Origin of the sequence: Pseudonocardia sp. (assembly GCF_025465255.1) — a bacterium.
Taxonomy (GTDB): Bacteria; Actinomycetota; Actinomycetes; order Mycobacteriales; family Pseudonocardiaceae; genus Pseudonocardia.
On the sequence record NZ_JAODNI010000004.1, the window covers coordinates 1 to 56,794 of the forward strand.

53 protein-coding genes and 1 riboswitch (1 of these 54 cut by a window edge) are annotated in these 56,794 nt (G+C 73.8%); of the genes, 27 read left to right on the forward strand and 26 right to left on the reverse strand.

Annotated features, from left to right (window positions below):
- The 3 genes from dhaM to dhaK form a co-directional block, all read right to left on the reverse strand.
- On the reverse strand, positions 1-880 hold an 880-nt coding region (gene dhaM, locus JWP64_RS00260; RefSeq protein WP_297490739.1), incomplete at its 3' end, for a dihydroxyacetone kinase phosphoryl donor subunit DhaM.
- Entirely contained in the window at positions 877-1,518 is a 642-nt protein-coding gene (gene dhaL, locus JWP64_RS00265; protein WP_297490744.1) for a dihydroxyacetone kinase subunit DhaL, read from the reverse strand. The genes dhaL and dhaM, both read right to left, overlap by 4 nt.
- Positions 1,519-2,517, reverse strand: coding sequence for a dihydroxyacetone kinase subunit DhaK (dhaK, locus tag JWP64_RS00270; RefSeq protein WP_297490746.1), 999 nt, complete (start codon positions 2,515-2,517; stop codon positions 1,519-1,521).
- A gap of 107 nt (positions 2,518-2,624) precedes the next feature.
- Here dhaK and JWP64_RS00275 point away from each other — a divergent pair, with 107 nt between their 5' ends.
- Positions 2,625-3,386, forward strand: coding sequence for an IclR family transcriptional regulator (locus tag JWP64_RS00275; protein WP_297490748.1), 762 nt, complete (start codon positions 2,625-2,627; stop codon positions 3,384-3,386).
- Between the two features lie 291 nt (positions 3,387-3,677).
- Here JWP64_RS00275 and JWP64_RS00280 read toward each other — a convergent pair whose 3' ends face one another.
- Positions 3,678-4,259, reverse strand: coding sequence for a Fic family protein (locus JWP64_RS00280; RefSeq protein WP_297490750.1), 582 nt, complete (start codon positions 4,257-4,259; stop codon positions 3,678-3,680).
- Positions 4,256-4,447, reverse strand: coding sequence for an antitoxin VbhA family protein (locus tag JWP64_RS00285; protein ID WP_297490752.1), 192 nt, complete (start codon positions 4,445-4,447; stop codon positions 4,256-4,258). The genes JWP64_RS00280 and JWP64_RS00285 overlap by 4 nt, the downstream gene beginning before the upstream one ends.
- 134 nt (positions 4,448-4,581) lie before the next feature.
- Here JWP64_RS00285 and JWP64_RS00290 point away from each other — a divergent pair, with 134 nt between their 5' ends.
- The 5 genes from JWP64_RS00290 (at position 4,582) to JWP64_RS00310 (ending at position 8,621) form a co-directional block, all read left to right on the forward strand.
- Positions 4,582-5,208 (forward strand): malonic semialdehyde reductase, encoded by a 627-nt coding sequence (locus tag JWP64_RS00290; protein ID WP_297490755.1) that lies wholly within the window; start codon positions 4,582-4,584, stop codon positions 5,206-5,208.
- A gap of 203 nt (positions 5,209-5,411) precedes the next feature.
- A complete protein-coding gene (locus JWP64_RS00295; RefSeq protein WP_297490757.1) occupies positions 5,412-6,011 on the forward strand; it encodes an SRPBCC domain-containing protein in 600 nt (199 codons plus the stop codon).
- Between the two features lie 651 nt (positions 6,012-6,662).
- Complete coding sequence (locus tag JWP64_RS00300) at positions 6,663-7,241, forward strand: PadR family transcriptional regulator (protein ID WP_297490759.1); 579 nt, start codon at positions 6,663-6,665, stop codon at positions 7,239-7,241.
- A 74-nt stretch (positions 7,242-7,315) separates the two neighbouring features.
- Positions 7,316-7,759 (forward strand): nitroreductase/quinone reductase family protein, encoded by a 444-nt coding sequence (locus JWP64_RS00305; protein WP_297490761.1) that lies wholly within the window; start codon positions 7,316-7,318, stop codon positions 7,757-7,759.
- A gap of 112 nt (positions 7,760-7,871) precedes the next feature.
- Positions 7,872-8,621 (forward strand): sulfite exporter TauE/SafE family protein, encoded by a 750-nt coding sequence (locus JWP64_RS00310; RefSeq protein ID WP_297490764.1) that lies wholly within the window; start codon positions 7,872-7,874, stop codon positions 8,619-8,621.
- A 24-nt stretch (positions 8,622-8,645) separates the two neighbouring features.
- On the opposite strand, the gene JWP64_RS00315 is transcribed toward JWP64_RS00310, so the two are convergent.
- From JWP64_RS00315 to JWP64_RS00325, 3 genes are read right to left on the reverse strand one after another with little or no spacing between them, the layout of a single operon-like run.
- On the reverse strand, positions 8,646-10,562 hold the full coding sequence (locus JWP64_RS00315; protein WP_297490766.1) for a serine/threonine-protein kinase: 1,917 nt from the start codon (positions 10,560-10,562) through the stop codon (positions 8,646-8,648).
- Positions 10,563-10,618: 56 nt separating this feature from the next.
- Positions 10,619-11,788 (reverse strand): alpha-hydroxy-acid oxidizing protein, encoded by a 1,170-nt coding sequence (locus JWP64_RS00320; protein WP_297490768.1) that lies wholly within the window; start codon positions 11,786-11,788, stop codon positions 10,619-10,621.
- A 9-nt stretch (positions 11,789-11,797) separates the two neighbouring features.
- A complete protein-coding gene (locus JWP64_RS00325) occupies positions 11,798-12,316 on the reverse strand; it encodes a MarR family winged helix-turn-helix transcriptional regulator (protein WP_297490771.1) in 519 nt (172 codons plus the stop codon).
- A 99-nt stretch (positions 12,317-12,415) separates the two neighbouring features.
- Between JWP64_RS00325 and asnB the strand changes: the two genes are divergently transcribed.
- From asnB to JWP64_RS00345, 4 genes are all read left to right on the forward strand, one after another.
- A complete protein-coding gene (asnB, locus tag JWP64_RS00330) occupies positions 12,416-14,287 on the forward strand; it encodes an asparagine synthase (glutamine-hydrolyzing) (protein WP_297490773.1) in 1,872 nt (623 codons plus the stop codon).
- A gap of 104 nt (positions 14,288-14,391) precedes the next feature.
- A complete protein-coding gene (locus JWP64_RS00335; protein WP_297490776.1) occupies positions 14,392-15,189 on the forward strand; it encodes a DUF427 domain-containing protein in 798 nt (265 codons plus the stop codon).
- Positions 15,190-15,245: 56 nt separating this feature from the next.
- Positions 15,246-15,938 (forward strand): FCD domain-containing protein, encoded by a 693-nt coding sequence (locus JWP64_RS00340; protein WP_297490778.1) that lies wholly within the window; start codon positions 15,246-15,248, stop codon positions 15,936-15,938.
- Complete coding sequence (locus JWP64_RS00345; protein WP_297490780.1) at positions 15,935-17,155, forward strand: MFS transporter; 1,221 nt, start codon at positions 15,935-15,937, stop codon at positions 17,153-17,155. Before JWP64_RS00340 ends, JWP64_RS00345 begins: the two co-directional genes overlap by 4 nt.
- Here JWP64_RS00345 and JWP64_RS00350 read toward each other — a convergent pair.
- Positions 17,152-17,667: a MarR family transcriptional regulator gene (locus tag JWP64_RS00350; RefSeq protein ID WP_297490782.1), complete on the reverse strand. Its 516-nt coding sequence runs from the start codon at positions 17,665-17,667 to the stop codon at positions 17,152-17,154. The two genes, JWP64_RS00345 and JWP64_RS00350, sit on opposite strands and share 4 nt — an antisense overlap.
- A 50-nt stretch (positions 17,668-17,717) precedes the next feature.
- Positions 17,718-18,704: a type I pantothenate kinase gene (coaA, locus tag JWP64_RS00355; protein WP_297490784.1), complete on the reverse strand. Its 987-nt coding sequence runs from the start codon at positions 18,702-18,704 to the stop codon at positions 17,718-17,720.
- Positions 18,705-19,187: 483 nt separating this feature from the next.
- Between coaA and JWP64_RS00360 the strand changes: the two genes are divergently transcribed.
- From JWP64_RS00360 to JWP64_RS00375, 4 genes are all read left to right on the forward strand, one after another.
- Complete coding sequence (locus tag JWP64_RS00360; protein ID WP_366889129.1) at positions 19,188-19,796, forward strand: crosslink repair DNA glycosylase YcaQ family protein; 609 nt, start codon at positions 19,188-19,190, stop codon at positions 19,794-19,796.
- 209 nt (positions 19,797-20,005) lie between these two features.
- Positions 20,006-21,340, forward strand: a complete 1,335-nt coding sequence (locus JWP64_RS00365) for a hemolysin family protein (protein WP_297490789.1) — start codon at positions 20,006-20,008, stop codon at positions 21,338-21,340.
- Positions 21,333-22,379, forward strand: coding sequence for a hemolysin family protein (locus JWP64_RS00370; protein WP_297490790.1), 1,047 nt, complete (start codon positions 21,333-21,335; stop codon positions 22,377-22,379). The genes JWP64_RS00365 and JWP64_RS00370 overlap by 8 nt, the downstream gene beginning before the upstream one ends.
- A gap of 609 nt (positions 22,380-22,988) precedes the next feature.
- On the forward strand, positions 22,989-23,828 hold the full coding sequence (locus JWP64_RS00375) for a 3-methyladenine DNA glycosylase (protein WP_297490896.1): 840 nt from the start codon (positions 22,989-22,991) through the stop codon (positions 23,826-23,828).
- Between the two features lie 37 nt (positions 23,829-23,865).
- Here the strand turns inward: JWP64_RS00375 and gcvP are convergent, their stop codons facing one another.
- Entirely contained in the window at positions 23,866-26,742 is a 2,877-nt protein-coding gene (gene gcvP / locus JWP64_RS00380; RefSeq protein ID WP_297490792.1) for an aminomethyl-transferring glycine dehydrogenase, read from the reverse strand.
- Between the two features lie 172 nt (positions 26,743-26,914).
- A riboswitch (glycine riboswitch) is annotated at positions 26,915-27,017 on the reverse strand.
- A gap of 80 nt (positions 27,018-27,097) precedes the next feature.
- On the opposite strand from gcvP, the gene JWP64_RS00385 reads away from it, so the two are divergent.
- Entirely contained in the window at positions 27,098-27,397 is a 300-nt protein-coding gene (locus JWP64_RS00385) for a YiaA/YiaB family inner membrane protein (RefSeq protein ID WP_297490795.1), read from the forward strand.
- Between the two features lie 86 nt (positions 27,398-27,483).
- On the opposite strand, the gene JWP64_RS00390 is transcribed toward JWP64_RS00385, so the two are convergent.
- The 5 genes from JWP64_RS00390 to JWP64_RS00410 form a co-directional block, all read right to left on the reverse strand.
- Positions 27,484-28,008 carry a MerR family transcriptional regulator gene (locus JWP64_RS00390; protein WP_297490898.1) on the reverse strand — a complete coding sequence of 175 codons (525 nt, stop codon included), beginning with the start codon at positions 28,006-28,008 and terminating at the stop codon, positions 27,484-27,486.
- Between the two features lie 264 nt (positions 28,009-28,272).
- Positions 28,273-28,749 carry a bifunctional nuclease family protein gene (locus JWP64_RS00395; RefSeq protein ID WP_297490797.1) on the reverse strand — a complete coding sequence of 159 codons (477 nt, stop codon included), beginning with the start codon at positions 28,747-28,749 and terminating at the stop codon, positions 28,273-28,275.
- A gap of 144 nt (positions 28,750-28,893) precedes the next feature.
- The gene (garA, locus tag JWP64_RS00400) at positions 28,894-29,346 is read right to left on the reverse strand and encodes a glycogen accumulation regulator GarA (RefSeq protein WP_297490799.1); all 453 of its coding nucleotides are present in this window, start codon (positions 29,344-29,346) and stop codon (positions 28,894-28,896) included.
- 124 nt (positions 29,347-29,470) lie between these two features.
- A complete protein-coding gene (gene gcvH / locus JWP64_RS00405; RefSeq protein ID WP_297490801.1) occupies positions 29,471-29,872 on the reverse strand; it encodes a glycine cleavage system protein GcvH in 402 nt (133 codons plus the stop codon).
- A 9-nt stretch (positions 29,873-29,881) separates the two neighbouring features.
- Entirely contained in the window at positions 29,882-30,511 is a 630-nt protein-coding gene (locus JWP64_RS00410) for a CDP-alcohol phosphatidyltransferase family protein (RefSeq protein ID WP_297490805.1), read from the reverse strand.
- 94 nt (positions 30,512-30,605) lie between these two features.
- Between JWP64_RS00410 and JWP64_RS00415 the strand changes: the two genes are divergently transcribed.
- The 6 genes from JWP64_RS00415 (at position 30,606) to JWP64_RS00440 (ending at position 36,860) form a co-directional block, all read left to right on the forward strand.
- Positions 30,606-31,115 carry an OsmC family protein gene (locus tag JWP64_RS00415; protein ID WP_297490807.1) on the forward strand — a complete coding sequence of 170 codons (510 nt, stop codon included), beginning with the start codon at positions 30,606-30,608 and terminating at the stop codon, positions 31,113-31,115.
- Between the two features lie 3 nt (positions 31,116-31,118).
- On the forward strand, positions 31,119-32,183 hold the full coding sequence (locus tag JWP64_RS00420; RefSeq protein ID WP_297490810.1) for an FAD-binding oxidoreductase: 1,065 nt from the start codon (positions 31,119-31,121) through the stop codon (positions 32,181-32,183).
- Positions 32,180-33,775, forward strand: coding sequence for an acetolactate synthase large subunit (locus JWP64_RS00425; RefSeq protein WP_297490812.1), 1,596 nt, complete (start codon positions 32,180-32,182; stop codon positions 33,773-33,775). Before JWP64_RS00420 ends, JWP64_RS00425 begins: the two co-directional genes overlap by 4 nt.
- A 156-nt stretch (positions 33,776-33,931) precedes the next feature.
- Positions 33,932-34,834 carry an MEDS domain-containing protein gene (locus JWP64_RS00430; protein WP_297490814.1) on the forward strand — a complete coding sequence of 301 codons (903 nt, stop codon included), beginning with the start codon at positions 33,932-33,934 and terminating at the stop codon, positions 34,832-34,834.
- Positions 34,831-35,799 (forward strand): ATP-binding protein, encoded by a 969-nt coding sequence (locus tag JWP64_RS00435; RefSeq protein ID WP_297490816.1) that lies wholly within the window; start codon positions 34,831-34,833, stop codon positions 35,797-35,799. The genes JWP64_RS00430 and JWP64_RS00435 overlap by 4 nt, the downstream gene beginning before the upstream one ends.
- A gap of 254 nt (positions 35,800-36,053) precedes the next feature.
- Positions 36,054-36,860 (forward strand): BTAD domain-containing putative transcriptional regulator, encoded by an 807-nt coding sequence (locus JWP64_RS00440; protein WP_297490819.1) that lies wholly within the window; start codon positions 36,054-36,056, stop codon positions 36,858-36,860.
- Positions 36,861-36,968: 108 nt separating this feature from the next.
- Here the strand turns inward: JWP64_RS00440 and JWP64_RS00445 are convergent, their stop codons facing one another.
- Positions 36,969-37,178: a hypothetical protein gene (locus JWP64_RS00445; protein WP_297490822.1), complete on the reverse strand. Its 210-nt coding sequence runs from the start codon at positions 37,176-37,178 to the stop codon at positions 36,969-36,971.
- 58 nt (positions 37,179-37,236) lie between these two features.
- Positions 37,237-37,722: an ATP-binding protein gene (locus JWP64_RS00450; RefSeq protein WP_297490824.1), complete on the reverse strand. Its 486-nt coding sequence runs from the start codon at positions 37,720-37,722 to the stop codon at positions 37,237-37,239.
- Between the two features lie 127 nt (positions 37,723-37,849).
- Here JWP64_RS00450 and JWP64_RS00455 point away from each other — a divergent pair, with 127 nt between their 5' ends.
- Complete coding sequence (locus JWP64_RS00455; RefSeq protein WP_297490825.1) at positions 37,850-38,269, forward strand: DUF4235 domain-containing protein; 420 nt, start codon at positions 37,850-37,852, stop codon at positions 38,267-38,269.
- A 57-nt stretch (positions 38,270-38,326) separates the two neighbouring features.
- On the opposite strand, the gene JWP64_RS00460 is transcribed toward JWP64_RS00455, so the two are convergent.
- The 3 genes from JWP64_RS00460 to fgd form a co-directional block, all read right to left on the reverse strand.
- On the reverse strand, positions 38,327-39,115 hold the full coding sequence (locus JWP64_RS00460) for an enoyl-CoA hydratase-related protein (RefSeq protein ID WP_297490828.1): 789 nt from the start codon (positions 39,113-39,115) through the stop codon (positions 38,327-38,329).
- On the reverse strand, positions 39,112-39,939 hold the full coding sequence (locus JWP64_RS00465) for an NAD(P)-dependent oxidoreductase (RefSeq protein ID WP_297490830.1): 828 nt from the start codon (positions 39,937-39,939) through the stop codon (positions 39,112-39,114). The genes JWP64_RS00460 and JWP64_RS00465 overlap by 4 nt, the downstream gene beginning before the upstream one ends.
- Before the next feature lie 119 nt (positions 39,940-40,058).
- Positions 40,059-41,066 (reverse strand): glucose-6-phosphate dehydrogenase (coenzyme-F420), encoded by a 1,008-nt coding sequence (gene fgd / locus JWP64_RS00470; protein WP_297490832.1) that lies wholly within the window; start codon positions 41,064-41,066, stop codon positions 40,059-40,061.
- Between the two features lie 176 nt (positions 41,067-41,242).
- Here fgd and JWP64_RS00475 point away from each other — a divergent pair, with 176 nt between their 5' ends.
- The gene (locus JWP64_RS00475) at positions 41,243-43,054 is read left to right on the forward strand and encodes an ABC transporter ATP-binding protein (protein WP_297490835.1); all 1,812 of its coding nucleotides are present in this window, start codon (positions 41,243-41,245) and stop codon (positions 43,052-43,054) included.
- A complete protein-coding gene (locus JWP64_RS00480) occupies positions 43,051-44,874 on the forward strand; it encodes an ABC transporter ATP-binding protein (RefSeq protein ID WP_297490837.1) in 1,824 nt (607 codons plus the stop codon). The genes JWP64_RS00475 and JWP64_RS00480 overlap by 4 nt, the downstream gene beginning before the upstream one ends.
- A gap of 6 nt (positions 44,875-44,880) precedes the next feature.
- Here JWP64_RS00480 and JWP64_RS00485 read toward each other — a convergent pair whose 3' ends face one another.
- Positions 44,881-46,071, reverse strand: coding sequence for an acyl-CoA dehydrogenase family protein (locus JWP64_RS00485; RefSeq protein ID WP_297490839.1), 1,191 nt, complete (start codon positions 46,069-46,071; stop codon positions 44,881-44,883).
- Between the two features lie 136 nt (positions 46,072-46,207).
- Here JWP64_RS00485 and recQ point away from each other — a divergent pair, with 136 nt between their 5' ends.
- The gene (gene recQ / locus JWP64_RS00490; RefSeq protein ID WP_297490842.1) at positions 46,208-48,046 is read left to right on the forward strand and encodes a DNA helicase RecQ; all 1,839 of its coding nucleotides are present in this window, start codon (positions 46,208-46,210) and stop codon (positions 48,044-48,046) included.
- A complete protein-coding gene (locus JWP64_RS00495; RefSeq protein WP_297490844.1) occupies positions 48,043-48,783 on the forward strand; it encodes a gamma-glutamyl-gamma-aminobutyrate hydrolase family protein in 741 nt (246 codons plus the stop codon). The genes recQ and JWP64_RS00495 overlap by 4 nt, the downstream gene beginning before the upstream one ends.
- A 79-nt stretch (positions 48,784-48,862) precedes the next feature.
- Here the strand turns inward: JWP64_RS00495 and JWP64_RS00500 are convergent, their stop codons facing one another.
- Positions 48,863-51,148 carry an ATP-binding domain-containing protein gene (locus tag JWP64_RS00500; RefSeq protein ID WP_297490900.1) on the reverse strand — a complete coding sequence of 762 codons (2,286 nt, stop codon included), beginning with the start codon at positions 51,146-51,148 and terminating at the stop codon, positions 48,863-48,865.
- Positions 51,149-51,446: 298 nt separating this feature from the next.
- Between JWP64_RS00500 and JWP64_RS00505 the strand changes: the two genes are divergently transcribed.
- A complete protein-coding gene (locus tag JWP64_RS00505; protein ID WP_297490902.1) occupies positions 51,447-52,178 on the forward strand; it encodes an RNA polymerase sigma factor SigF in 732 nt (243 codons plus the stop codon).
- A 13-nt stretch (positions 52,179-52,191) separates the two neighbouring features.
- On the opposite strand, the gene JWP64_RS00510 is transcribed toward JWP64_RS00505, so the two are convergent.
- From JWP64_RS00510 to JWP64_RS00520, 3 genes are all read right to left on the reverse strand, one after another.
- Complete coding sequence (locus JWP64_RS00510; RefSeq protein WP_297490847.1) at positions 52,192-53,295, reverse strand: DNA topoisomerase IB; 1,104 nt, start codon at positions 53,293-53,295, stop codon at positions 52,192-52,194.
- Positions 53,296-53,340: 45 nt separating this feature from the next.
- On the reverse strand, positions 53,341-55,698 hold the full coding sequence (locus tag JWP64_RS00515; RefSeq protein WP_297490849.1) for a glycosyl hydrolase family 65 protein: 2,358 nt from the start codon (positions 55,696-55,698) through the stop codon (positions 53,341-53,343).
- A gap of 149 nt (positions 55,699-55,847) precedes the next feature.
- Positions 55,848-56,794: the 3' portion of a histidine kinase gene (locus tag JWP64_RS00520; protein ID WP_297490851.1), read on the reverse strand. Its footprint extends 661 nt past the window's final position; the window shows 947 of its 1,608 coding nt (coding positions 662-1,608); the start codon falls outside the window, past its right edge; the stop codon is at positions 55,848-55,850.

Consider the following 56,794-nt stretch of genomic DNA (forward strand, 5'->3'; position numbering starts at 1 on the left):
CAGGCTCGCCCGCGGGGTCGTCCGGGACGGCCGGCCGCGCGGCCCGCGGCGTCCAGGCCGGGCCCACGGCGGTGCCGGGCACCGCGGGCATCGGGCCCGGCCCATCCGGGACCTGCAACTGCGGCGCGTCGTCGACCTCCTCGTCGAACCCGCGCGCGGCCAGGGCGAGCAGCGCGTCGAGGGCCGCCCGCGCGCCCGGCCCGTCGGCCGCCGCCTCGACCCGGTCGCCCTGCCGCACACCGAGCGCGGCGACCCGGGAGAGGCTGGTCGCGGGCGCCCAGTTCGAGCTGGTCGTGGCGTTGCGCAGCCGCACATGCGTGTCGTCGCCGGCGGACCGCGCCGTGCCGACGAGCCGCGCGGCCGGTCGGGCGTGCAGCCCGTGCGGGTTGACGACGGTGAACGCCTCCACGGTGACCGGCTCGTCCTGCGTGACGGTCGGTGGGGCGGCAGGTTCGGGAGCGGCCCCGCCCAGCTGCGACTCCTTGGCCGCCAGCGCGGCCCCCGCCTCGGCCGCGACAGTGGCGGCGTCGGCCCCGCCCGCGGCCGTCACCGCGGCCACGACCAGACCCTCCACCAGCGGCGCCGGGCACAGCAGGACCCGGTCACGCAGGTCGGCGTCGTCGAGCAGGTCGAGGGCGAGCTCGGCGGAGAGCACCGCGCTGCCGAGGTCCATGAGCACCACGACCCCCGCGCCGCGATCGGCCTCGGCCAGGGCCGACGCGATCGCCAGGGCGTCGGTGCCGAAGGTCGTCTCGTCGAGGCCGGCGGCGATCTCGATCGCGACGTCCGGCCCGGCCATCTCGCGGGCGAGCCCGACCGCCGCCTGCGCCAGCGGCCGGCTGTGTGCGACGACCACCAGCCCGACGGGCCCGGGGGTCACGCCAGGACGTCGGCCGCGGCGGCGACGAGCAACGCGGCCGACGTCGCACCCGGGTCCTGGTGCCCGACGCTGCGTTCGCCGAGGTAGCTGGCCCGGCCCTTGCGCGCGAGCAGCGGCGTGGTGGCGTCCCGGCCGGCGTCGGCGGCGCGCGACGCCGCCTGCAGCGCCGCACCCAGCTCGTCGCCGGCGGCGAGCGCCGCATCCAGCGCGTCGGCGGCCGGGGCGAGCGCATCGAACATCGTCTTGTCCCCGGCCTCGGCCTTGCCGCGGGCGACGATCCCGCCGAGCCCGGCGCGGAACGCCTCGGCGAACCCGTCGACGCCGAGCTCGGTGCGATCCCCCGCGGCCGTCGCCATCCGCAGGAAGAACGTGCCGTAGAGCGGTCCGCTCGCCCCGCCGACGGTGCTGACCAGGGTCATGCCGACCTGCTTGAGCAGGACCCCGGGCGCCGTGCCGTCCTGCGGGCCCTCGTCGAGCTTGGCCACCACGGCCGTCATCCCACGCGCCATGTTCGCCCCGTGGTCGGCGTCGCCGATCGCCGAGTCGAGCCGCGTCAGCTCCTCGGCGTGCGCCGAGATCGCCGCGGCGAACGCCCGGATCCAGCTCTCGAGCCCGGCGGTCCCGGCCGTCGCGCTCATTCACACACCCCAGCGGAGGCCGGGGGTGCGCACCGGCGCGTCCCAGAGCCGCAGCAGCTCGTCGTCGAGCCTGAGCAGCGTGACGGAGCAGCCCGCCATCTCGAGGCTGGTGATGTAGGGCCCGACCAGCGACCGCGCGACGCGCACGCCGGACTTCTCGAGGATGGACGCGACCTCGCCGTACATCAGGTACAGCTCGAGCAACGGGGTGCCGCCCATGCCGTTGACGAAGGCGAGCACGCCGTCGGAGCCGGTGAAGTCGAGGTCGGCCAGGATCGGCTCGACGAGCATCTCCGCCACCTCGCGCGCGGGCGCCGCGGGGACCCGGCGCCGGCCGGGCTCGCCGTGGATGCCGACGCCGATCTCGATCTCGTCCTCGGGGAGGTCGAACGTCGGCTGCCCCGCCGACGGCACCGTGCACGAGGTGAGCGCCATGCCCATGCTGCGGCCGGTCTCGTTCACCCGGCGCGCCACCTCGGCGACGGCGGCGAGGTGGCGGCCCTCCTCGGCCGCCGCGCCCGCGAGCTTCTCGAGCAGCACGGTGACGCCGACCCCGCGGCGCCCGGCGGTGTAGAGGCTGTCCTGGACCGCCACGTCGTCGTTCGTCACCACCGGCACGACCTCGACGCCCTCGGCCGCGGCCAGCTCGGCGGCCATCTCGAAGTTCATGACGTCGCCGGTGTAGTTCTTCACGATGTGCAGCACGCCCGCGCCGCCGTCGACCCCGACCGTCGCGGCGAGCATCTGGTCGGGCACCGGAGAGGTGAACACCTCACCCGCACACGCGGCGTCGAGCATGCCCGGGCCGACGAACCCGCCGTGCATGGGCTCGTGCCCGGAGCCGCCGCCGGAGACGAGCCCGACCTTGCCCCGCACCGGGGCGTCGCCGCGGAAGACGATGCGTTCCGGGAGGTCGACGCGCAGCTCGGGGTGGGCGGCCGCCATGCCCCGGAGAGCCTCGGAGACGACGTCGACCGGGTCGTTGATCAGCTTCTTCATCGAGGATCCCCCGTCGATGGCCCGCACGGTGTCCGAACGGCATTCGATGATGTCGAACGCGTTGTAAGCTACGCCGGTGTGACCGTGCTCACAAGAAGGGCAGGACCGTGATCCAGGCCGTGGACCGCGCGCTGCGGATCCTGGCGGTCCTGCAGGGCGGCCGGATGAGCCTCGGGGACATCGCCGCACGGGCCGGCCTGCCCCCGTCGACCGTGCACGGGATCGTGCGCACGCTGCTCGCGCACGGGATGGTCGTGCAGGAGCGGGACTCCGGCCGCTACCGGCTCGGCCCCGCCACCCTCCGGCTGGGCAACGTCTACCTCGACACCCTCGAGCTGCGGGCCCGGGTCGCGCCGTGGGCGGCCGAGCTGGCGCGGCGCACCGGCTGCGCCGTCCGGACCGGCGTCCTGCTGCTCGGGGAGGTCGTCGTGGTCGTGCACGAGCCGCGGCCCGACGGGACCCGGCAGATGCCCGAGGTCGGCATCGTCATCCCGGCCCACGCCTGCGCGCTCGGCAAGGCGCTCCTCGCCCACGACCCCGCGGCGGCGGCCGCGGTCACGTTGCGCAGCATGACCGGTGGAACCGTCACCGACCGGACCGCGCTCGACGCCGAGCTCGCCGAGGTGCGGCGCACCGGGCTGGCGGTCGAGGTCGAGGAGGCGGTGCTCGGCGAGTACGGGCTGGCCGCGCCGCTCGCCGACGCCGTGGGCGACGTGGTCGGCGCGCTCGGTCTGGTGGTGCCGGCCAGCGGCTGGCCGCTGGCCCCCGCAGCCCTCGACGCCCTGCGCGCCGCGGCCCGCGCCGTGTCCCGCGAGCTGGGGGCGCCGACGTGGCCGCCCGTCTCCTGGCCGCCGTCGGCGACGGCCTGAGCGCCGGCCCGGTCTTCCGGCCGGCGGGACAGATCCTAGGCTCCGGCTCCGTGCCCGCCGTGACCTTCAAGGGCCTCTGCGTCGACGCCGCCGAGGCGGCCCGGGTGGCCCGCTTCTGGGCTGCGGTGCTCACCCTCGACGTGGAGATCATCGACGGCGGCGACGCGGTCTCTGCGGCACGACGGCAGAGCCACGATCTGGGTGAACGGCGTTCCCGAGGGCAACGAGTTCTGCGCCTTCACGCCCCCGGCGGAAGACGCCGCGTGACCAGGCCGACGCTCCTCCGGGAGATCAGCGGCCGAGCGGGTCGACCAGGCCGTCGATCATCGTCCGCAGCGGCCCGGTGTCGCCCTGGTGCGCCGCGCGCGACGCCGCCGCGTTCCCGGCGCGGTCCATCGCGGCCCAACGGACGCGATGACCCGCGTCGGCGGCGAGCTGCGTGACGAACGCCCGCTGGGTGCGGCCGTTGCCCTCCCGGAACGGGTGCAGGGAGTTGATCGCGCCGAGCAGGTCCGCGAGCGCGCCGACGAAGTCCGCGCGCGGGAGGCCGCGGAGACGGTCCGTCCGGGCGAGCCCGCCGAAGATCTCCTCGGCGGTGGCCTCGATCCGCTCCGGCAGGCAGAACAGGTGGCCCTTGCCGAGGGAGACCGTGCGGATCTCGCCGGCCCAGGCGTAGACGTCGCCGAAGACGTGCCCGTGGAAGGCCCGCAGATGGCCCAGGTCGTAGCGACCCGGAAGCGGCCGCCTCATCAGCTGGGCGATGCGCACCGCGGAGAGGTCCGCCTCGGCCGCGGCGAGCGCGGCCCGGTCCGTGATCCCGAGCCGGTTGTGCAGGACACCGGACCGCAGGTCCAGGTAGGGGTCCCAGCTCACCGACCGTGAGCGGCGACCAGCTTCGCGACGGCGAGGTCCTCGTCCAGCCCGCCGTCCGCGATCGCGTCCAGCAGGCCGAGACCGAACGTCGTCGGCTCGAGGCCCTCGGCGCGCACCGATCCGAGCGCGTCGGCGACCGCGTCCCGGCGTGCGCCGTTCCGCGTGGGAAGCACCTCGGCTGGTCTCACGAGGCGGGAGTGTACAGAGGATCTCCCAGGTGGGGCACCGCAGCGGGCCGTGGCGCGGACCGAAGTGGTTGAGCGTTGAACCGTAGTGACCGGTGACACGGAATGTCGAGGACCACCACGTCATTCGAAGAAGTATGACGATCACGTCCGACACCACCGCCCTGCGTCTCCCCCTGCTCGATGACGCCGGCCGCGAAGTGCTGTTCACCGAGGCCCGCACGGCGAACACCTACACCGACGAGCCCGTGACCGACGAGACCCTCGCCTCGATCTGGGAGCTCGCCAAGTGGCCGCCGACGGCCGCCAACACCCAGCCGCTGCGCGTGACGTTCGTCCGCACCCCGCAGGGCAGGGCCCGCCTGCTCCCCCTGATGTCCGAGGGCAACCGGGCCAAGGTCGAGAACGCCCCGGCCACCGCGCTGTTCGCCGTCGACCTGGACTTCCACGAGTTCACCGAGCAGACCTTCCCGATCCGCCCTGAGATGAAGGACTCGTTCGAGGCGTCCGGCCGGGAGGGCCGCTCGACCATGGCGACCTTCAACGCCACGCTCCAGATCGGCTACTTCCTGCTCGCCGCCCGTGCGCACGGCCTGGCGACCGGCCCCATGGCGGGCTTCGACGCCGACGCCGTCACCCAGGCGTTCTTCCCGGGCGGGCGCCACCGCGCCCTGCTCGTCGTCAACGTCGGGCACCCGGGGCCGGACGCGTGGTTCCCGCGTCTGCCGCGGCTCGCCCAGCGGGACGTCGTCAGCTGGGCCTGAGCCCACAGGCCCGGTGACGCCCTCGTGGTCAGCGGCCACGAGGGCGGACCAGTGTCCCGGTCGAACCCCCTCGCCGGCCGGGACGCGGGCCACGGCGCTGTCCCGTACGGGCAACAGCGTTCGGGCGGGGCCTGGTGTTACAGAACCCCGGATAGCGGGTCTCGTTTACAAGTGACGGCTGCTACGTTTCGGACCTGTCGGACGTGACGACCCCCACCGGCGCCCTGGCGACCCTCGACGGGCGGCGCCTCGTGTTCCGCCGCGTCCTCGCCGACCCCGTCGACGCCGCCTGGTCGGCCATGACGGAGTCCGACCGCCTCGGTCGGTGGTTCGGCACCTACACCGGCACCGGACGCGTCGGCGGGACCGTCGAGCTCCTGATGACGGCGGCCGAGGACGCGGGCCGGCCGCCGTCGGGCGTGGCGACCCTGGAGTGCGCGCCGCGGGAGCGGCTCGTCGTCGAGGTCACCGACGCCGGCGCGAGCGAGTCCTGGCGAATCGCGGCCACCCTCTCCCCCGAGGGCGACGCCACGGTTCTGGTCTTCGACCAGCTCGTCCCGGTTGGGATGCGCCCCGCGGACGTCGGGCCGGGGTGGCACCGGTATCTGGACCGGCTCGTGGCGTCATTCCGCGGCGCACCCATGCCCGGCTGGGACGACTACGCGGGCCTCGGAGGCTCTACCCCGACGCCTGACCGCGCCCCGCATCGACCCCGCACCCCGCCACGGCGCCCGGAGCTGTCCGCTCCCGGCGGACTCCGCAGAGAGCGAAATCCGGTTGGTCGTACTCCCCCGCCCCGGTAGGACTTGGCACATGGGGGGACTGACCGCACAGCATCCGATGGTCGCCGAGCTCCTGGTGCGGGAGCGCCAGGCCGAGCTCCACCGCGCCGCGCGACAGGCGGGCCTCCGACGCGCAGCGCGGGACGCGAGTCGGCAGGACGCCGCGAGCCGGGCCGGGGCCCGGCGCGTCCCCGGGTGGCGCCGACGGGCCGGCTGGACACTGATCGAACTCGGGCTCCGGCTCGTGGTGGAACGGCCGCCAGCCGCCCGGACCTAGATCGCCTCCACCGTCTGGGCCGGCGGCCGCGCCGGAGGGCGTGTGCCCGCGCAGCCGGTGGTCTCCAGCGGGACGAAGGCCGAGACCGTCTCCCCCGCGCAGCCCTGTCATTTCCGCGCGTCACCGTGAGGTATCGGACGGTCTCCTCGTCGATCGGGAAGATCGTCGCGGTGCAGCCGAACTCCCGGCTGGTGTCGCCGATGGTGCGGCGCCGTCGCCCTCGTTGCGGTCCCGGCTGCGGTGCCTGCTCTTGGTCGTGTCCGGCTTTTCGACGTCATCGATAGATCGACGATCCGAAGGCGTCAATGTATCAATGACATTTGAGGGAGGGGGGTGGCGATCCGGCCGAGGAGTCGGGACCTCAGCCTCGACGGCCGCCTCGCTACTGTCTTCGCGTGTCTGCGACGCGCCTCCTCGTGCTCGGGATCGTGCGCGGCTACGGCCGGGCGCACGGCTACCGGGTGGGCAACGACCTGCTCTCCTGGGGCGCCGACGAGTGGGCCAACGTCAAGTGGGGCTCGATCTACCACGCCCTGCGGGCCGGGGTGAAGGCCGGACAGCTGCTCGACCACGACGACGTCCCCGGCCGGACGGACTACGAGCTCACCGAGCGTGGCGAAACCGAGTTCCGGCAGCTGCTGCGGGACGCGCTGCGCCGCCCGGAGCACCGCCCGGACATGCTCGGCGCCGCACTGGCGCTCCTCCCGGCACTGGAGCGCGAGGAGGCCCTGGAGCTGCTGCGGGAGCGCCTGGCGACGTGCGAGGCGTTGCGGGACAAGGCGACCGCCCAGCTCGGGGGGTGGGCGGACCCGCCGCACGTCCGCGAACTGTTCGGGCTCTGGGAGAGCAGCGCGGCCGGCGGCGCGGAGTGGACGCGCGGGCTGATCGCGCGGCTCGGGTCCGGGCACTACGCGATGGCGGGCGAACCCGGTTCCTTCGGCGTGCCCGGCAGCTGGGCCCGGGTCGACCCCTGACTTGCCGGTTCCGGCCTTCCGGCGCACACTCTCCAGGCCCTGCTCAAGTTTGAGTATCGATCCGGAGGCCGCCCATGCCGTCCACGCCCGCTCCCCCGCGCTGGCTCAAGCCGGTCAACCGCGTGCTCGTCGCACTCTCCCGGACCGGTCTCGGCATGCGCTCCCTGCCGGTACTCACCGTGCCCGGCCGGAAGTCCGGCAGGCCGCGGAACACGCCGCTGAGCGTCATGGAGCTCGACGGCGAGCGGTACCTGATGGGCGGGTTCCCCGGCGCCGACTGGGTGCGCAACGCCCGCGCCGCGGACAACGCGACGCTGCGGACGGGCCGGCGTTCCGAGACCGTGCGACTGGTCGAGCTCGACGCCGAGGAGGCCGTCCCGGTGCTGCGAGAGTGGCCGATCCGCATCCCGAACGGCGTGCCGATCATGAAGGACGCCGGGATGGTCACCGACGGCACGCCCGACGAGTTCGCGCAGCTCGCCGGCACGTGCGCGGTGTTCCGGGTGGAGCCTGCCTGAGGGCGCCGTCCGCCGTCCGGTCCCTGAGAGCCCACCACGGTCGCGATGTCCGGGCTGCGACGAGCCTTAGGATCGGTCAACCAGTTCCGCGACCGCTCCGGAGGCCCGCCGCATGACCACCGGCACGTTCCTGCTGCTCGTGGTCGCCGGCCTCGCCGCCGGCCTCTCCGGGTCCGTCGCCGGGCTCGCGTCGTTGTTCTCCTACCCGGCGCTGCTCGCGATCGGCCTGCCCGCGACGACGGCGAACGTCACGAACACCGTCGCCCTCCTGGCGAACAGCGTCGGATCGGTCGCGGGGTCCCGCCCGGAGCTCGCCGGGCTGGGACACCACGTGAAGCGGCTGCTGCCGTTGAGCCTGCTCGGCGGAGCCGCCGGGGCCGGGCTGCTGCTGATCACCCCCGCAGGCGGGTTCGAGCGGATCGTGCCGTTCCTCGTCGCCGGGGCGTCGGTCCTGCTGCTCCTGCAACCGCGGATCCGGACGGCCGCCGCGGAGACGGCCGGTCGGACGTCGCCGCTGGTCCTGGCCGGGATGGTCGGTGTCGCCGTCTACGGCGGCTACTTCGGCGCGGCGGCCGGGGTCCTGCAGCTCGCGCTGCTGCTCGTCGCGCTGCCGGTGTCGTTGTTGCAGGCCAACGGGCTGAAGAACGTGCTGTCCGGGGCGGCGAACGCCGTCGCGGCGGTCGGGTTCGCGCTCTTCGGGCCGGTCGCCTGGTCCGCGGCGCTTCCCCTGGCGCTCGGCCTGCTGGTCGGGGGCCGGCTCGGACCGGTGCTCGCCCGGCGGCTGCCGACCGGGGTGCTGCGGGTCGGCATCGCGCTCGCGGGGATCGGGCTCGCGGTCAAGCTCGGCCTCGACGCGTTCTGACCGCGGTCCGGAGCAGGCCGCGGCTCAGCGCCGCACGAGGTCCGGGGAAACCGGACCGTCGACCGGGACGCCGGCGCGGCGCAGCCAGTCGTCCAGGGCCCGGTGGGTGGACATCAGGTCCGGCCGCTTCGTCGGGATCATCCGCAGGGCGGCCTTGAGCAGGCTCGAGTGCGCGGTCTTACGCGGCAGGTGGGTGAGCTTCGCGCCGCTCGCCGCGGCCCGCAGCCCGGACACCGCGTCCGCGTGCCCGCCGCGCGGCGGGTACCCGGTGAGCGCGTACGAGACCGTCGCCGCGAGCTGCCACGCGTCGGACTCGGGGCTCGCCTTCTTCCCCGCCGCGACCTCGGGCGCCAGGTAGTCCGGCGTGCCGAGGACGAAACCGGTCATGGTCATCGTCGCGTCCCCGGTCCGCCGGGCGATCCCGAAGTCGATCAGGTGCGGGCGCCCTGCCCGGTCCACGATGATGTTGCTGGGCTTGATGTCCCGGTGCAGCACGCCCTTCTGGTGAGCGGCGGCGAGGGCGCCCGCGACCCCGGACCAGACCCGGGCGGCCGCGACGTCGTCGAGCACGCCCTGCTCCCGGACCAGCTGGCCGAGCGACACGCCCTCGACGTGCTCCATCACGATGACCAGGCCGTCGAGCTCGGCGAGCCCGGGATCGCTGCGGGCCTGGACGAGATCGTGGATCCGGACGCAGTTGGGGTGGCGGACCGCGGCGAGCGCGGCGGCCTCCCGCCGGATGCGCTCCTCGGTCTCCGCGTCCGGGGCGTGGGCGGCCTTGATCGCGACGGTGTGTCCGAGCCTGGCGTCGTGAGCCAGCCAGACCCGGCCGAACCCGCCCTCGCCGATCCGCCGGATCAGCCGGAACCGGGGCGGGCCGCCGTGGACGGGGCCCGAGCCCGTCGGGAACGGGGCCGGGATCCCGCCGGGCCCGACCGGGCCGGAGGGCGGGATGACATTCGTCCGGGAGGGGACCGGGCCCCGTCCCGGTGGCGGGACCGCCCCGGGGTGCGCGGCGAGGTGCACCGGACCCGAGGCGGGGCCGGTGTTCGTGACGCCGGTCTCGGGCCGCTGCCCCGGGACGACCGGGGGCTCGGCCCGGCGCTCTGCGAACCGCTGGGCCAGCCGGTCCTTCAGCGGCGTCGGCGAGTTCGTCTCCTGGAACCCCGCGTAGGGCTGCGAGGCGGACCGGGCCGACGACGGCGGGGTCGGGGTCGGGGTCGGGGTCGGGGTCGGACGGTGCGGATCAGGGCGTGCCGGGGCCAGCGAGCGGCGTACGGCGTCCCTGGACGGCACCGGGATCAACGCGGCGACGACCATGCCTGCGAACGCGCCGACCAGCATCCCGACCCAGAGGTGCTCCGCAGTCCCGGCCGGGACGCCGACGGTGGCGACGGCGAGCCCCAGGACCGGCAGCCAGAAGAACTTGGACGGCCAGGACGGCCCGCGGCGCAGCACCAGCCGCGCCTGCCCGGCGACGAACAGCGCGGTCACCAGCGGCACGAGGCCGAGCAGGAGAGCGGCGACGCCGAAGTTCACCGGGTCTCCCGGGCCGAACGCCTCGAGGACCGAACCCCGCCCGAGATAGGTGCTCTGCGTGCCGACGAAACAGGTCTCGACCTGCACCGAACGCAGCCGGATCCCCGGAGTGGCGATCCCGTCGGCGGCGTTGGCGAAGATCTGCCCCACGGTGACGAAGACGGCGAGCGGGACCAGACCCGCGGACGCCACCCCGAGCCCGCCGAGGGCGAAGCCGCTGCCCCCGCCGTAGCGGGATCCGACGCGCATCCGGACGAGCGCGACCAGGGCGAGCCCGGCCGTCGGCAGCAGGCCGAGGACGGCGCCGAGGGCGGAGGTCGCCCACGCCCAGCCCCCCGGGCAGACCTCTGGGGCGAAGGACGCGTGCAGGATCGACAGCAGCCCGCCGATCAACGACTCCACCTGTTCCCCCCTCGGTCCGGATGCTCCCACTATGTCAGAGGAGGACCCTCGGACTCTCAGGCCGAACGGACGATGTCCTTCGCCCCCCGCAGCGACGCCAGGTCGCCGAAACCGCTCAGGGCGAGGGTGAGGTCCAGTTCCGCCAGCACGCTCCGCACGACGTGCCGGACGCCGTCCTCGCCGCCGAGCGCCAGCCCGTAGGCGTACGGGCGGCCCAGGAGCACGGCGTCCGCCCCGAGGGCGAGCGCGACGGCGACGTCCGCGCCCGTGCGGATCCCGGAGTCGAAGAGCACCGCGGCGCGGCCGTCGAGCGCCTGCACGATCGGCGGCAGCATCTCCAGCGACCCGACGGCCCGGTCCACCTGCCGGCCGCCGTGGTTGGACACCACGACGCCGTCCATCCCCGCGTCGACGGCCCGCAGCGCGTCGTCGACGTGCTGGATGCCCTTGAGCACGATCGGCCCGTCCCAGTGCTCGCGGAGCAGGTCGAGCCGGTCCCAGCGCAGCGCCGTGCCCGTGAACATCGGGACCCAGCGGCCGACCGCGGCCATAAGGTCGTCCTCGGGCGCCTTCGCCAGACCCGCGCGGAACGCCGGGTCGGAGAACGGGATCGCGGTGCCGATCCCGCGGACGAAGGGCAGGTAGGCCTGGTCCAGGTCGGCCGGACGCCAGCCCAGGGTCCAGGTGTCCAGAGTGACGACGAGCGTCGAGTACCCGGTGGCCCGGGCCCGCGCCAGGATGCTGACCGTCACGTCGTCCTCGGTGGGCCAGTAGAGCTGGAACCAGCGCGGCCCCTCCCCCGCGGCGGCCGCGACGTCCTCGATCGTGTGCGACGAAGCCGTCGACAGGATCGACGGGACGCCCAGCGAGGCGGCGGCGCGCGCGACGGCGGGCTCGGCGCCCTCGTGCAGGATCGACATCACGCCGACGGGGGCGAGCAGGAGCGGCGCGGGCATCGCGGTGCCGAGCACGGTCGTCGACCAGTCCCGGGCGGTCACGTCCCGCAGCATCCGCGGCACCAGCCCGACCCGGTCGAACGCCGCGCGGTTGGCCCGCATCGTGGCCCCGCTGCCCGCGCCGCCGGCGAGGTAGCCGAACGCGCCGTCGTCGAGGACCTTCCGGGCCGCCTCCTCGAGCGCCGCGGGGTCCGTGGGCAGGGCGGGTGTCTCGCCGCCCAGGCCGCGCAGGTAGATCTCCGCGGCGAACGAGGACAGCGGTGTCGTCATGGGTCGAACCTAGCGCCCGCGGTAGGCGTCCAGATCGTGGTTGAACCGGCCCAGCAGGGTGCTCAGCGCCTCGCGCTCGGACTCCGGCCACGAGGACAGGACGTTCTGCAGCGGCCGCAGCCGGGCGGTCCGCACGAGCTCCCGCTCCGCCTCACCCCGGGCGGTCAGCGCGATGATCACCGACCGGGAGTCCCGGGCGTCCGGGCGCACCTTGACCAGGCCCGCGGTGGACAGCCGGGAGACCTGGCGGCTGGCGGTCGGCTTGCTGACGCCGAGCCGGCCGGTGAGCACGGTCAAGGACTGCTCGCCGTGCTCGTCCAGCACCGCGAGCACCGGGTAGGTGTAGCGGTCGACCGCCTCGTGCGCCCCGTAGCCCCCGGACCACACGGGTTCCATCGTGCGCCGGATGAGGACGGTGATCTCGTTCTCGAGCCGGGTGAGGGACTCGCTGGGGCGGGCCTGCGCGCCGGCCTCGGGGGTGAGTGACGTCACGGCGCCGGAGGGCGCGTGATCAGGACGTTCGGGCATGAATCGATCCTAGCGCGGTTGCGCAATGCAACGTTTCGTCGTGCACTCATGTTACGTCGGCGTTACAACGCCGATACCGACGGTAGCGAGGAGGTCTGTATGTGTGGCATCTGCGGATGGGTCGGCTTCGACCGGGACCTGGGTGACGACGCGTCGCGACGCACGCTCGCCGGGATGACCCGGACCATGGAATGCCGAGGCCCGGACGCCGAGGGGACCTGGGTCGACACGCACGCGGCGCTCGGCCACCGCCGGCTGGCCGTGATCGACCTGCCGGGCGGGAGCCAGCCGATGGAGCTGCCGGACGAGGCCGGGCAGCGCGCCCCGGTGCTCGTCTACAGCGGCGAGACCTACAACTTCCGCGAGCTCCGCCGGCAGCTCGCCGCCCGCGGCCACCGCTTCCGCACGGACAGCGACACCGAGGTGGTCCTGCACGCGCACCGGGAATGGGGCCGGGACGACCCGCGCAAGGCCGTGCAGCGGCTGAACGGGATGTTCGCCTACGCGATCTGGGACCCCGGCACCGAGGAGCTCGTCCTGGTCCGGGACCGCCTCGGCGTCAAACCGCTCTACTACTACCCCACCCCGGACGGCGTGCTGTTCGGCTCCGAGCCCAAGGCGATCCTGGCGAACCCGCTGACGGAGCGCCGCGTCGACCTCGACGGGCTGCGCCGCGCCCTGAGCTGGGTGCACGACCCGTCGAACGCCGTGTTCGCCGGCCTCCGCGAGGTGCCGCCCGGTGCGATCGTCCGCGTCTCCCGCCGCGGCGTGCAGGAGGAGCGGTACTGGCGGCTGGAGGACACCGGGCACACCGACGACGTCCCGACGACCGTCCGCAACGTCCGGGAGATCCTGGAGGACACCGCCAAGCGCCAGCTGATCGCGGACGTCCCGCTCTGCACGCTGCTCTCCGGCGGCCTCGACTCGTCGGCGCTGACCGCGCTGGCGCAGAAGCACGTGGACGGCACGGTCCGCACGTTCTCCGTCGACTTCACCGGCTACGAGGACAACTTCACCGCCGACGACGTCCGCGGCACCCCCGACTCCCCGTACGTCCGGGAGGTCGCCCAGTTCGTGGGGACGGACCACACCGACATCACCCTCTCCACGGAGCAGCTGATGGACCCCGAGGTCCGGGCCGCCGCGCTGCACGCCCGGGACATCCCCGCCGGGATCGGGGACATGGACACGTCGCTGTACCTGTTGTTCAAGGCGGTCCGGGAGCGGTCGACGGTGGCGCTCTCGGGTGAGTCCGCGGACGAGGTCTTCGGCGGCTACCGGGACTTCCACGACGCGGACACGGTCGCCGCGGACACCTTCCCCTGGCTCGCGGGCCGGATGATGGCGCACGACCCGGCGAACCCCGGGCTGTTCGACGGCGGGCTGTACCGGAGCCTCGACCTGCCCGGCTACCTCGACGCGCAGTACCGGACGGCGCTCGCCGAGGTGCCGGAGCTGACCGGGCCGGCCGCCGCCGATCCGCACGAGCGCCGGATGCGTGAGATCTGCTACCTCTACCTCACCCGGTTCCTGCCGAACCTGCTCGACCGCAAGGACCGGATGAGCATGGCCGTCGGGCTCGAGGTGCGTGTGCCGTTCTGTGACCACCGGCTCGTCGAGTACGTGTTCGGGACGCCGTGGGCGCACAAGACGTTCGACGGCCGGGAGAAGAGCCTGCTCCGCGCCGCGACGGCGGACCTGCTGCCGGAGTCCGTGGTGAAGCGGGTGAAGAGCCCGTACCCGTCGACGCAGGACGAGACCTACGAGAAGGAGCTGCGTGAGCGGGCCGCCCAGCTGCTGCGGCGCGACGACTCGCCGGTCTCGCCGCTGATCGACCGGGACGCCGTCCGGCAGCGGATCGACGCCCCGCTCGACGGGAGCTCGTCGATGGGCACCCGGATCCAGCTGGAGCGGGTCCTGGACCTCGACACCTGGCTCCGGGACTACTCCGTGTCCCTCGACCTGCGCTGACGCGCCCGTGCGCGGAAATCGTCGCCTGGGCGACGATTTCCGCGCACGAGCGGCGAAGCCGCACCTCCGGGAACAGCGGACCGGCGGCATGGGTTGGGCGTGACATGGGACTCACCATCAGCGACGGCCCGCTGTCCCCGCGGCCGCCCGCCACGGTCAACTACGAGATCTCCGGCCCCGCGCACAAGCTGCTGATGCAGCCGTTCCCGCGCCGGATCCGCGCCGAGTTCGCCGGGCGCACCATCCTCGACACCCGGGACGCCGTGCTGGTGCACGAGAGCGCCCTGGCCCCGGTCCTCTACGTCCCCTTCGACGACCTCGACGACAGCGTCCTGGTCCCGACCGACCACAGCACGCACTGCCCGTTCAAGGGCGACGCCGCGTACCACTCGCTGACCGTCGGCGACCGGACCGCGGAGAACGCCGTGTGGTCCTACCCGGAGCCGAAGCCGGAGGCCCCCTGGCTGAAGGGCTACGCCGCGCTCTACTGGGACGCCGTCGACGCCTGGTACGACGAGGACGAGCAGGTCTTCGGGCACGTGACGGACCCGTACCATCGGGTCGACGTGCGGCCGTCGAGCCGCGCCGTCCAGGTCCGCCTCGGGGACACGGTGATCGCCGAGTCCGCCTCCCCGATGCTGCTCTCCGAGACGGGCCTGCAGAACCGCTGGTACCTCTCCCCCGACGACGTCCGGGTGCCACTGACCCCCACGGAGACCCGCTCGGTCTGCCCGTACAAGGGCGAGGCGCACTACTGGGCCGCGACGCTGCCGGACGGCACCGAGGCCCCGGACGTCGCCTGGAGCTACCCCGAGGCGCTGCCCGAGTCGATGCGGGTGCAGGGCCTGCTCAGCTTCTGGGGCGACGACGTCACGGTTCTGGTCGACGGGGAACCCGCCTGATCCGGCGCCTCCGCGAACATGGGATGTTAGGTTGTCTCCTGTTTCGAGGAGGTTACGTGACGTCTGGACTGTCCGCGGTGCGCCCGGGACGGGTGTGCGACGCGGTGATCGCGCAGCTCGAGGAGCGCATCGCGACGGGTGGTTGGCCCGTCGGGACGCGGATCCCGCCGGAGCCGGAGCTCGTCGCCGCGCTCGGGGTGGGCCGCAACACGGTCCGCGAGGCCGTGCGTGCCCTCGAGCACGCCGGCCTCCTGGAGCCCCGCCGCGGCGACGGCACCTACGTCCGTGCCACGAGCGACCTCGGCGCCGCCCTGCTGCGCCGGGCCCGCCGCTCCACGGCGCTGGATGTGCTGGCCGTGCGCGCGAGCCTGGAGCGGGACGCCGGCGCCACCGCCGCGGCGGTCCGGTCGGAGGCCGACGTCGTCGCGATCACCGCGGCCGTCGCGGCCCGCCGGACGGCGATCGAACGCGGGGACCGGGAGGCGTTCGTCGCCGCGGACCTGGCGTTCCACCAGGCCGTCGTCGCCGCCACGGGCAACGCCGTGCTCGTGGACCTCTACGCGGGGCTCACCGAGGCCCTCCACCGAACGGTCAGCACGGTCGACGAGCTGGACGACGATCCCACGTCCTTCCCCGGCCACGAGTCCCTCGCCGCCGCGATCGAGGCCGGGGACCCCGCGGCCGCCCGCGCCGCCGTCGACACCTACCTCGCCGCGGCCCGCACGCTGGTCGAGCGGGACCCCCGATGACCGCCACGGTCGTCCCGGAGACCACCACCCGGCGCGCGTCCCCGGCGTGGTGGATCGGCGTCTCGATCGTCCTGGTCGCGGCGAACCTGCGGCCGGCCGTCGTCGCGGTGTCCCCGCTGCTGGAGGAGATCCAGGCCGTCGAGCGCCTCTCCGGGACCGCCGCGGGCGTTCTCACCGCGCTCCCGGTCCTCTGCTTCGGGCTGCTGGCTCCCGTGGCGCCCCGGCTCGCCGCCCGCTTCGGGATCGAGCGGACCCTGTTCGGCGCCCTGGTGGTGCTGTGCCTGGGCATCGCGCTGCGGATCGTCGACGCCACGGCGGCCCTCTTCGCCGGGACGGTCCTGGTCGGCGGCGCGATCGCGGTCGGGAACGTGCTGCTGCCCGGGCTGATCAAGCGGGACTTCGCGCACCGGACGGGGTTGATGACCGGCCTCTACACGATGGCGATCACCGCGGGCGGGGGGCTCGCGGCCGGGCTGACCGTGCCGGTCGCGCGGGCGGCCGGGCTCGGCTGGCACGGCGCGCTGGGCGCCTGGGGGCTGTTCGCGCTGGTCGCGCTGCTGGTGTGGTCCCCGCAGGCGCACGGCGCACAGCACCGGCCGCGCCAGGAGAGCGGCTCGCCCGGCGGCCTCTGGCGCAACGCCCTGGCGTGGCAGGTCACGGCGTTCATGGGCCTGCAGTCGCTCTGCTTCTACGCCGCGGCAGCCTGGCTGCCGGCCGTGTTCGTCTCCCGGGGCGCGGATGCGGCGGCGGCGGGCTGGCTGTTGTCGCTGGCCAACGGGGTCGGGATCGCCGGCTCGCTGGTGGCACCGGTCGTCGCGGCCAGGCTGCGGGCACAGACCGCCGTGGCCGTCGCCGCGACGGGCGTCACCGCGCTCGGGCTGCTGGGCACCCTGCTGCTGCCGGGCGCGGAGATCGTCTCGATGGCGGTCTTCGGGATCGGGCAGGGTGCCGCCCTCGGCATCGCGCTCACCCTGATCGTCCTGCGTGCCCCGGACGGCGCCCACGCCTCGCAGCTCTCGGGCATGGCCCAGAGCATGGGCTACCTGCTGGCCGCCTCCGGGCCGTTCATGCTGGGCGCGCTGCACGACCTGACCGACAGCTGGACGGTCCCGCTGGTGGTGCTCCTCGCCCTTCTCGCACCGCAGGCGCTCTCCGGCGGGCTGGCGGGGCGGGAGCGGTTCGTGGCGCGCCGCAGGGCCCCGTCGTCAGGTCTCTAGAGCTCGTCCACGAGCAGGGCCTCGATCGCCGGGAGGGCCGCCCGCAACGCCTCCCGCTGCGCGTCGTCGAGGCGGGCGAGCCTTCGCGCGACGAGCGCGGTGCGGTGGTTGCGGATCTCCTCCAGCACGGTACGGCCCTTGTCGGACAACGTGATCAGCACCCCGCGGGCGTCCTGCGGGTCCGCCGCCCGCACCACCAGGCCGTTGTCGTCCAGCGCCGCCAGGACCCGGGACATGGTGGGCGCGGTGACGGCCTCGCGTCTGGCCAGGTCCGAGAGCCGCAGCGGGCCGTGCAGATCGATCGTCGCGAGGGCGGAGAGCTGGAGCGGGGGCACCGACTCGCGACCGTCGATACGGATCCGCCGGTGCAGCCGGCCGACGGCGAGCCGCAGCCGGGTGGCCTCGTCGGTCAGCCGCTCGTCGGCCGGCACGTCCAGTACGCCTGCTCCGCCCGGATCCGCGCCGGGCCCGCGGGACGGCGTGTCCCGCGGCGTGTCGGTCTCCGCTGTCATCCGCCCATCGTGCCAGCCCGCCGCGACCGGCACTCCGACGCCTGCCCGACTCAGACCTTCCGCAGCCGGATCCGGCTCACCCCGTGGTCCGCGCCCTTGGTCAGAACCAGGCTCGCCCGACTGCGCGTCGGGAGGATGTTCTCCTCCAGGTTGGGGCCGTTGATCGTGGCCCAGATCCCCTCCGCGTGCCGGATCGCGGCCTCGGTGTCCAGCGCGGCGTAGCGGCGGAAGTACGACGCCGGGTCCCGGAACGCGGTCTCGCGGAGCTTGAGGAACCGGTTGACGTACCAGCTGCGGATGTCCGACGTGGCGGCGTCCACGTACACCGAGAAGTCGATGAAGTCGCTGATCGTCAGCGCGCTCCCGCTCGCCGCCGGCTGCAGCACGTTGAGGCCCTCGACGATCAGGATGTCCGGCCGGTGCACCACGAGCCGCTGGTCCGGGACGATGTCGTAGACCAGGTGGGAGTACATCGGCGCGGTGACCTCGGCCTTGCCGGCCTTGATCTCGGTGATGAACCGGAGCAGGGCGCGGCGGTCGTACGACTCCGGGAAGCCCTTGCGCGCCATGATGCCCCGGGCCTCGAGCACCCGGTTCGGGTGCAGGAAGCCGTCGGTGGTGATCAGCTCGACCCGGGGGTGCTGGGGCCACCGCGCGAGCAGCAGGCGCAGCAGGCGGGCCGTCGTCGACTTCCCGACGGACACCGAACCCGCGATCCCGATGACGAACGGCGTCCGCGCGGCCTTCCCGCCGAGGAACGTGCGGTAGGCGCGGTAGAGCCGGCCGCCCTCCTGGACGTGCAGGTTCAGCAGCCGGGACAGCGGGAGGTAGACCTCGCGCACCTCGTCGAGGTCGATGTCGTCCCCGAGGCTGCGGATCCGTTCCAGCTCCTCCGCGGTGAGCGGCAGCGGGGTCGCGGAGCCGAGCCTGGCCCACGCCTCGCGGTCGAAGTCCACGAACGGCGAGGAGCTGCCCTGCTTGGGCGTGCCCTTCGCGAGCGCGCTCGCGAAGGGCACGGCCTGCGTCGTTGCGGACATGTGGGCACCTGGTCCGGGATCGAGGGCATCGGGAAGAGGAGGGGTGTTCGGAGGGTCGTCGGCGGCGCTCATGACGGGACCACGGAAGCCGGACGCCCGCGGAGGGCGCCGGTCCCGAGCGGCCGTCGCTCGTCGTGAACCACCGACATGGTGGTCCAACCTAGACGTGGCGGGGGCGATCGGCCGCGCGGACGTGGGCGGCGCCACTCGTTCTCGTCGTGGGCGCCGGGCACGATGTCCGCGTGACCGGCAGCCCACTCGTCCTGGACCGCAGGCGGTCCTCGCGCACCGCCTCGGCGCGCAGGGCCTGTGGTGGACCGGCGGCCCGGGCTGCGGGACCTCCCGGCGCTGGGTCCCGGTGGGCAGGAGCTCGGTGGGGCGGCGGCCTCGCACTCCCGAAGGCCGAGCTCAGCAGCGCGGTGACCGCCCGGGTACCGGGAGCCCTCGCCCCGTGGTGCGCACCCTGCGACGTTCACCACGTGGGTGAGCAGCTGCTGCGGCCGCGGCCCTGGCCGGCGGCTCCGGGCCGGAGCCCGGCCGATGGTCGCCGAGCATCCCGGCCGTCCCGGCGCGCCCGCGGACGACGCCGCGGACCCCTCGTCGGTGATCGCCGGATACCTCCGGTTCTTCGCCCCGGCCACCCCCGCGGACGTCGCGGGCTTCCTCGGGACCACGGCGACGGCAGTGCGGCCCCACCTGCCCGCGGACCTCGTCCCCGTCGAGGTCGAAGGCCGCGCCGCGCTGTGCCCGCCGGACCAGGTCGAGGCGCTGACCAGCGCGGGCCCGCCCCCCGGCGGCGTCCGGCTCCTGAGGCCGTCGGACCCGTACCTGCAGGGCCGGGACCGGGAGGTCCTGGTGCCGGACCGGGCGCGGCGGTGCGCGGTGTGGCGGTCGCTCGGCCCGCCGGGCGTCGTGGTCGCCGGCGGCGAGGTGGCCGGCACCTGGCCGACCCGGCAGAAGGGATCCGCGCTGGAGATCACGGTCGAGCCGTTCCGGCCGCTGGCCGCCGCGGACCGCCCGGCGCTCGACGAGGAAGCCGGGCGTATCGGCCGGACGCGCGGGGCGGTGCGTGTGCGGATGCAGGTCCGGTGAGGCGAGCCCTACACTCGGCGGACGTACCTTCCTCCGGGTTCTGCTCCCGGGGGGACCGAGATCCATGGAGTTCCCGTGCCCTCCGCACGTCCCGCCGAGCCGGGCTGCAGTAGGCGGCCGGGTCGCATGACCCGGCTCCCCGTCCACCCCCGCCCCACCGTCCGGCGGCGCACTCCCCCGGGGTCGCCGCTCGACAGCGAGCTGACCCGATGAGCGTCCTCCTCTCCCTGCTGGGGCTCCTGGCCGTCGCCGCGCTGACCCTCGGCACCGCGATCTCCGTCGCGTCCGAGTTCTCCCTGACGGCGCTGGAGCGCAGCCAGGTCGACTCGCACGTCACCCTGGTCGGGGACCGCCGGGCCCGCAGCGTGCAGCGCGCCCACCGGGCCCTTTCGTTCCAGCTCTCCGGCAGCCAGCTCGGCATCACCGTCACCACGCTGGCCACCGGCTACGTCGCCGAGCCCGCGATCGCCGAGCTGATCCGCCCCGGGCTCACCGGGCTCGGGATGTCCGAGGGCCTCGCCGGCGGCGTCGCCACCGGGTTGGCCCTGGCCATCGCCACGACGCTGTCGATGGTGTTCGGCGAGCTGGTGCCGAAGAACATCGCGATCGCCCGGCCGCTGGCCACCGCGCGCGCCGTCGTCTGGCTGCAGAGCGGGTTCGCGCACGCGTTCCGCTGGCTGATCGACGCGCTGAACTCGTCCGCGAACGCCGTCGTGCGCCGCCTGGGTGTCGAGCCGGCCGAGGAGCTCCGGTCCGCGCGGTCCCCGCACGAGCTCAGCTCGCTCGTCCGGTCCAGCGCCCAGCAGGGCACGATCGACGAGGGCACCGCCGAGCTGCTGGACCGCTCGCTGCGGTTCACGGACCGCGTCGCGGAGGACCTGATGACCCCGCGCGTGCGCGTCGAGACGCTGAGCGAAGACGACACTGTCGCGGACCTGCTCAACCTCTCCCGGCGCAGCGGCTTCTCCCGCTTCCCTGTGCACAACGGGGACCCGGACTCGGTGCTGGGCCTCGTGCACGTCAAGCAGGCCTTCGGGGTCCCGCCGGGTGAGCGGGACGGCACGCCGGTGCGCGGGCTCGTCCAGGACTCGGAGATCGTGCCGGAGTCCCTCGACGGCGACGACCTGCTGGTCCGGCTGCGCGCCGGGCTGCAGATGGCCGTGGTGATGGACGAGTACGGCGGCACAGCCGGGATCGTCACGCTCGAGGACCTGATCGAGGAGATCGTCGGGGACGTCCGCGACGAGCACGACCGGGCCGAGCAGGCCCGGGTCCGGCCGCTCGGCCGGGGCAGCTGGATGGTGTCCGGGCTGCTGCGCGCGGACGAGATCGACGAGGCCACCGGCTTCCGGATGCCCGAGGGCGAGTACGAGACGCTCGCCGGGCTGGTGCTCGAACGGCTCGGCCGGATCCCGGACGTCGGGGACGACGTCAGCGTCGAGGGTTGGCGGCTGACCGTGATGCGCCGGGACCGCAACCGCGTGGCCGAGCTGCGCCTGGCGCGGCTCGCCCCCGCCCGCACCGAGGAGGCGGCCCGTGGCTAGCGACCTGCTCTCCCTACTCGCGGCGATCCTGCTGCTCGGCGCGAACGCGTTCTTCGTCGCGGCGGAGTTCGCGCTGATCTCCGCGCGCAAGGACCGCCTGCAGACGATGGCGGACGACGGCGTCGCGGGGGCGAGCACCGTGCTCCGGGCCAGCGGGGACATCTCCCGCATGCTCGCGGCGTCCCAGCTGGGCATCACGATCGCATCCCTGCTGCTCGGCCGGCTCGGCGAGCCCGCCGTGGCGCACTTCGTCGAGGTCCCGCTCGAGTGGCTCCACATCCCCGAGACGTTCCTGCACCCGATCGCTTTCGCGCTCTCGCTGGCCCTGGTCAGCGTCGCGCACATCCTGCTCGGCGAGATGGTCCCGAAGAACGTGGCGATCGCCGGCCCCGAACGCGCCGCGATCCTGCTGGTCCCGCCGTTCCTGATGTTCACGACGGCGATGCGGCCGTTCATCGAGCTGTTCAACCGGATGGCGAACAGCGTGGTCAAGCTGCTCGGGATCGAGCCGAAGGACGAGCTGGAGAGCGCGTTCACCTCGGGGGAGCTGTCCGAGATGATCGCGGACTCGCAGCGCGAGGGCCTGCTCGACGACGAGGAGTCCACCCGGATCGCGCGCACCCTGCGGTCCGCGGAGACCACCGTCGCGAACGTCCTCGTCCCGCCCGGGGACGTGGTGAGCCTGCCCCCGCAGCCCCGCGTGGGCGACGTCGCGCAGGCGGTCGGCGAGACCGGGTTCTCCCGCTTCCCGCTCCGCGCGCACGACGGCCGCTTCACCGGATACCTGCACGTCAAGGACATCCTGGACGTCGTCGACGACCCGTCCGCCGTCATCCCGCACGGCCGCATCCGCGGCCTGCCCGAGGTGCCCGCGGACGCCCGGCTCGACGAGGCCGTCGCCGCGCTGCGCTTCTCCCGGGCCCACCTGGCCCGGGCGGTCGACGAGGCCGGCGCCACGGTCGGCCTGGTGGCGATGGAGGACCTGATCGAGCACTACGTCGGGACGGTCCGGGACGCGACTCACACGTCCGACGGCTGAGGTCGCCGCGAGTCGCGCTCCGGAACCCCGCGAGTCGCGCTCTCGGACCGTGCGAGTCGGGACCTGGAGCCGCGTGAGTCGGGGTCGCGACTCCGCGAGTCGCAGTCCGGAACCGGGCGGGTCGCGAGCCGAGACGGGTCGAGTCGTGGTGTAGCGCCAGGCGACTCGAGCCGGGGACCGGCGGGCCAGGGACCTGGATTCGGAGCAACCCTGCCTCCGGATCGCGCTCCGGGCATCGGTCCGCCCCTAGGTAGGGGGATGACCACGAACCGGGCGGCGATTCGTACTCACCGGGTACGTTTTGCCGCCCGATTCGCGATCATGCAGCGACGGCCGCGCCTCCGGGTGCCGCTCGGATCGCCTGCCCCGCCCCCGGGGACTCGCGACTCGCGGATCGCAGAGCCCGACTCGCGGGGCCTCGCAGCGCACCCTGCGGGGGGAGGGCTGGAGCCGCGCGTCCTGGGGATCTGCGGCGAGGCCGAGTCGGGGGTGGACCTGTGTGCCGGCGGCCGCGCATCCGGCATCCGTACCATCGATGCCGTGCCCCGGGACGTCGTGACGCTCGCGGAGCCCGAGTGGCGGGCCGCCGCCGCGGAGCACCGTGCCCGGATGGAGCGCTGGACCGTCCCGCACCGGGAGCGCCGCCGGCGACGCGAGTCGCACCCCGTGCAGGACTTCCTGTTCACCTACTACTCGCTGCGCCCGTCGCGGCTCGAGCAGTGGCATCCCGGCCCGGGCGTCCGGCTCCTCGGGGACACCGCCGAGTTCGCGGAGCAGCCCGGCTACCGCCCGGACGGCGACGGGATCGTGCTCGATCCCGCGCTGCTCCCCCGCCGGCTGCGGGACACCGCCGGCTTCGTGCACGGCCTGGTGCGCGCCACCGCGTCCCGCCCGGCCCGGCTCGGCTGCTTCGGGCTGCACGAGTGGGCGATGGTCTACCGCATCGAGCAGCCGCGGCACGACGCCGTGCCGCTACGCCTCGGCCCGGCCGGGACGGACGAGGTCGTCGAGTCGATGTCCGTGCACTGCACGCACCACGACGCGTTCCGCTTCTTCACCGCCGCGGCCCGGGCCCGCAACGCGGTCGCGCCGACCCGCGAGGACCAGGTCGCGATGGAGCAGCCGGGCTGCCTGCACGCGACGATGGACCTCTACAAGTGGGCCTACAAGCTGCTGCCCGCCACCCCGTCGTCGCTGCTCGGGGACTGTTTCGCCCTCGCCGCGGAGGTCCGTGAGCTGGACATGCGCGCCAGCCCCTACGACCTCGCGGACCACGGCTACCCACCGGTCGCGATCGAGACGCCGGCGGGTCGGGCGGAGTACGCCAGGGCCCAGGCCGGATTCGCGGAACGCGCCGCCCCGCTCCGGGAGCGCCTGCTCGGCCTCTGCGAGCGCCTCATCGCGCCGGCCCCGGAACGCACGAACGGCACTCTCGCTCACCAGGTCTGAGCGAGAGTGCCGTTCGTGAAGATCAGGACGGGGACGATCAGTCCGAGTAGGCCTCGATCGGCGGGCAGGAGCAGACGAGGTTGCGGTCCCCGTGCGCCTGGTCGATCCGGCGGACCGGCGGCCACACCTTGCGGTCGTGCACCCCGGGGACGGCCCCCGTCGGGTAGGCGGCGAGGTCCCGGGAGTACGGGTGGTCCCACTTGTCGCCGAGGCATGCCGTGGTGTGCGGGGCGCCGCGCAGGGGGTTGTCGTCCACCGGCCACTCCCCCGCCTGCACCCGGCGGATCTCGTCCCTGATCCCGATCATGGCGTCGACGAAGCGGTCGATCTCCGCGAGGTCCTCGCTCTCGGTCGGCTCGACCATCAGCGTGCCGGCCACCGGGAACGACATCGTCGGTGCGTGCAGGCCGTAGTCCGCGAGCCGCTTCGCGACGTCGTCGACGGTCACGCCGGACTCCTTGGTGATCCCCCGCAGGTCGAGGATGCACTCGTGCGCGACGGCCCCGTCCCGGCCGGCGTACAGGACCGGGTAGTGCTCGCCGAGCCGCTTCGCGACGTAGTTCGCGGCGGCCACCGCGGTGAGGGTGGCGCGGCGCAGGCCGTCGACGCCCATCATCCGGATGTACGCCCACGAGATCGGCAGCACGCCCGGGCTCCCGTGCGGCGCGGCGGAGACCGCACCCACGACGCCGCGGCCCGGCAGGAAGGGCACCAGGTGCTCGGCGACGGCCACCGGGCCGACGCCGGGGCCACCGCCGCCGTGCGGGATGCAGAACGTCTTGTGCAGGTTCAGGTGGCTGACGTCGCCGCCGAAGGCACCCGGCCGGGCGAGCCCGACCAGCGCGTTCAGGTTCGCGCCGTCGACGTAGACCTGCCCGCCCGCCTCGTGCACCGCGTCGCAGACGGCGCGCACCTCGGTCTCGTACACCCCGTGGGTAGACGGGTAGGTGATCATCAGCGCGGCGAGTGCGTCCCGGTGCGCGTCGATCTTCGCGTGCAGGTCGTCGAGATCGACGTTCCCGTACGCGTCGGTCCCGACCACCACGACCCGCATCCCGGCCATGACGGCGGACGCGGCGTTGGTCCCGTGCGCGCTCGACGGGATGAGGCAGACGGCCCGCCGGTCGTCTCCGCGGGAGCGGTGGTAGGCCGCGATCGCGAGCAGCCCGGCGAGCTCGCCCTGGCTGCCGGCGTTGGGCTGCACCGAGACCGCGGCGTAGCCGGTCAGCTCCGCGAGCCAGCGCTCCAGCTGCGCGATGAGCTCCAGCGAGCCCTCCGTGTCCGCCTCCGGGGCGAACGGATGCAGGTCCGCGAACTCGGGCCAGGTGATCGGCTCCATCTCCGCGGCGGCGTTGAGCTTCATCGTGCAGGAGCCCAGCGGGATCATGGTCCGGTCCAGCGCGAGGTCCGCGTCGGAGAGGCGGCGCAGCCAGCGCATCAGCGAGGTCTCGGACCGGAACTCGTGGAACGTCGGGTGGGTCAAATACCCGGAATCGCGGACCAGCGACGACGGCAGCGCGTCCGCCGTGCCCGCGTCGAGCGCCGCGACGTCCGCGACGGTCACGCCGAACGCCTGCCACACCGCGGTCAGGTGCGCGACCGTGGTGACCTCGGAGCAGGAGACGCCCACCTCGTCGTCGGAGATCAGGCGCAGCGCGATGCCGGCGTCGTGCGCGGCCGCCACGACGTCCGCCGCGCGACCGGGCACCGACGCGACGACGGTGTCGAAGAACCCGTCGTGCACGACCTCGACGCCACCGTCCCGCAGGCCACCGGCCAGCACCGACGCCATCCGGTGGGCCCGCAGCGCGATCCGCTTGAGCCCCTCCGGGCCGTGGTAGACGGCATAGCAGGCCGCGACGACGGCGAGCAGCACTTGCGCGGTGCAGATGTTCGACGTCGCCTTCTCCCGGCGGATGTGTTGCTCCCGGGTCTGCAGGGCGAGCCGCAGCGCGGGGTTGCCGTCCGCGTCCCGGGAGACGCCGACGAGCCGGCCGGGCAGCTGGCGCGCGAACTGCTGCTGCACCGACAGGTATCCCGCGTGCGGCCCGCCGAAGCCCAGCGGGACGCCGAAGCGCTGCGTGGTGCCGACGGCCGCGTCCGCGCCGAGCTCCCCGGGCGGGGTGAGCAGGGTGAGGCCGAGCAGGTCCGCCGCGACGGCGACGAGTGCGCCTCGCGCGTGGGCCTCCTCGATCAACCTCCGCGGGTCCACGACCTGCCCGGAGGCGCCGGGGTAGGAGAGCAGCAGGCCGTAGAGCTCGCCCTCCGGCAGGCCGCCGGAGAGGTCCGCGACCACCAGCTCGATCCCCAGCGGGACGGCGCGGGTGCGCAGGACCTCGATCGTCTGCGGCAGGGTGTCCGTGTCCACCACGAACCGGGAACTCTTCGACTTCCCGGCCCGGCGCAGCAGGGTCATCGCCTCGGCGGCGGCCGTGGCCTCGTCGAGCAGGGAGGCGCCGGCGACGGGGAGCCCGGTGAGGTCCGCGACCATCGTCTGGAAGGCGAGCAGCGCCTCGAGCCGGCCCTGGCTGATCTCCGGCTGGTACGGCGTGTAGGCCGTGTACCAGGCGGGGTTCTCCAGCACGTGCCGCCGGATGACCGGCGGGGTGAGCGTCCCGGAGTAGCCGAGGCCGATCATCGGGACGGTCACGGTGTTGCGGGCGGCGATCCCGCGCAGCTCGGCGAGCATGTCCGTCTCGGACGCCGGGGCGGGGATCGATGTCGGGACGGGCTCGGTGTCTCGGATGCTGGGCGGGAGGGCACGATCCGCCAGGTCCTCGAGGGATCCTGCGCCGATGGCGTCGAGCATGCGGGCGAGCTCGGCCGGGCGGGGCCCGATGTGCCGGTCGACGAACGGGGTGCTCTCCTCGAGCGCGAAGAGGTCCGGGGCGGACGGCGATACGGGGTCGGTCACAGGACGGCCTCCGGGGGCGGGACGGTGGGGCAGGACGACTACGGGCGTGCTGCCCTCCCCCTCTGTCGATCCCCGGATACCCGGGGGCCTGAGAGATTCACCCCGTCTGAGCAGGGCTTTCCCCGTCGGCGGAGGCCGGTCGCGGACGACCGGCATCGCTTTCCAGAGGCGTCTCGCCCACGCGGTCCGGGTGCCTGAGAGGTTCCGGGGAGGATTTGCTCCTTCGGCGCCCTGCTCCGGAGTGCTCCGGGCCGGGTCTCTCCCGCGCGGGATCGGCGACTACGGGATCAGCTTAACGTCATCTCCCGTAGTTCCACGGAGGATCACCGGGCGGATCCTCGACACACTTCCGGGCATGACGAGCACAGGGCAGAGTTCTCCGGTCCCGGCCACCACGGCCGCCTTCCACCTGCAGGCGGCGGTCTCCTTCGCCGTGGCGCTGGCCGCCGTCGCGGTCGGCATCGTGTACCTGCCCGCGGACCCGTGGGTGCGCGGGTTCCTGGGCATCGCGGTGCTGTACGTGACGACGTCCGCGTTCACGCTGGCGAAGTGCGTCCGCGACAAGCAGGAGAGCCTGACGGTGGTGAACCGCGTCGACCAGGCCAGGCTGGAGAAGCTGCTGGCCGAACACGACCCGTTCCGCAACGCCGCCTGACCGAGCTTCTGCACCACGGAGCCAGAACGCGATCACAGGGCCCGAAGCGTCAAGGCTCCACAACGCGACAGAGGGACCGGCGTTCGTTACGAGATGGCGCGGCGGGACCGGCGGCGGGAGAGCTCGTCCTCGGGCGTCTCGTCGACCGTGCCACCGTCCGCACGTTCGACCGGGAAGTCCTTGATCGAGCCGCTGATCTCGCGCATCGCGCCGGAGACCGCGATCCCGAAGACGCCCTGGCCGCCCTGCAGGAGATCCACGACCTCCTCGGGCGAGGCGCACTCGTACACCGTGGTGCCGTCACTGAAGAGCGTGATGCCGGCGAGATCCCTTATCCCGCGGCGCCGCAGGTGTTCCACGGCGACCCGGATGTTCTGCAGGGACACACCGGCGTCGAGCAGGCGCTTGACGACCTTGAGGACGAGGACGTCCTTGAAGGAGTAGAGCCGCTGGCTACCGGAACCGGCCGCACCCCGGATGGAGGGGACGACGAGCCCGGTGCGGGCCCAGTAGTCCAGTTGGCGGTAGGTGATGCCGACGACCTGACAGGCCGTGGGACCGCGGAACCCGACCAGCTGGTCCGGCATCCCGTCGAGCCCCTCACCGACCAGCGGGTCCGGGAAGAGCTCGCCCTGTCCGGGGGCGTCTGAGGACGACCCGTCCACGGCACTCCTTCCCCGATCGCGGCGACCGGGAAGGATCCCCGCGCCGACGACCACCGCCTCGATGATGTCACCGCCGACGGTAAGCGGCCGCGCGCCCAGGGTCAACGTGCCACGCCGCCACCGGTCCTGCTCCCCCGGGCGTGTCGTCGATCAACACCGTGATCGCCGCACCCCGGGGGTCCCGCGCTCGTTCGACGAGGGTCCGGAGACTCAGCCCGGCTGGGCTCCCCGGAAGTCCTCCGGGGACACGGAGTCGAGGAACTCGCGGAACTTCTCGACCTCGTCCTCCTGCTCGTCCGGGATCACCAGACCGGCCTCGGCCAGCACGCTCTCGTCCGCGTGGATCGGCACGCCGACCCGCAGGGCGAGCGCGACCGAGTCGCTCGGCCGGGCGGAGACGGTGATGCCCCCGTCGAAGATCAGCTCGGCGTAGAAGGTGCCTTCCTGAAGGTCCGTGATCCGCACCTGTTCCAGCCGCCGGCCCAGCGCGCCGATCACGTCCTTGAGCAGGTCGTGCGTGAGCGGTCGGGCGGGCTTGACCCCCTGCTGCTCGAGGGCGATCGCAGTGGCCTCGACCGAACCGATCCAGATCGGCAGGTAGCGGTCACCGGACGTCTCCCGCAACAGGAGGATGGGCTGGTTGGCGGGCAGTTCGACCCTGACTCCCACGACGCGCATCTCACTCATGCGCCCGCCTCCTCACCCCTGGTCGCAACATGGTCGACGCTACACGCGAGTCCTCGGGAACGCGCGCCTCCGGACGGGGCGTCGGTGGCGTTCGTCCCCCGGTGCGCGACCGCCCTCGCCGGGCGTCCGCACCGTCGGAGGAGGTCAGCCCCCCGCGCCGCGTTCGCGCGGACCGGTGAGGAAGACCAGCCGGAACTTGCCGATCTGGACCTCGTCACCGTTCGCGAGGACGGCCGTGTCCACCGGCTCGCGGTTCACGTAGGTGCCGTTGAGGCTGCCGACGTCCACGACGACGAACTCGCCGGAGTCCCGGCGGAACTCCGCGTGCCGCCGGGAGACGGTCACGTCGTCGAGGAAGATGTCGCTGTCCGGGTGGCGGCCGGCGCTCGTCGTCGGGCGGTCCAGCAGGAACCGGGATCCGGCGTTCGGCCCGCGCTTGACCACGAGCAGCGCGGACCCCGGGGGCAGCGCGTCGACACCGGAGACCGGCGCATCCTGTGCCGGTGGCTCGACGTCGGCCAGGAAGTCCGCCCGGAAGACCGACGTGGTCTCGGGGGAACGCTCCGGCGGGACGCCGGGCCCGTCGTTCGTGGTCACCTCGGGGTCTCCTCCTGCGATGGTCTGTCCCGGTCGGTTCGCCGGGATCGTGTCCGGCCGGCCACGTGGCGGCACCGCCGGACGATGTCGGACGAACCTATCGTGTCGCTCCGGACCCGGTGGGTCAGGACCCGTCGGTCAGCTGCCGGTAGGCGGCCGCGTCGAGCAGATCGGCGAGCGCGTCCGCCCCGTCGTCGAGCCTCAGCTCGACGATCCAGCCCGTGTCGTAGGCGCCCGTGTTGACGAGCTCGGGGTTCGCCTCGAGCGCGTCGTTCACGGCGACGACCTCTCCGGCCACCGGCGCGTAGATGTCCGAGACCGACTTCGTCGACTCGACCTCGCCGATGGCCGCACCCGCCGCGATCGTGTCCCCCACGGTGGGGAGCTGCACGAACACGACGTCGCCGAGCTGGTCCTGGGCGTGATCGGTGATCCCGACCCGGACCACGCCGCCGCCCAGGTCCTGCACCCATTCGTGGGCGTCGGTGTACCTGAGGTCCTCGGGGACGGAAGTCTCGGCACTCACGCGGGCAGCCTAACGCGGCGTCCCCCGCGCGGCCCCGGCACCCGCGACGACCGGCCCTGCCCGCATCGCGAGCACGAACCGGCCCAGGTAGAGCAGTCCGGACCAGAGGTAGAGCGCCACGCCCCAGACCGCGAAGGCCGTGCCGAGAGGCAGCGCGACGTGACCCCAGGCGTTGTCCGCCTGGCCGAGCAACAGCAGCGGGAACGCGTAGAGCAGCAGGAACGTCGCGGCCTTGCCCAGGTAGGTCACCGGGAAGGGGCCGTAGCCGTACCGGCGCAGCACCACGACGCACACCCCGAGCACCAGGTCCCTGCCGATCAGCACCGCCACCGCCCACCACGGCACGACGCCGCGGGCGCCGAGGGCGAGCAGCGCGGCGAGGATGTAGAGCCGGTCGACGGCGGGGTCCAACAGCTCCCCCACCCGGCTGTACTGGTTCAGCAGCCGGGCGAGCTTGCCGTCCGCCCAGTCCGTCGCCCCGCCCACGGCGAGCACGACGATCGCCCACCCGTCCGCCTGCGGGCCGAGCAGCAGCCACAGGAAAAGCGGCACGCCGGCGAGGCGCAGCACGCTGAGCAGGTTCGGGACGGTCAGGACGCGATCGGTCCGGTCTTGCTCGCCGGTCCCCGGGATTGCCACGCGCCGAGCCTACCGAGGGGCACCCCGGCCGTCGGGGCGGGCGATCGTCGGGCCCGGCTGGAGTTCCGCCCCCTCCCGGGGTCACGATGGGGCCATGGACGCCACGAAGCTCAAGAACGTGCAGGGCCCGTTGAAGCAGCGGTACCGCGAGGACCCGCAGTCCGCGGTCGTGACCCTGAAGGCCGACGGCGAGCTCGACGGCACCGGCGTCGCCTGCCGCGTGCGGACCGCGACGGTGCTGGCCGAGGCCGGCCTGCATCCCGCCACGGGCGGCGACGGCACGCAGCTCTGCTCGGGCGACATGCTCCTGGAGGCGCTCGTCGCCTGCGCCGGGGTGACCCTGCGCGCGGTCGCGACGTCGATGGGCCTCGAGGTCTCCGGGTCGGTGCACGCCGAGGGCGACCTGGACTTCCGCGGCACGCTCGGCGTGGACAAGGAGGCCCCGGTTGGCTTCCGGGACATCCGGCTGTCCTTCGCGTTGGACACCTCCGCGGACCAGGACCAGGTGGCGTCGCTGATCAAGCTCACCGAGCGCTACTGCGTCGTCCTGCAGACGATCAAGGGCAACCCGGCCACCGAGGTCAGCGTCTCCACCGGGGCCTGAGGGATGCTCGCGGACGCCCTGGCCGCCGTCGTCGGGGAGGCGCACGTCCTCACCGGGGACGACGCGCTGGCGGACCACTCGCACGACGAGGCGTTGTCGATCACCTGGCGGCGGCCGTGCGCGGTCGTCCGCCCGGGGTCGACGGCGGAGGTCTCGGCGATCCTGCGGCTCGCGGCCGAGGGCGCCCCGGTGGTCTCCTTCGCCCGGATGAACCGGGTGTTGGAGATCGACACGGAGAACCACGACCTCACCCAGCTGATCGTCGGGTCCGAGGGCACCCTCGCCCTCGTCACCGAGGTCACGCTGCGCCTCTACCCCCGGCTCCCCCACCAGGCCACCGTCCTGGCGCCGTTCCCCACGGTCGACGAGGTGGCGGCGGCGGTCCCGAAGGTCGTCGCGTCCGGCGTCGGGCCGCTGATCCTGGAGTACCTGGACACGGCCACGATGGACGCGATCACCCGGGCCGAGGACCTCGAGCTCGGGCTCCCCGACGCGGTCCGCGCGGGCTCGGACGCCTACCTCCTGGTGAGGCTGGAGAGCGGCGCGAAGGACCGGCTCGACACCGACGTCGAGCGGCTGGGCACGCTGCTCGCCGGCCTCGGCGCCACCGACGCCCACGTGCTGCCCGGGCCGTCCGCGCGCCGGCTCGTCGAGGCGCGGGAGCGCGCGTTCTGGACGGTCCGCGCGGTGGGCGCCGCGGACATCGTCGACGTCGTGGTGTCCCGCGCCGCGATGCCCGAATTCCTGCGGCGGGTCGGGGAGGTCGCCGAGCGGTACGGCTCCCGGCCGGCGGGCTGCGGCCATGCCGGGGACGGCAACGTCCACCTGCCCGTCTTCGAGCCCGACGACGACACCCGCCACCGCCTGCTGGGCGAGGTCTTCCGGGCCGGCCGCGAGCTGGACGGCCCGATCTCGGGTGAGCACGGCGTCGGGCGGAGCGAGCGCCGCCACCACCGGGAGCTCACCGGCCCGGCGACGCTCGCCCTGCTCGCGCGGGCGAAGGCGGCGTTCGACCCGCACGGCATCCTCAACCCCGACATCTCCCCGTCCTCGGAGGACACGACATGAACGGCGCGGAAGCGCTCCTGCGCACCCTGCTCGGCGGCGGTGTGGACGTCTGCTTCGCCAACCCCGGCACGTCCGAGATGCACTTCGTCGCGGCCCTGGACACGGTCCCGGAGATGCGCGGGGTGCTGACCCTGTTCGAGGGCGTCGCGACGGGCGCGGCGGACGGCTACGCCCGGATGGCCGGGAAGCCGGCGGCCACGCTGCTGCACCTCGGCCCCGGCCTCGGCAACGGGGTCGCGAACCTGCACAACGCCCGCCGCGCCGGCTCGCCCGTGGTGAACGTGGTCGGGGACCACGCGACGTTCCACAAGCCGCTCGACGCGCCGCTGGAGTCGGACATCGACGCGGTCGCCGGCACCGTCTCCGGCTGGGTGCGGCGCAGCGCGAGCCCGGCGGAGGTCGGACCGGACGCGGCGGACGCCGTCGCCGCGGCCGTCGGCGGCGGGATACAGGCGGCCGGGCAGGTCGCCACGCTGATCCTGCCGGCGGACGTCTCCTGGACCGAGGACGAGGGCGGCGCGGCCGCCGGGGTCACCCCGGGCACCCCGCTCGGCCGCGGCGCGGTGGACGCCGACGCGCTGGAGGCCGCGGCGAAGGCGCTGGGTTCGATGACGGAGGGCGAGCGCTGCACGATCCTGATCGGCGGCGACGCCACCCGCGAGGAGGGCCTGCTGGCGGCGAGCCGGATCGCGGCCGCCACCGGCGCCCAGGTCCTGGTCGAGACCTTCCCCGCCCGGCACGAGCGCGGTGCGGGCCTGCCGGCCTTCGAGCGGCTCGCCTACGCCGTGCAGGGCGCGCTGCGCCAGCTCGCCGGCACCCGGCACCTGATCCTCGCCGGGGCGGCCGCGCCCGTCAGCTTCTTCGGCTACCCGGACACGCCGAGCGTGCTGTTCCCCGAGGGCTGCGAGGTGCACGAGGTGGCCACGCACGGCGGCCCGGGCGCGGCCGGGCTGCGGGCGCTCGCGGACCTCGTCGCCGGGGACGCCGAACCGGTCCTCGCCGGGCCCGCCCGGCCCGGGCTGCCGAGCGGCGAGCTGACCGCGCAGTCCGTGGCGCAGGTGGTCGGGGCGCTGCTGCCGGAGCGGGCGATCGTCGTCGACGAGTCGGTGACGTCCGGTTTCGCGCTCCCCGCCATGACGGCCGGCGCACCGCGGCACGACGTGCTGACCCTCACCGGCGGGGCCATCGGCTACGGCCTGCCCGCCGCGACGGGCGCCGCCGTCGCCTGCCCGGACCGGCCCGTCTGGTGTCTGGAGGCGGACGGGAGCGCGATGTACACGATCTCCGCACTGTGGACGCACGCGCGCGAGCAGCTGGACGTGACCACGATCGTCTTCAACAACGCCGCCTACGCGATCCTGCGCCTGGAGCTCGCGAACGTGGGCGCGACCGCCCCGGCGGCGGGCTCCCCGGCCCGGCGGCTGCTGGACCTCGGGGACCCGCGGCTGGACTTCGTCTCGATCGCGACCGGCATGGGGGTTCCGGCGGTGCGGGTGACGACGGCCGAGGAGCTCGCGGACGCGCTGCGCCGGGCAGCCGCCGAGCCCGGCCCGCACCTGGTGGAGGCCCTCGTCCCGCCGCTGGCCCCCTGAGGCCCGGCCCGCCCGACCGCTGATCTCACCACTCGTCGCGGCTGGTCGACGGTTCGGCGCGGCCCACCCCCACAACGGGCGGCAGGCCCCGTGGGGTCCGCTTTACAGTGCTCACACGAGCACTTGTCACGCAGCGCGAACGGCGGGGACGCACTGGTGGGAGCGACGGATGAACTGACATCCGCCGATCACGCGTGCGCGGTGCCGGTCAGTGACGAGCAGCTCTGGGAGCTGACGGCGGCCTTCCTCGCCGCCGGCCTCGCGCGGGGCGAGAAGGTCTACTACTTCGACGACGGGACCTCGGACGCGGTCCTCGGACGCCTCGTGGACGACCGCGTCCCGGTCGCGGGTCCCCTGCGCCGCGGCCAGCTCGAGATCGTCACCTCGGACGTCACCCGCGGCGCCTTCCACGCCCCGCTGCCGGCTGTCCAGGAGCTGCTGAACAGCTACATCGACCTCTCCGAGCGGGACGGCTGGGCGGGGTTCCGGATGACCGGCCAGATGAGCTACGGCGCGGCCCGCCCCGCCGGGATCCCGTTGAGCAGCTACGACGCGGTGCTGGACGAGGTGGTGCGCAAGCGGGACTCGGCCCGCGCCCTGTGCCTCTACGACCGCACCCGGTACACCGACGAGCAGATCGAGGAGATGCGCGCCGTGCACCGTGCGGAGGTCACCGCGCCGGCCGCCTACGACGACGGCCTGCTTCGGATCACCCGAACCGGGCTGGGCCGGGCCCGGCTGGCCGGCGAGATCGACCACAGCAACCGGCCCATGATCACGACGCTGCTGCTCGGGGACCTGGACAAGGTCCTGCGCGCGCCGAACGCCCCGAACGACATCGTGCTCAACCTCGCGTCCCTGCGGTTCCTGGACGTGACGACGGCGGTGAGCATGGTGCAGGTGGCGGAGGGCTTCCCGGACACCCACCGGCTCGTCCTGACCGGGGTGCGGCCCCGGGTCCAGCGCGTGTTCGACCGCTGCGGCGCGGCGTTCGCCCGGCAGCTGGCCATCGAGGAGCTCCCCGAGCCCGGGGTGGCCGAGGAGGAGGACCCCGAGTGAAGGTCACCCCCCGCACCCCCGCGGGCCTCGCCCTTCGGCACGCCGTCGCGTTCCACGACACGACGGACGACCTCCTCGCCCAGGCCGTGCCGCTGGTCCGCGAGGCGCTCGACCGCGGGGAGCGGGTGGCGCTGACCGTGCCGGGTGTCGTCGAGCAGGCGATCCGGGGCGCCGTCGGGAGCGCCGAGCTCGTCTCGCTCGCGCCCGCGGTCCCCCCGGTGAGCTCGGTGTCCGGTGCCGCGGAGGGGTCCGGCCAGACCACCGCCGCCCTGCGCGGCCGCGAGCTGCGGATGCTGTGCCGGGACGAGCCGGCGGTCACCGTCGTCGCCGTGCACGACGAGCGACTCGACGGCGCCGACGGCAGCTACTGGACCGAGCTGGACGCGGCACTGAACGTGGCGGTCGCGGACCTGGACGTCACCATGGTCTGCTTCTACCCGTCGTACCCGCTGCACCTGGAGGTGCTGGAGGGCGCGCGGGCGAACCACGCGCTGCTCCTCGCCGGGGGTGAGCTCCGCGAGAACCCCGCGCACCGGTGTCCGGTGGAGGTCCTGCGGAGCCGTCCGGCGCAGTCGCCGGTCGTGCTGGGACCGCCCGACCTGCGGTTGACGTACAACTCCTGGCAGCTGCACGACGTCCGGGGGGCCGTCGAGACGGCGGTCGGGCTGGTCGGGTTCGAGCGGGCCCGGGGCGAGGACCTGGTGCTCGCGGTCAACGAGGTGGCCACCAACGCGGTCGAGCACGGGACGGCGGACGCGGAGCTGTGCCTGTGGGCCTCGCCGACGGAGCTGGTCTGCGAGGTGCACGACGGCGGCACGCTGGGTGAGCGGCTGCCCGGCCTGAAGGCACCGCACCCGAAGGACCCGCGGGGCCGCGGGGTGTGGATCGCACGGCAGCTGTGCGACCTGCTGCACGTCTGGCGGGACGCCTCGGGCACCCACGTGCGGATGCACGCGCGACCCTGAGATATGATCGCTACGCACCATCACTCGGATGGCCGTACCTGCGGCGTAGTGGTCGTGATCGCGGCGTGTAACTGTGACGAAACAGCCTCTTGGCAATTCCGGCGGGTCGGAGAACACTGTTCGACGGCCCAGGCGTCAGGGGCGTGCCGAGCGGCCACCACATGAACCACCACGTGCCATCATTTACGGGGATACCCATGTTGTCTGACGGTCACCGTCGATCCTTCGCGACCCGATCCTGTCACCGCATCACGGTGCTCGGTTCGTTCACCCTCCACTCGGACGGCGCCACCGTGCCGCTGGGTGTGGATGCGCGTCGCGTCGTCGCCTACCTCGCCGTGCACCCGCGGCCCCAGTCGCGCGCGGGTCTCGCCGCGGACCTGTGGCCCGGGGGGCCCGCCGCCTCCGCGGCCCGGCTGCTCACCGAGGCCCTCGCCGCCGTGGACGTACCCGGCCTGCTCGAGGGCGCCGAGGACGAGTCCGCCGCGCTCTCGCTGAGCGAGGACGTCGAGGTCGACCTCTCCGACGCCATGCTGCTCATCCGGGCCTTCGCCGGCGGCGGCCGCCTGGACGAGCGCCCCCACGTGGACCTGCTCAGCGAGGACATCCTGCCCTCGTGGACCTCCCCCTGGATCGCCGTCGAGCGTGAGCGTTTCCGCCAGCTCCGGCTCTCCGCCCTCGAGCAGCTCGTCGGCAAGCTCAGCGAGGCCGGCCTGCACGCCGACGCCGTCGAGATCGCCGAGATCGCCGTCGCGCAGGCCCCCAGCCGCGACAGCGCCCGGCGCGCCCTGATCGAGGCCCACCTGGCCCAGGGCGACGTCGTCGCCGCGGTCGCCCAGTACGACGCCTACCAGGAGCTGCTGCGCTCCAGCATCGGCGGCCCGGTGCCGGCCGGCATGGACAACCTGTTCCCGCCGTCGGCCGCGTGGCCCGTGATGCGCGGCTTCCGTCGCCCGACCCAGCGTTCCGCCGTGATGCTGCCGCAGCTGCGCGCGGCCCGGCCCGCCGGCCAGGGCGGCGTCCGCCGCCTCGTCACCGGCGGTTCGGTCCCCGGTCGCTGACCACCCTCCTCCCGCACGACGGCCCCGGGAACCTGCACAGGTTCCCGGGGCCGTTCCGCATGTCGGGGCCCGGTCGGTCCGGGCTCGGCCCGGCCCGGCTCGGTCGGCTCAGCTCTCCGGCGAACGACTCCGGCGGCGGGCCATGTACAGCGAGTCCGCGACGCCGAAGACGGCCAGGACCGCCAGCACGACGCTGAACGCCGGGTAGCCGGCCAGGAACACCAGGACGGCCGCGGCCAGCAGGACGGGAACGGTGCCGGCGGAGACCCACGCCCGGACGCGGTGCGGACGACGATCGTCGTGGGTGGACCCGGCCATGTCCGCCGGATACCCGATCGGACGGTTCGCGAACCGGCGCTCCTGTCCCGGTGCAGGCCTAGGCCGCACGGTCGACCGGGATCTCGAACGACACCTCGGTGCCGCCGCCCGTGGGGGACACGTCCAGCCCGGCCGACAGCGTCCGGATCAACGAGAGCCCGCGGCCGCGCGGGCCCGCCTCCACCGGCGCCGGACGCCAGAAGCCGTGGTCCAGCACCCGCACGACGACGGCGCCGCCGGAGCTCCCCCGGTCCCGCAGCTCCAGGTCGATCTCGACGGGCCCGGGCGGGCGGCCGCGGTAGGCGTGCTCGACGCCGTTGGCCGCCGCCTCCCCCACCGCGAGCTGCAGGTCCACCAGCTCGTCCGCGGTGAGGCCGACCTCGCCCGCCCACCCCTCGATGAGGGCGCGCATCCGGGCGAGCTCCCGCGGGTTCGCCATGTGCCGGAGCTCGAGGCGCGGGGTGCGCCGGAGGCCGGCACCACGGGACGCTCCGGTGGTGCCGATGCGGGAGCTCCCGGTGGGGGCCGGACGGTGCGACGTCACGGGATCTCCCTCCTCCGTCCGGCAGCCGGGCGCCTGCCGACGTGCTGCCCCGGAATTCCCGCCGCCGCCCAGGTCAAACCCCGTCGACCGGGCGTGTGACCCGGCCGACCAGCGGGTAAGCGCGGGCATGACGATTGCGGACAAGGCCGGCGACATCGCGAACGCGCTCAACCAGAAGGCCGCGGAGCTGAAGGACCGGGCCGGCTCGAAGGTGGAGCCCGAGCACCGCGAGGAGACGGTGGAGGCGACCGGCGAGGACCTGCCGGGCGCGCTCAGACTCGCCTACAAGCCGGTCGGCGTGGTGTCCGGGCTGGTGGGCGGCTTGATCGCGGGGCAGGTCTTCGACCTGATCTGGAAGCGTCTGTCCAACGAGGACGAGACCCCGGAGCCGCTGTCCCCGAAGTACAGCACCCGCGAGGTGCTCCTCGCGGCGACGCTGCAGGGCGCGATCTTCGGGCTCATCCGGACCGCGGTGAACCGGTACGGGATGAAGATCTACCGGAAGGCGGTCCTCACCCCGATCCCCGCGTCGTCGAAGAAGGGCTAGGAGGGCGCTGCCTGGGCGCCGCGCAGTAGGCCGAGTCGTTCAGCGTCCTCCTAAGCCCTACTGGTGGAACCGGGGGACGCGCTTGCCCACGAACGAGGCGAGCCCCTCGGCGCCCTCCGCGCCGGAGGCGCTCGCCGAGATCGCGGCGGCCTCGGCGTCCAGCTGGGTCCGCAGGTCCGCGGCCCAGCTGTCCGCGAGGAGCCGCTTGATCCGGCCGAGGGCGGCGGTCGGGCCCTGGGCGAGGCGGTGCGCGGTCCGCTCGGCCTCCGCCGCCAGCTCCGCGTCCTCGACCACCGACGCGGCGATGCCGGTGTCCAGCAGCGCGTCGGCCTCGAGCACCTGGTCCGTCAGCAGGATCTGCCGCGCCCGCCCGTGCCCGACGATGCGGGGCAGCGTCCAGCTCATCCCGCCGTCGGGCGAGAACCCGATGCCCGGGTACGCCGGACGCAGCTTGGTCGAGCGGCCCGCGACGACGATGTCCGTGGCCAGCACGACGCTCATCCCGGCGCCCGCGGCCCAGCCCTGGACCCCGGCGACGCTGGGCACCGCGCAGTGCACGTAGGCCTCGAGGAACTCGTGGAAGGTGTCCGCGAGCTGCTTCACGTACGCACCGCGGTCCTCCGCGCCCTCGAAGGCCCGCACGTCCCCGCCGGTGCAGAAGCTTCCGCCGTCGTGGGCCAGCAGGATCGCGCCGACGCCCTGCTCCGCGGCCTGCTCGGCCGTCACCAGCCCGCGGAGCGTCTCGGCGACGGCGGTCATCGCCTCGCCGTCGAGGGTGCCGGCCTTGCCGGCGGCGATGCGGCAGCGAAGCACGCGGCCGTCCAGTGCGGTGATCGGGGCGGTCATCGGTCCCTCTCCACGAAGAAGTCCATCTCGGGTTCGTCCCCGCCGCCGTAGCGGGACAGGTCGGTCACGCCCTCCTCGGCCAGCACGTCGACGTCCAGGAAGGTCCGGCCGGTGACCTCGGGGCCGCGCTTGAGCACTGCCACCGCGGCGTCCGCCATGATCTCCGGCGTCCGCGAGCGGGAGGCGGCCTCGTCGCCGCCGAGCAGGTTGATCACCGCGGCGGTGGCGATCGTCGTCTCCGGCCACAGGCAGTTCGCGGCGATCCCGTCCGCCCGGAACTCCTCCGCGAATCCGAGCGTGAGCAGCGACATCCCGTACTTGGAGAGCATGTAGGCCGGGAACCTCCCCAGCCACTTCGGGTCCAGGCTCAGCGGGGGCGAGAGCGTGAGGATGCGCGCCGCATCGGACTTCCGCAGGTGCGGCAGCGCGGTCTGGGTGAGCAGGAAGGTGCCGCGGGAGTTGATCTGCTGCATCAGGTCGTAGCGCTTGATCGGCAGCTCGGCGGTGCCGGAGGTGTTCAGGGCGCTGGCGTTGTTGACAACGATGTCGATGCCGCCGAACGTCTCCGCCGCGGTGGTGGCGGCGCGCTCGACGTCCGCGGGCTCCCGCACGTCCCCGACGATCGCGACGGCCTTCCCGCCGGCCTCCTCGATCTCCGCGACGGCCGTGTGCACGGTGCCGGGGAGGCGGGGGTCGGGCTGGTCCGTCTTGGCCAGCAGGGCGACGTTCGCGCCCTCCCGGCCCGCGGCGACCGCGATGGCCAGCCCGATACCCCGGCTGCCGCCGGACATGAGGATCGTCCGTCCTCGAAGTGACGCCGTCATCGCACTGCTCCTCACCGACGGGGCACCGGCGCCCCGTTCCTCGGTGACCGGACGGTAACAGTCAGGTCTGACCGTTCGGAACGAGGCACCGGAGTGACCGTCGTCTCCCGAAACCCGGCTCAGCCCCCGAGCGCGCGGAGCCTCGGCATGACGTCCTCGGAGAACTGGGTGAGGAACCGTTCCTGGTCGTGGCCGGGGCCGTGGAAGACCAGGTGGTTGAGCCCCGCGTCGAGGTAGGGCTTGACCTGCGCGACCGCCTCGTCCGGATCCGAGGCCACGATCCACCGCTTCGCGACCTGCTCGATCGGCAGCTCGTCGGCCAGGCGCTCCATCTCCTCCGCCGAGTCCACCGTGTGCTTCTGCTCCGCGGTCAGCGACAGCGGCGCCCAGAACCGGGTGTTCTCCAGCGCGGCGTCGGGGTCCCGGTCGTAGGAGAACTTGACCTCGATCATCTTGTCGATCTCGGCCGGGTCCCGCTCCGCCTTCGCCGCGCCCTCCGCCACCGCCGGGAGCAGCTTGTCGGTGTAGAGCTCCATGCCCTTGCCCGACGTGCAGATGAACCCGTCCGCGGACCTGCCGGCGTACCGCGCCACCACCGGGCCGCCCGCGGCGATGTAGACCGGGACCGGGGTGTCAGGGCGGTCGTAGATGCTCGCGTTGACCAGCTTGTAGTACTCGCCGTCGAAGTCGACGTTGGTCTCGGTCCACAGCGTCCGCATCAGCGTCACGGCCTCGCGGAGCCGGGCGAAGCGCTCCTTGAAGTCCGGCCATTCCATCCCGGACACCGCGATCTCGTTGAGCGCCTCGCCGGTACCCGCCCCCAGGATGATCCGATTGTCGTAGAGGCACGCCATCGTGGCGAACGTCTGCGCCATCACCGCCGGGTTGTACCGGAACGTCGGCGTGGTCACGCTCGTCCCGATCTGCACCCGGCTGGTGCGCTCCCCCACCGCGGCCATCCAGGTCAGCGCCGACGGGGCGTGCCCGCCGTTGTGCCGCCACGGCAGGAAGTGGTCCGACACCCACACGCTGTCCAGGCCCACCTCCTCCGCCCGCACCGCGTACTCCACCAGGTCCCGGGGCCCGAACTGCTCCGCCGAGGCCTTGTAGCCGATCTTCAGGGTCACCTGAGGGTCCTCTCCCGGTCGTGCGCCGCGGTCGGGCGCGCGTCTGCTGCTCACAGTGCTACACCCCCGCCGCGGCTGCCGCGAGGACACGTTGATCACTCGTCGCCCCCGGGCCCGCTCCGCCTGCGGCAAACCGGGTGCGGTCGGTCGATCCCGTTCGTACTCTGGAAGGAACCATGACGTGCTCCCTTCCGGGGCCGGCGGCGCGGTCGACCTCCCTGGCCGAACTCCGTCGCCTGGCCTCCCCTGTCCGCCCGCACCGCCGGGCCCTGCTCGGGTCCGGGGTGGCCGCGCTCGCGAGCAGCCTGGCCGCCCTCGCCATCCCGCTGCTCACCCGCCGGATCGTCGACGGCCCGATCGCCCGCGGCGACCTCGGCTCGCTGCCCTCGCTCGTGCTCGGCGTGCTCGCGTTCGGCCTCCTCGAGGCGCTGCTGCTGCTGTGGCGGCGCCGGCTGGTCGCCCGCCCGACCACCCTGATCGAGGCGACGATGCGCGCCGACCTCTACGCCCACCTGCAGGACCTGCCGGTGGCGTTCCACGACCGCTGGCCGTCCGGGCAGCTGCTGTCCCGGGCGGTCCAGGACCTGTCGACGCTGCGCCGCTTCCTCGCGTTCTCCGGGATCTTCCTGGTGGTCAACGCGGTGACGGCGGTGGTCGGCGTCGGGGTGCTGACGGTCCTGTCCCCACTGCTGGGCGCCGCGATCGCGGTCGTCGCGATCCCGCTCGTGCTGCTCACGCGGTACTTCGAGCGTCGCTACTCCCTGGCCGCGCGCTCGGCGCAGGACCAGGCCGGGGACCTCGCGACGGTCGTCGAGGAGTCCGCGCTCGGGATCCGGGTGCTGAAGTCGCTCGGCCGCGGCCGGGAGATGGCGAACCGGTTCACGGCGGACGCCCGCGGGCTCCGCGGCACCGAGCTGCGGAAGGTCCGGCTGCAGGCCGCGCTGTGGTGCGTGCTGATCCTGGTGCCCGAGGCGGCGATCGCGCTGATCCTCGGCCTCGGCGCGCTCGGGGTGGCGCAGGGCTCGCTGACGCTCGGCACGCTCGTCGCGGCCGTCACCGTGATGATGTACCTGTACTGGCCGATCGCCTCGCTCGGCTGGCTGCTCACCGAGGCGGGCAACGCGGCCGCCGCGACCCGCCGGTACTACGAGGTCATGGACGTCGAGCCGGCGATCACCGATCCCGCCGACCCGGTGCCGCCGGCCCACCCGGTGCGCGGTGAGATCGAGTTCCGCGACGTGCGGTTCCGCCACTCCGTCGACGGGCAGGGGGCCGACGAGCATTCGGGCGAGGCCCGCGAGGTGCTGCGCGGGCTCTCGCTGACGGTCCGGCCGGGCGAGACGATGGCGCTGGTCGGGGCGACGGGTTCGGGCAAGACCGTGCTGACGTCGCTGGTCGGGCGGCTCGAGGACGTGACCGGCGGCGCGGTGCTGCTCGACGGTGTCGACGTCCGGCGGCTGCGGCTCGCGGACCTGCGGTGCCTCGTCGCGACGGCGTTCGAGGACCCGGTGCTGATCTCGGCGAGCGTCAGGGAGAACGTGGCGCTCGGGACGCCGGGCGCGTCGTCGGAGGACGTCTGGGAGGCGCTGCGCGTCGCGGGCGCGGACGGGTTCGTGGCGGCCCTTCCCTGGGGCCTGGACACCCGCATCGGCGAGCAGGGCCTCTCCCTCTCCGGCGGGCAACGGCAGCGGCTCGCGCTCGCCCGCGCGGTGATCGGGCGGCCGCCCGTCCTGGTGCTCGACGACCCGCTGTCCGCCCTGGACGTCCACACCGAGGCCCAGGTGGAGGCGGCGCTGCGCCGGCTGCTGGGCGGGGTGACCGCGCTGGTCGTGGCGCACCGGCCGTCGACGGTGCAGCTGGCGGACCGGGTGGCGCTGCTGTCCGACGGCCGGATCGCCGCGGTCGGGACGCACCGCGAGCTGCTGGCGGGGAACGCGGAGTACCGGGACCTGCTGAGCAACCCCGAGGAGGAGGTGGCCCGGCGATGAGCGTCGATCTCTCCTGGCGCGGCGTGGGCGACGAGCCGGACGAGGTCACGCACGCCGCGGGCCTCACGCTGGCCCGCGGCGCCCGCACCCTGTTCTGGTCCCTGCTGCGCCCGCACCGGGCGGCCGCCGCGCTCGCGATGGCGCTGCTGGTCGTCGAGAACGCGGTGCTGCTCACCGGGCCGCTGCTCGTCGCGCTGGCGATCGACACCGGGGTGCCCGCCGCGCTCGACGGCCGCGCCGGCCCGCTGGCCTGGGCGATCGCCGGGTACGCCGGATGCGGGATCGCCGGGGCGGGGCTGCGTGCGGCGTTCCTGCGGCTGTCCGGCCGGGTGGGCCAGGACCTGCTGCTGGACCTGCGGAACCGGGTCTTCCGGCACGCGCAGCGGCTCCCCCTGGACTTCCACGAGTCCTACACGTCCGGCCGGCTGATCTCCCGGTTGACCAGCGACGTCGACTCGATCGACGACCTCCTCGCCCAGGGTCTGGACAAGCTGCTCGGCGCGCTGCTCTCGCTGGTCGGGATCACCGTGCTGCTGCTGGTGATCGACCCGGTGCTCGCCTGTGTCGTGCTGGCCGGGTTCGTGCCGATGGTGCTGCTCACGCGCTGGTTCCAGCGCAGCTCGCGGGCCGGCTACCGGCGCACCCGCACCTGGGTGGCGCGGGTGATCGTGCACTTCGTCGAGTCCATGAACGGCATCCGCGCCGTCCAGGCGTACCGCCGCGAGGCCCGCAACTCGTCGATCATGGACGGGCTGAACGCGCAGTACCGGGACGCGAACGCGCAGGCGCTGCTCACGGTCGCGTGGTTCGTGGCGGCGGTGCGGGCGGTCGGCAACCTGACGCTCGCGCTTGTCCTGCTGATCGGGGCGTTCCGGGTGTCCGGCGGGGCGCTGGAGCTGGGCGCGCTGACGGCGTTCCTGCTGTACCTGCGCCGCTTCTACGATCCCCTCGACGACCTGGCCCAGTTCCTCAACGCCTACCAGTCCGCGGCCGCGGCGCTGGAGAAGCTGTCGTCGCTGCTGGAGACGCCGGTCGGGCTGCCGGAGCCCGCGGACCCGAAGGCCCTGCCGTCGCCGGTCCGCGGCGAGCTCGTCTTCGACGGGGTCGGCTTCGCCTACGCCCGCGCGGCGGACCGGACGGTGCTGCCGGAGTTCACCCTTCGGGTCCCGCCCGGGCAGACCGTCGCGCTCGTCGGGGCGACGGGCGCGGGCAAGTCCACGCTGGCCAAGCTCGCGGCCCGGTTCTACGACCCGACGCTCGGCGCGGTCCGGCTCGACGGCGTGGACCTGCGGGACCTCGCGGACGCGGACCTCCGCAGGGCGCTGGTGATGATCACGCAGGAGTCGTTCCTGTTCTCCGGCTCGGTGGCGGACAACGTCGCGATGGGCCGGCCTGACGCGACCCGCGCGGAGATCGAGGCCGCCCTCGACGCCGTCGGGGCGCGGCCGTTCGTCGAGCAGCTGCCCCAGGGGCTGGAAACGGACGTCCGCAAGCGCGGCGGGCGGCTCTCCGCGGGCCAGCGCCAGCTGGTGTCGCTGGCCCGGATCGTGTTGGCGGACCCGGCCGTCGTCCTGCTGGACGAGGCGACGTCGTCGCTGGACGTCCCGTCGGAGCGGGCCGTTCAGGACGCGCTGGAGACGGTCCTCGCGGGGCGCACCGCGGTGATCATCGCCCACCGGCTCTCGACCGTGCGGATCGCGGACCGGGTGCTGGTGATGGCGGACGGACGGGTGGTCCAGGACGGCTCCCCGGCCGAGCTGCTGGCGAGGGCTGGTGAGTACGCGGACCTGCACGAGGCCTGGCGCGAGTCTTTGCGCTGACGCGCATCACACGAACGCCGAGTGGCCCGTGATCGAGCGGCCGACGACCAGGGTGTTGATCTGCCTGGTGCCCTCGAAGGAGTAGAGCGCCTCGGCGTCGGCGAAGTACTTGGCGACGCCGTAGTCCAGCACCACCCCGTTGCCGCCCACGACCTCCCGGGCCAGGGACACCGTCTCGCGCATCCTGGTCGTGGTGAACTCCTTGGCCAGCGCGGCGTGCTCGTCCTTCGCGGTGCCGGCGTCCTGCATCTCGGCGAGGCGCACGGCCATGCCCAGCGAGGCCGTCACGTTGCCCAGCATGCGCACGAGCAGGTCCTGGACCAGCTGGAACCCGGCGATCGGGCGGCCGAACTGCTCGCGTTCCCCGGCGTAGTCCAGCGCGATCTCGTACGCCGCCATCATCGTGCCGGTGGCGCCCCAGGCCACGCCGCCGCGGGTGCGCCGCAGGACCTTGTTCGTGTCCTTGAACGAGTTCGCCTCCTGCAGCCGGTCGGACTCCGGGACCCGGCAGTCCGTCAGCACGATGTCCGCGTTCTGCACCGTCCGCAGCGCGATCTTGTTCTCGATCTTCGTGGTGGTCATGCCGGGGTTGTCCTGCTCCACGACGAACCCCCGGACCGGCCCCTTCTCCGGCTCGTCGGTGACGTCCCGGGCCCAGACGACGACGAGGTCGGCGAACGTCCCGTTGCCGATCCAGCGCTTCTCCCCGTTCAGGACCCACTCGTCGCCCTCGCGGCGGGCGGTGGTCTCCAGGCCCTGCGCGACGTCGGACCCGCCGTGCGGCTCGGTCAGCCCGAACGCGCCGATCTTCTCCATCCGGCCCATCGGCGGGAGCCACCGCTCGCGCTGCTCGGCGGAGCCGCAGAGGTCGATGCTGCCCATCGCGAGGCCGTTGTGGATGCCGAAGAAGCTGTTCAGCGACGGGTCCGCATGCGCCAGCTCCAACGACAGGAACCCGATCAGTGTGCGCCGCGCGGCCGGCCCCTCGAGGCCCTCGTAGGGCAGCGCGGCGATGTCCAGGGCGGCGAAGCGCGGAACGATGTCGTGCGGGAACTCGGCCTTCGTCCAGGCGTCGAGCGCGATCGGGGCGATCTCGCTGCGGCAGAACTCGCGGACGCGGGCGAGCACCTTCTGCTCGTCGTCGGTGAGCGCGTCGGCGTAGTGGAAGAAGTCCCCGGGCAACGAGTCGATGGCCATCGGCCGACGATCGCACCGGCGGGGGAACCGGGCAAGGCGGGACACGGGCGGCTGAGGTGCTCGTACGCGGTAACCGTCGTGGGAACAACGTTGTTCGCGCACGGGCGGCGAAGCCGCGTCTCGTACGATCGGGGACGTGAGCACCCCCGGAGCCCCCACCGCCGCTCGCACCCCGCTGGAGGTCCTGAACCGGGTCTTCGGCTACGACGCGTTCCGCGGCCCGCAGCAGGAGGTCGTCGAGCACGTGTGCGCGGGCGGCGACGCGCTCGTCCTCATGCCCACCGGCGGTGGCAAGTCCCTCTGCTACCAGGTCCCTGCGCTGGTCAGGCCTGGAACCGGGGTCGTGGTCTCGCCGCTGATCGCGCTCATGCAGGACCAGGTGGACGCGCTGCGCAATCTGGGCGTCCGGGCCGGCTTCCTGAACTCCACCCAGAACCCGGACGAGCGCCGGGACACCGAACGCGCCTTCCTCGGCGGCGAGCTGGACCTGCTCTACCTCGCCCCGGAACGGCTGCGCGTCCCGTCCACGCTGAGCCTGCTGGACCGCGGCACGGTCGCGCTGTTCGCCATCGACGAGGCGCACTGCGTCTCGCAGTGGGGGCACGACTTCCGGCCGGACTACCTGATGCTCTCGGACCTGCACCAGCGCTGGCCGGACGTCCCGCGGATCGCGCTCACCGCGACGGCCACCGAGCACACCCGCACCGAGATCGCGCAACGGCTGGACCTGACGAGCGCCAAGCACGTCGTCGCGAGCTTCGACCGGCCGAACATCCAGTACCGGATCGCGCCGAAGAACGAGCCCCGCAAGCAGCTCCTGGAGCTCATCCGCACCGAGCACCCCGGGGACGCGGGCATCGTCTACTGCCTCTCCCGCAAGTCCGTCGAGCAGACCGCGGAGTTCCTCGCCGCGCAGGGCATCCCGGCGCTGCCCTACCATGCGGGGCTCGACGCCGGTGTCCGCGCGCGCAACCAGTCCCGGTTCCTCCGCGAGGAGGGCGTGGTCATGTGCGCCACCATCGCGTTCGGGATGGGGATCGACAAGCCGGACGTCCGGTTCGTCGCCCACCTGGACCTGCCGAAGTCCGTCGAGGGCTACTACCAGGAGACCGGCCGCGCGGGCCGGGACGGGCTGCCGTCCACGGCGTGGCTGGCGTACGGGCTCGCGGACGTCGTGCAGCAGCGCAAGATGATCGACGAGTCCGAGGGGGACCTGGCGCACCGCCGCCGGCTGGCCCAGCACCTCGACGCGATGCTGGCGCTCTGCGAGACCGTCGAGTGCCGGCGGACACAGCTGCTGAACTACTTCGGCCAGCAGTCCGAGCCCTGCGGGAACTGCGACACGTGCCTGACACCCGCGGAGTCCTGGGACGGCACCGTCCCCGCCCAGAAGGTCCTCTCCACGGTCTGGCGGCTCAAGCACGAGCGCAACCAGAGCTTCGGCGCCGGGCAGGTCGTGGACATCCTGGTGGGCAAGCGGACCCCGAAGGTCGAGCAGTCCGGGCACGACGCGCTCTCCACCTTCGGCATCGGCACCGAGCTGGGGGACGTCGAGTGGCGCGGGGTGATCCGCCAGCTCCTGGCCCGGGGCCTGCTCGCCGTCGGCGGGGCCTACCAGACCCTGGCGATGACGGCGGAGAGCTCGGCGGTGCTCAAGGGCGACCGGCAGGTCATGCTCCGCAAGGACCCGGAGCGCACCCGCACCAGGCGGTCCTCGCGGTCGAGCGCCCCGGTCGCGGACCTCGCGCCCACGGCCCAGCCGGTGTTCGAGCGGCTGCGGGCCTGGCGCGGCGCCACCGCGAAGGAGCAGGGCGTGCCCGCCTACGTGATCTTCCACGACGCCACGCTCCGGGCCGTCGCGGCGCTGGCGCCGACGTCCCTGGACCAGCTGGGCACGGTCAGCGGCGTCGGGGAGAACAAGTTGGCCAAGTACGGCGACGAGGTACTCGCCGCGGTGGCGGGAGACGCGGGGTGAGTGAGCGGATGCAGCGACGCAGTGCAGGCGGCGGGCCGGTCGTCGGGATCACGGGCTACGGCGAGATCGCCCGGTACGTCCCGTTCGAGCACGACACCGTGCTGCTCCCCCGCACCTACGTCGACGTGGTGACGGCGGCCGGGGGCGTCCCGGTCGTCCTGCCGCCGATCCCGCTGTCCGCGGGCGCCGTGGACCGGCTGGACGCGCTCATCATCTCCGGCGGCCCGGACGTCGACCCCGGCCGCTACGGCGCCGAGACCGGCCCGCAGACCGTCCCGGCGCGCACCGAGCGGGACGAGGCCGAGCTGGCCGTCCTGAGCCGGGCCCTGGAGCGGGACGTCCCGGTGCTGGCCGTGTGCCGCGGCCACCAACTGCTCAACGTCGCCCTCGGCGGGACGCTGCACCAGCACATCCCGGACGTCGTCGGACATGTGCGGCACGGCCCGGAACCCACGGCGTACGGCGAGATCGAGGTCCGCACCGAGCGGGACACCCTGGTCCGCACGCTGGTGGGCGAGGAGGCCCGGGTCCGCTGCCACCACCACCAGGCCGTCGACCGGCTCGGGGAGGGGCTGCGGGTCTCCGCCCGGGCCGACGACGACGTCGTCGAGGCGATCGAGCTCGGCGGGCAGCGGTTCGTCGTCGGCGTGCAGTGGCATCCCGAGCAGGACGCCACGGACCTGCGACTCGTCTCGGGCCTGTTGCGGGCCGCGACGGAGGCGGGGGCCGCGGCCTGAGCCGGCACAGGCTCGGCGGGACCGGCACAGGTTCGGACCTGTGCGTGGCGGCCGGCAGCTCTGCTCGATCGGCGTGGGGCTATCCGCGGCGCAGCCGCTTGAGCGCCTCGGGCAGCTCGTCGTGGTGCACCACGGTGAGCCGCTGGGTGGCGCGGGTGATCGCGACGTAGAGGTCGTTGAGCCCACGCGGCGACTCGGCCAGCACCTCGGCCGGTTCCACCAGCACCACGGAGTCGAACTCCAGGCCCTTGGCGGCCGTCACCGGCAGCACGACGACCGGGGCCTCCAGGTCCTCGGGGTCCGCGAAGTCGTCGATCTCGCCGTCGGCCGCCTCGGCCGCCGCGCGGGCGCCGGGCTCGCCGAGCAGCGCGATCCGCAGCTCCTGCACCCGGGCGTTCGGGACCAGGACCGCGACCCGCCCCTCGCCCACGGCCGCGCGCTCCTCGGCCACCAGCTCGCCCAGGACGCCGTCCGACCCCACGAGCGTCCCGGCGGCGACGGCCACGGCCCGCGGCGGGACGCCGGTGCTGCGCACGGAGCTCGGCGGGTCCAGGCTCGCGTCGATCATCGCCAGGACGTCGTCGGCGACGTCCGCGATCTCGGCGGGCGTGCGGTAGTTCACGGTCAGCTGCTCGAGCCGCCAGCGGTTCGCGACGAACGGCGAGAGCATCTGGCCCCAGCTGCCCGCGCCGGCGAGGTCCCCGGTCTGCGCGACGTCTCCGACCACGGTCATCGACCGGCTCGGCACCCGGCGCATGATGAGCCGCCAGCCCATCGCGGACAGCTCCTGCGCCTCGTCGACGATCACGTGGCCGTAGGTCCACTCGCGGTCCGAGGCCGCCCGGTCCGCCGTCGACTCGTAGGACCGGACCTGCATGCGCTCGGCGAGCCGATCCGCGTCCACGATGTCCGTGGCGCGCACCAGCTCCGGGTCCAGCTCCTCCTCCAGGTCCAGCACGTCGAGCACGCCCTGGGCGTACTCGACCTCCTCGCGCAGCGCCGCCTGGGCGGCGGCGCGGGCGGCCGCGCCGTCGTCCCCGAGCAGCTCGGCGGCCTCGTCGAGCAGCGGGACGTCCGCGGGCGTCCAGCGCAGGTCGTACGGGACGTCGTCGCCGGGGGCGGGCCGCTCCAGCAGCGCGCGCTCCTCGGCCGGGATGCGCCGGGCGATCGAGTTGAGCCGGCGCCGGTCGGCGAACAGCTCGGTCAGCAGGCGCTCCGGGGAGAGCGTGGGCCACAGCGCGTCCAGCTCGCGGTTGAGCTCGGTGCTCTCGCCGAGCTCCTCACGGATGTCCTCGACGTCCGCCGAACCGACCAGGCCACGGCCACCGAGGTTCGCCGCCACCTGGTTCGCCAGCAGCCGGATTGCCTCGGTGCGGAAGAGCCGCTTGGCCTCGTTGTGCGGCTTGCGCGAGCGCCGGGCCCGCGAGCGGGCCTGGTTGGCGACGTCCCGGTCCAGCCGCACCTGCTGCTGCTCGACGACGAGCCGGATCGGCTGCCGCGGGAGCTGCTGCCGGTCCCGCACCGCCGCGGCGACGACCGCCGCCATGTCCGCGCGGCCCTTGACCTCGGCGGTCCGGGCGCTCTCGGTGCGGCGGGCGTGCAGGCCGGGGAAGAGCTGCGCGACGGTGCCGAGCACGACGCTCGTCTCGCCGAGGGAGGGCAGGACCTGGCCGATGTAGCGCAGGAACGTGGCGTTCGGCCCGACCACGAGGACGCCGCGGCGGGCCAGCCGGTCCCGGTGCGTGTAGAGCAGGTACGCCGCGCGGTGCAGGGCGACGGCCGTCTTGCCGGTGCCCGGGCCGCCCTGCACGACCAGCACCCCGGAGGGCTTGGAGCGGATGATCCGGTCCTGCTCGCCCTGGATGGTGGCGACGATGTCCGTCATCCGGCCGGTGCGGGCCTCCGTGACCGCGGCCATCAGCGCGGCCTCGCTGGTCAGGCCCGAGCTGGTCGTGGACGCGGCCTCGGCCAGGTCCAGGACCTCGTCGTCGACCGCGGTGACGGTGCGGCCCCGGGTGCGCAGGTGCCGGCGGCGGCGGACGCCCTCGGGCGACGCGGCCGTGGCGGTGTAGAAGGGCTGCGCCGCGGGGGCGCGCCAGTCCATCAGCAGCGGCTCGTACTCGTTGTCCTCGTCGAGCAGGCCGAGGCGGCCGATGTAGCGGGTCTCCTCCGCGTCGGTGTCCAGGCGGCCGAACGCCAGGCCGTGCTCGGCGGCGCGCAGGGCGGCCAGCCGGTCCGTGTACATCGCCGCGGCGGCGTCCCGCTCGGTCAGCGCCTGGGGCGTGCCGACGGTCTCGCCGTGCAGGACGTCCGCGAGCCGGCGCGCGGTGTCCCGCCGTCGCTCGTCGAGGCGCTCGTAGAGCATCGCGACGTAGCCGCGCTCGTGCTCGAGCGCCGACTGCTCGGGCGCACCGGCCTGCTCCGGTTCAGACACCAGCGGATCTTCCTCACCTGACGCACGAGACGCGCGGCGGACATGTGTTCCACCCCGTGACGGGACTGACCAACCTACCAGCGCCCGCGTTTCCTCCTCCGCCCCGACGGGTAGCTCCTCCCGTGGCCAGCCGCCCCCGCGCATGCTCCGCGGGACCGTCGTGACCGAATCGTCCGTAGAGGGCGCCGCGCCCGATCGGCAGTACGGCGACTCGGAGTACGCCCACCTCATGCCGCTCTTCGACGAGTTCGTCGCGCTGCCCGAGGATCATCCGGCCCGGCCCGCGATCCGGAGCAAGCTCGTCACGGGCTACCTGCCGATCGTCCAGCACATCGCCCGCCGGTTCTCCGGCCGCGGCGAGCCGGTCGACGACCTCGAGCAGGCCGGGACCGTCGGGCTGATCAACGCGGTGGACCGGTTCGACCCCGAGCGCGGCATCGACTTCCTCTCCTACGCGGTGCCGACGATCACCGGTGAGGTGCGCCGGCACTTCCGGGACCGCACCTGGGCCATGCGGGTCCCCCGGCGGCTCAAGGAGCTGCAGAGCGCGATCAACGGCGCCGTCGGGCCGCTGTCGCAGGAGCTGAACCGGGCGCCCCGGCCGTCGGAGATCGCGAGCCGGCTGGGCATCCCGACCGAGGAGGTCCTGGAGGGCCTCGACGCCCAGCAGGCCTACCGCAGCACCTCCCTCGACGAGCTGGTCGCGGGGGCGGACTCGACGCTGCAGGACACCCTCGGCGTGGCGGACGCCGAGCTGGACAAGGTCGAGTACCGGCAGGCCCTCGCCCCGCTGCTGGACGAGCTCGACGAACGCGAGCGGGTGATCCTGGTGCTGCGGTTCTTCGGCAACAAGACCCAGACCCAGATCGCGGACCAGGTCGGGATCTCCCAGATGCACGTCTCCCGGCTGCTCGCCCGGACGCTCGCGCGGCTCCGGGACCGGATGGGCGGGGACCGGTGACCGGCGGGCCGGGTCAGGACCTGATCAGCCGGACCACCGCGCGCTCGACCGCGGCCCGGCTCCGGTCGTCGGACATGTCGGTGCCGCCGCCGAGGCGGCGCAGGGCGACGAGCACCGTCCTGCCCTCCTCGAACTTCTCGATCACCCGCGGATCGACGTAGGACGCCCTCGCCACCGTCGGGGTGTTGCCCAGGTGGTCCGAGACCGTGTCCACGGCCGTCCGGACGACCCTGGTCCGCGCCCGCTTGGACCCCGGGACCCGGCCCTCCTCCGCGACCGCCCCTGCGAGCGTGACGGCGGCGAGCACGGTCGCGTTCCAGGTACGGAGGTCCTTGCAGGTGAACGCGTTACCGGCGAGTTCCTTCACCGCGGCGTTCAGGTCCGAGGAGGTGACGTCGTGCCAGTCCGGCCCGGTGCGGAAGGCCAGCAGGTCCTCCCCGCCGCCCCGACGCCGCAGCAGCGAGTTGACCAGCCGGTGCAGCGCCGGGTCCCGGAGCTCGAGCGAGCGGGGGATGCCACCCTTGGCCGGGTAGTCGAAGCGCACCGCGCCCCGGTGGAGCCGGACGTGCTCGCGGCGCAGGGTGGCGAGCCCGAACGTGCCGGCCTCGTCGTCGGAGTCGCAGTCGGTGTTGGGGTCGTCGCTGCAGTCCGGGGCGTACTGCTCGCCGCCGGCCCGGAACACCCCGATGTCCAGCATCCGCACGGCGCCGGCCAGCACCCGCTCGCGGCCCAGGCCCTTCTCCCCCAGCCGGACCGCGACCTCCTCACGGACCCGTGCGAGCCGCCGCCCAAGGCGCAGGGCCCGGTCGTACTTCTCGGCGTCCCGGGCCCGTCGCCACTCGTCGTGGTAGCGGTACTGGCGGCGGCCGGCGTCGTCCGTGCCGACGGCCTGGATGTGGCCGTCCGGATCCGGGCAGATCCACACGTCCTTCCAGGCGGGCGGGATGACCAGGGACCTGATCCGGGCGAGCTCGGCGGGGTCGTCGAGCCGGGAGCCGTCGGGCCGGGTGTAGCCGAACCCGCGCCCGTACCGCCTGCGCCCGTAGCCGGGTGCGGCGGGATCCACCCGGACCAGCCCCGCGGAGTCGTGCCCGGGGGTGCTGAGGGACGCGCTCATGGCGCCCAGATACCCGCGCCCGGGCCGGGTCAACCCGCCGACGGGTCAGCCGTGGTGGCGCTGGCGCGGGGCCCGGCCGTAGGGCTGTTCCACCGGGTCGACGAACGGCGGTGCCGGGAGCTTGCGGACCTGCGGCTCCTCGGCCAGGGCGATCGGCTCGTCGTAATGGCGCAGCCGCATCGGCGGGCCGCTGACCAGCCGGTACTCGGCGTCCTCCTGCGTGATCGTCACGCGGATGTGCCGGCCCTGGTAGCGCAGCCCGAACGACACCCGCGAGAGCGCGGACGGGAGCACCGGGGCGAACGCCAGCCCGGTCGCGTCGCAGGTCATGCCACCCAGCCCGGTGGTGATCGCCGCCCACGAGCCCGCCATCGACGCGATGTGCATGCCGTGGTCGGTGTTCCCGGCCAGGTTGTTCAGGTCGACGAGCGCGGCCTCGGCCAGGTAGTCGTAGGCCAGGTCCAGGTGCCCGACCCGGGCCGCGACCATGGACTGCGTGCAGGCCGAGAGCGACGAGTCCCGCACCGTGATCGCCTCGTAGTAGGCGAAGTTGCGGCGCATCTGCTCAGGGGTGAACGCGTCCGGCCGCAGCTGCATGGCCAGCACCAGGTCCGACTGCTTGATGACCTGCTTCCGGTAGAGGTCGAAGTAGGGGTAGTGCAGCAGCAGCGGGTAGGTGTCCGCCGGGGTGTTCTCGAAGTCCCAGACCTTGTGCTTCGTGAAGCCCTCGGACTGCGGATGGACCTTCAGCTCGTCGTCGAACGGGATCCGCATGGCCGACGCCGCGTCCCGCCAGCTCGCCATCTCCTCGGAATTGACGCCCAGCTTCGCCGCGGAGCGGGGGTGCTTGGCGGCCACCTCGGCGGCGTAGCGCAGGTTCTGCTGGGCCATCAGGTTCGTGTAGACGTTGTTGTCCACGATCGCCGAGTACTCGTCCGGGCCGGTCACGCCGTCGATGCGGAACTCGCCCGCCGAGTCGTGGTGGCCCAGCGAGCGCCACAGCCGCGCGGTGGCGACCAGCAGCTCGAGGCCGACCTCCAGCTCGAACTGAGTGTCCCCCGTCGCCGCGACGTGCCGCCGGACGGCGTCCGCGATGTCCGCGTTGAGGTGGAACGCGGCGGTGCCGGCCGGCCAGTAGCCGGAGCACTCCTGGCCGCGGATCGTGCGCCACGGGAACGCCGCGCCCTCGAGGCCGAGCTGCTGGGCCCGCTCGAACGCGGACGGCAGGATGGACTGCCGCCAGCGCAGCGCGTCCGCCGCGGCGTCCGGGGCGAGGAACGAGAGCACCTGCAGGCAGAAGGTCTCGGTGTCCCAGAAGGTGTGGCCGTCGTAGCCGTCCGCGGTGAGGCCCTTGGCGCTGATGCAGCGGCGTTCGGCGCGGGCACCGGCCTGCAGCACGTGGAACGTCGCGAGCCGGATCGCCTGCTGCAGCTCCGCGTCGCCGTCGATCTCGACGTCCGCGGTCTCCCAGAAGTCGTCCAGGTAGCACTCCTGCTCGCGCAGGAGGCCCTCCCAGCCGGTGTAGCGAGCGGCGGCGAGCGCCGCCCGGACCTGGTCGTGGATCGCGGGCAGGCTGCGCCGCGAGGACCAGCCGTAGGCGAGGTACTTGACGACCTTGAGGGTCTCGCCCGGCTTGACCCGGCCGATGATCGTGGTGCGGCCGGTGTCCTCGGTCGCCTCCGAGGTGATCTTGATGCCCTCGGGCCCGTGCACCTCGTGGTCCATGGCCGCGCCGACGCGCAGCTGGGACTTCCGGGTCTGGTGCACCAGCGTCGCGCCGGCCTCGTCGCTGCGGTGCAGCTCGGGCTCCAGCGCGTTGGTCAGCGCGGCCTCGAGCCGGGGGTCGTCGTTGCCGCGGGTGGGCAGCTGCTCGTTCGCGACGAGCTCGGACTGCACGACGAGCAGCGCCTCCTCGTCCAGCACCTCGACCTCGTAGCTGATCGCGGCGACGGCGCGCTGGGTCAGCGAGACGAGCCGCTTGCTGCGCACCCGGACCACGCGCCCGGCCGGGGACTCCCACTCGACCTCGCGGGTCAGGGTGCCGGTGCGCAGGTCCAGCACGCGCTCGTGGCGGCGCAGCTTGCCGTAGCGCAGGTCGAACGGCTCGTCGTCCACCAGCAGCCGGATGAGCTTGCCGTTGGTGACGTTGATGATCGTCTGGCCGGACTCCGGGTAGCCGTAGCCGCCCTCGGCGTACGGGAGCGGCCGGACCTCGAAGAACGAGTTCAGGTAGGTGCCGGGCAGGTGGTGGGGGTCGCCCTCGTCGAGATTCCCGCGCAGCCCGATGTGCCCGTTGGAGAGGGCGAAGACCGTCTCGGTCTGGCCCAGCGCGGCCAGGTCGAGCGTGGGCTCGCGCACGACCCACGGTTCGACAGTGAACGTGCGGCCTGCATCCGGCTTCACTGGTGCTCCCGGATTTCGGGGACGGAGACGACGGGCATGCGCGAACGGTAGCGTCCCGCTGATCCCGTCGAGGACACCGCCGCCCACTCGTCACATCCTTGGCGCGATGGTGGCAACGCACCGTTCACACGACGGGGTGGAAACCTCGGTCAGGGTGCGGCCAGCGGGGTGGGAGCCGCCTCGGCCTCGGGCAGCGGGAGCCGGATGACGACCGGGTCCGGATGCCCCTCGTCCGTCACCGTGACCACGCACTGGAGCCCGGCGACGGCGGCCCGGACGGCCAGCCGGCCGCCCTCCGGACGCGGCTCGATCCGCTGCTGCACCGTGGCCTTGACGGCGTCGAGCAGCTGCAGCGGCACGATCCGGACCTCCTCGAGCCCCGGCTCCATGCCCACGCTGAACTCCAGCCGGCGGCCGAAGCGGGCGCCCTCGATGCTGAGGTAGGCGCGGACGGCGTCCAGCTCGTCCGCCAGCGGGATGTCCCCGGTGTCCGCGCGGTCCGCCGCCCGGCTCAGCTCCGCGAACCCGAGCAGCAGCTCGCGGGCACGCGCGGGGTCCGTGCGGGTGATCGCGGCGATCGTGTTCAGCGAGTTGTAGACGAAGTGCTGTTCCAGCCGCCGGTTCAGCACCGACGACACCGGGGCCGACGACACAGCGGCCGACGACACCGCGGCCGCCGGCACCGGGGCCGTCGCCGGCGGGGGTTCGGGACCGGGTTCCGGTTCGGCCTCGGCGGCCGCCGGCGCCATCGCGATCACGTCGTCCGCGACGTCCCACAGGCCCGGGTCCACCTCGTCCGGCTCGCACAGGCCGCGCCACGCCGGCAGCCGCAGCTGGCCGGTGCGGGTGAGCGCCTGGTACTCGACCTCGGCGACGAGCCGGGGCGCCACCCAACGGGCGTCCTGGGCGACCCGGTCCGGCAGCCCCTGGCCGAACGGCGTGTCGTCCTGCTGCAGCTCCAGCATCAGCTCCCGGACCGCCCGGCGCTCGCGGCCGGAGCCGATCCCGACCCGCCCGACGTAGCGCAGCCCGTCGGCGGCGGGCAGGCCGAGGAGCACCGCGCCGACCTTGTCCGGCTTGTGCGGATCCGCGGGCG

Excerpts from the sequence above, each read along its gene's own strand:
- coaA (WP_297490784.1), bottom strand. The coding sequence starts at position 18,704 with ATGTCCGCAACGACGCAGGCCGTGCCCTTCGCGAGCGCGCTCGCGAAG.
- JWP64_RS00395 (WP_297490797.1), bottom strand. The coding sequence starts at position 28,749 with ATGAGTGAGATGCGCGTCGTGGGAGTCAGGGTCGAACTGCCCGCCAAC.
- JWP64_RS00415 (WP_297490807.1), top strand. The coding sequence starts at position 30,606 with ATGGACGCCACGAAGCTCAAGAACGTGCAGGGCCCGTTGAAGCAGCGG.
- JWP64_RS00335 (WP_297490776.1), top strand. The coding sequence starts at position 14,392 with ATGGGACTCACCATCAGCGACGGCCCGCTGTCCCCGCGGCCGCCCGCC.
- JWP64_RS00510 (WP_297490847.1), bottom strand. The coding sequence starts at position 53,295 with ATGAGCGCGTCCCTCAGCACCCCCGGGCACGACTCCGCGGGGCTGGTC.
- asnB (WP_297490773.1), top strand. The coding sequence starts at position 12,416 with ATGTGTGGCATCTGCGGATGGGTCGGCTTCGACCGGGACCTGGGTGAC.
- JWP64_RS00375 (WP_297490896.1), top strand. The coding sequence starts at position 22,989 with ATGGAGCGCTGGACCGTCCCGCACCGGGAGCGCCGCCGGCGACGCGAG.
- JWP64_RS00425 (WP_297490812.1), top strand. The coding sequence starts at position 32,180 with ATGAACGGCGCGGAAGCGCTCCTGCGCACCCTGCTCGGCGGCGGTGTG.
- JWP64_RS00445 (WP_297490822.1), bottom strand. The coding sequence starts at position 37,178 with ATGGCCGGGTCCACCCACGACGATCGTCGTCCGCACCGCGTCCGGGCG.
- JWP64_RS00420 (WP_297490810.1), top strand. The coding sequence starts at position 31,119 with ATGCTCGCGGACGCCCTGGCCGCCGTCGTCGGGGAGGCGCACGTCCTC.
- JWP64_RS00290 (WP_297490755.1), top strand. The coding sequence starts at position 4,582 with ATGACGATCACGTCCGACACCACCGCCCTGCGTCTCCCCCTGCTCGAT.
- JWP64_RS00365 (WP_297490789.1), top strand. The coding sequence starts at position 20,006 with ATGAGCGTCCTCCTCTCCCTGCTGGGGCTCCTGGCCGTCGCCGCGCTG.
- dhaK (WP_297490746.1), bottom strand. The coding sequence starts at position 2,517 with ATGAAGAAGCTGATCAACGACCCGGTCGACGTCGTCTCCGAGGCTCTC.
- JWP64_RS00480 (WP_297490837.1), top strand. The coding sequence starts at position 43,051 with ATGAGCGTCGATCTCTCCTGGCGCGGCGTGGGCGACGAGCCGGACGAG.
- dhaL (WP_297490744.1), bottom strand. The coding sequence starts at position 1,518 with ATGAGCGCGACGGCCGGGACCGCCGGGCTCGAGAGCTGGATCCGGGCG.
- JWP64_RS00325 (WP_297490771.1), bottom strand. The coding sequence starts at position 12,316 with ATGCCCGAACGTCCTGATCACGCGCCCTCCGGCGCCGTGACGTCACTC.
- JWP64_RS00455 (WP_297490825.1), top strand. The coding sequence starts at position 37,850 with ATGACGATTGCGGACAAGGCCGGCGACATCGCGAACGCGCTCAACCAG.
- JWP64_RS00310 (WP_297490764.1), top strand. The coding sequence starts at position 7,872 with ATGACCACCGGCACGTTCCTGCTGCTCGTGGTCGCCGGCCTCGCCGCC.
- JWP64_RS00505 (WP_297490902.1), top strand. The coding sequence starts at position 51,447 with ATGCCGCTCTTCGACGAGTTCGTCGCGCTGCCCGAGGATCATCCGGCC.
- JWP64_RS00500 (WP_297490900.1), bottom strand. The coding sequence starts at position 51,148 with ATGCTCTACGAGCGCCTCGACGAGCGACGGCGGGACACCGCGCGCCGG.
- JWP64_RS00475 (WP_297490835.1), top strand. The coding sequence starts at position 41,243 with ATGACGTGCTCCCTTCCGGGGCCGGCGGCGCGGTCGACCTCCCTGGCC.
- JWP64_RS00465 (WP_297490830.1), bottom strand. The coding sequence starts at position 39,939 with ATGACGGCGTCACTTCGAGGACGGACGATCCTCATGTCCGGCGGCAGC.
- JWP64_RS00320 (WP_297490768.1), bottom strand. The coding sequence starts at position 11,788 with ATGACGACACCGCTGTCCTCGTTCGCCGCGGAGATCTACCTGCGCGGC.
- JWP64_RS00385 (WP_297490795.1), top strand. The coding sequence starts at position 27,098 with ATGACGAGCACAGGGCAGAGTTCTCCGGTCCCGGCCACCACGGCCGCC.
- JWP64_RS00350 (WP_297490782.1), bottom strand. The coding sequence starts at position 17,667 with ATGACAGCGGAGACCGACACGCCGCGGGACACGCCGTCCCGCGGGCCC.
- JWP64_RS00485 (WP_297490839.1), bottom strand. The coding sequence starts at position 46,071 with ATGGCCATCGACTCGTTGCCCGGGGACTTCTTCCACTACGCCGACGCG.
- JWP64_RS00460 (WP_297490828.1), bottom strand. The coding sequence starts at position 39,115 with ATGACCGCCCCGATCACCGCACTGGACGGCCGCGTGCTTCGCTGCCGC.
- JWP64_RS00345 (WP_297490780.1), top strand. The coding sequence starts at position 15,935 with ATGACCGCCACGGTCGTCCCGGAGACCACCACCCGGCGCGCGTCCCCG.
- JWP64_RS00305 (WP_297490761.1), top strand. The coding sequence starts at position 7,316 with ATGCCGTCCACGCCCGCTCCCCCGCGCTGGCTCAAGCCGGTCAACCGC.